At 35.5% G+C, this 57671-nt stretch carries 40 protein-coding genes and 1 tRNA gene (1 of these 41 running past the window's edge); 8 read left to right on the top strand and 33 right to left on the bottom strand.

Going from position 1 to position 57671, the window contains the following annotated elements:
• From BUB90_RS18270 to BUB90_RS18255, 4 genes are all read right to left on the bottom strand, one after another.
• A protein-coding gene (locus tag BUB90_RS18270; RefSeq protein WP_073290058.1) for a cellulose binding domain-containing protein crosses the window boundary here: on the bottom strand, positions 1–3192 show its start. It extends 4344 nt beyond the left edge of the window; 3192 of the gene's 7536 nt are visible here — the first part of the coding sequence; the start codon lies at positions 3190–3192; the stop codon falls past the left edge of the window.
• Between the two features lie 244 nt (positions 3193–3436).
• Positions 3437–4420 (bottom strand): hypothetical protein, encoded by a 984-nt coding sequence (locus tag BUB90_RS18265; protein ID WP_073290056.1) that lies wholly within the window; start codon positions 4418–4420, stop codon positions 3437–3439.
• A gap of 21 nt (positions 4421–4441) precedes the next feature.
• On the bottom strand, positions 4442–6154 hold the full coding sequence (locus BUB90_RS18260; RefSeq protein ID WP_073290054.1) for a methyl-accepting chemotaxis protein: 1713 nt from the start codon (positions 6152–6154) through the stop codon (positions 4442–4444).
• Positions 6155–6571: 417 nt separating this feature from the next.
• A complete protein-coding gene (locus BUB90_RS18255; RefSeq protein ID WP_073290052.1) occupies positions 6572–8074 on the bottom strand; it encodes an alpha-N-arabinofuranosidase in 1503 nt (500 codons plus the stop codon).
• 201 nt (positions 8075–8275) lie between these two features.
• Here BUB90_RS18255 and BUB90_RS23615 point away from each other — a divergent pair, with 201 nt between their 5' ends.
• A complete protein-coding gene (locus BUB90_RS23615; RefSeq protein ID WP_170865530.1) occupies positions 8276–8425 on the top strand; it encodes a hypothetical protein in 150 nt (49 codons plus the stop codon).
• Between the two features lie 593 nt (positions 8426–9018).
• Here BUB90_RS23615 and BUB90_RS18250 read toward each other — a convergent pair.
• The 14 genes from BUB90_RS18250 to BUB90_RS18185 all read right to left on the bottom strand — a co-directional run bounded on the left by BUB90_RS18250 (position 9019) and on the right by BUB90_RS18185 (position 30798).
• The gene (locus tag BUB90_RS18250; RefSeq protein ID WP_073290050.1) at positions 9019–10557 is read right to left on the bottom strand and encodes an ABC transporter substrate-binding protein; all 1539 of its coding nucleotides are present in this window, start codon (positions 10555–10557) and stop codon (positions 9019–9021) included.
• A 336-nt stretch (positions 10558–10893) separates the two neighbouring features.
• Complete coding sequence (locus BUB90_RS18245; protein ID WP_073290048.1) at positions 10894–11853, bottom strand: carbohydrate ABC transporter permease; 960 nt, start codon at positions 11851–11853, stop codon at positions 10894–10896.
• A complete protein-coding gene (locus BUB90_RS18240) occupies positions 11822–12817 on the bottom strand; it encodes an ABC transporter permease subunit (protein ID WP_073290045.1) in 996 nt (331 codons plus the stop codon). The genes BUB90_RS18245 and BUB90_RS18240 overlap by 32 nt, the downstream gene beginning before the upstream one ends.
• A complete protein-coding gene (locus BUB90_RS18235; protein WP_073290042.1) occupies positions 12810–15020 on the bottom strand; it encodes a DUF5696 domain-containing protein in 2211 nt (736 codons plus the stop codon). Before BUB90_RS18235 ends, BUB90_RS18240 begins: the two co-directional genes overlap by 8 nt.
• Positions 15017–17053, bottom strand: a complete 2037-nt coding sequence (locus tag BUB90_RS18230) for a YIP1 family protein (RefSeq protein WP_073290040.1) — start codon at positions 17051–17053, stop codon at positions 15017–15019. Before BUB90_RS18230 ends, BUB90_RS18235 begins: the two co-directional genes overlap by 4 nt.
• Before the next feature lie 14 nt (positions 17054–17067).
• Positions 17068–17940: a carbohydrate ABC transporter permease gene (locus BUB90_RS18225; protein ID WP_073290038.1), complete on the bottom strand. Its 873-nt coding sequence runs from the start codon at positions 17938–17940 to the stop codon at positions 17068–17070.
• Positions 17941–17955: 15 nt separating this feature from the next.
• Complete coding sequence (locus tag BUB90_RS18220; RefSeq protein ID WP_242952571.1) at positions 17956–18882, bottom strand: carbohydrate ABC transporter permease; 927 nt, start codon at positions 18880–18882, stop codon at positions 17956–17958.
• A gap of 16 nt (positions 18883–18898) precedes the next feature.
• On the bottom strand, positions 18899–21868 hold the full coding sequence (locus BUB90_RS18215; protein ID WP_073290035.1) for an extracellular solute-binding protein: 2970 nt from the start codon (positions 21866–21868) through the stop codon (positions 18899–18901).
• Between the two features lie 226 nt (positions 21869–22094).
• Positions 22095–23687 carry a glycoside hydrolase family 43 protein gene (locus BUB90_RS18210; protein ID WP_073290033.1) on the bottom strand — a complete coding sequence of 531 codons (1593 nt, stop codon included), beginning with the start codon at positions 23685–23687 and terminating at the stop codon, positions 22095–22097.
• The gene (locus BUB90_RS18205) at positions 23677–24669 is read right to left on the bottom strand and encodes a glycoside hydrolase family 43 protein (protein WP_073290031.1); all 993 of its coding nucleotides are present in this window, start codon (positions 24667–24669) and stop codon (positions 23677–23679) included. The genes BUB90_RS18210 and BUB90_RS18205 overlap by 11 nt, the downstream gene beginning before the upstream one ends.
• A gap of 83 nt (positions 24670–24752) precedes the next feature.
• The gene (locus BUB90_RS18200) at positions 24753–27323 is read right to left on the bottom strand and encodes an alpha-L-arabinofuranosidase C-terminal domain-containing protein (protein ID WP_084139362.1); all 2571 of its coding nucleotides are present in this window, start codon (positions 27321–27323) and stop codon (positions 24753–24755) included.
• 323 nt (positions 27324–27646) lie between these two features.
• Positions 27647–28567, bottom strand: a complete 921-nt coding sequence (locus BUB90_RS18195; RefSeq protein WP_073290029.1) for an ArsR/SmtB family transcription factor — start codon at positions 28565–28567, stop codon at positions 27647–27649.
• Positions 28568–28688: 121 nt separating this feature from the next.
• The gene (locus BUB90_RS18190; protein WP_073290027.1) at positions 28689–30125 is read right to left on the bottom strand and encodes a sensor histidine kinase; all 1437 of its coding nucleotides are present in this window, start codon (positions 30123–30125) and stop codon (positions 28689–28691) included.
• Positions 30115–30798: a response regulator transcription factor gene (locus BUB90_RS18185; RefSeq protein ID WP_073290025.1), complete on the bottom strand. Its 684-nt coding sequence runs from the start codon at positions 30796–30798 to the stop codon at positions 30115–30117. The genes BUB90_RS18190 and BUB90_RS18185 overlap by 11 nt, the downstream gene beginning before the upstream one ends.
• Positions 30799–31050: 252 nt before the next feature.
• Here BUB90_RS18185 and BUB90_RS18180 point away from each other — a divergent pair, with 252 nt between their 5' ends.
• From BUB90_RS18180 to BUB90_RS18170, 3 genes are all read left to right on the top strand, one after another.
• Positions 31051–32028, top strand: coding sequence for an ABC transporter substrate-binding protein (locus tag BUB90_RS18180; RefSeq protein ID WP_073290023.1), 978 nt, complete (start codon positions 31051–31053; stop codon positions 32026–32028).
• Positions 32029–32224: 196 nt separating this feature from the next.
• Positions 32225–33139, top strand: coding sequence for an ABC transporter permease (locus BUB90_RS18175; RefSeq protein WP_073290020.1), 915 nt, complete (start codon positions 32225–32227; stop codon positions 33137–33139).
• 2 nt (positions 33140–33141) lie between these two features.
• Complete coding sequence (locus BUB90_RS18170; protein ID WP_073290017.1) at positions 33142–33936, top strand: ABC transporter ATP-binding protein; 795 nt, start codon at positions 33142–33144, stop codon at positions 33934–33936.
• A gap of 159 nt (positions 33937–34095) precedes the next feature.
• Here the strand turns inward: BUB90_RS18170 and BUB90_RS18165 are convergent, their stop codons facing one another.
• From BUB90_RS18165 to BUB90_RS18140, 6 genes are all read right to left on the bottom strand, one after another.
• Entirely contained in the window at positions 34096–35649 is a 1554-nt protein-coding gene (locus BUB90_RS18165) for a Na+/H+ antiporter NhaC family protein (RefSeq protein WP_073290015.1), read from the bottom strand.
• 138 nt (positions 35650–35787) lie between these two features.
• The gene (locus BUB90_RS18160) at positions 35788–36729 is read right to left on the bottom strand and encodes a DUF4349 domain-containing protein (protein WP_073290013.1); all 942 of its coding nucleotides are present in this window, start codon (positions 36727–36729) and stop codon (positions 35788–35790) included.
• Between the two features lie 104 nt (positions 36730–36833).
• On the bottom strand, positions 36834–37301 hold the full coding sequence (locus tag BUB90_RS18155) for an Lrp/AsnC family transcriptional regulator (RefSeq protein ID WP_073290011.1): 468 nt from the start codon (positions 37299–37301) through the stop codon (positions 36834–36836).
• Positions 37302–37682: 381 nt separating this feature from the next.
• The gene (locus BUB90_RS18150; protein WP_073290009.1) at positions 37683–38966 is read right to left on the bottom strand and encodes a glycosyl hydrolase family 18 protein; all 1284 of its coding nucleotides are present in this window, start codon (positions 38964–38966) and stop codon (positions 37683–37685) included.
• A gap of 138 nt (positions 38967–39104) precedes the next feature.
• Positions 39105–40538, bottom strand: coding sequence for a spore germination protein (locus BUB90_RS18145; RefSeq protein WP_073290007.1), 1434 nt, complete (start codon positions 40536–40538; stop codon positions 39105–39107).
• Positions 40539–40896: 358 nt separating this feature from the next.
• Positions 40897–42630, bottom strand: coding sequence for a glycoside hydrolase family 13 protein (locus tag BUB90_RS18140; protein ID WP_073290005.1), 1734 nt, complete (start codon positions 42628–42630; stop codon positions 40897–40899).
• Positions 42631–42985: 355 nt separating this feature from the next.
• Here BUB90_RS18140 and BUB90_RS18135 point away from each other — a divergent pair, with 355 nt between their 5' ends.
• Both BUB90_RS18135 and asnA read left to right on the top strand, forming a co-directional pair.
• Complete coding sequence (locus BUB90_RS18135; RefSeq protein WP_073290003.1) at positions 42986–43990, top strand: asparaginase; 1005 nt, start codon at positions 42986–42988, stop codon at positions 43988–43990.
• 256 nt (positions 43991–44246) lie between these two features.
• Positions 44247–45257, top strand: coding sequence for an aspartate--ammonia ligase (asnA, locus tag BUB90_RS18130; protein WP_073290001.1), 1011 nt, complete (start codon positions 44247–44249; stop codon positions 45255–45257).
• A gap of 293 nt (positions 45258–45550) precedes the next feature.
• Here the strand turns inward: asnA and BUB90_RS18125 are convergent, their stop codons facing one another.
• On the bottom strand, positions 45551–46117 hold the full coding sequence (locus BUB90_RS18125; protein ID WP_073289999.1) for a manganese efflux pump MntP: 567 nt from the start codon (positions 46115–46117) through the stop codon (positions 45551–45553).
• A gap of 245 nt (positions 46118–46362) precedes the next feature.
• On the bottom strand, positions 46363–47349 hold the full coding sequence (locus tag BUB90_RS18120; RefSeq protein WP_073289996.1) for a DUF4358 domain-containing protein: 987 nt from the start codon (positions 47347–47349) through the stop codon (positions 46363–46365).
• A 657-nt stretch (positions 47350–48006) separates the two neighbouring features.
• Here BUB90_RS18120 and BUB90_RS18115 point away from each other — a divergent pair.
• Positions 48007–50049 carry an endonuclease MutS2 gene (locus BUB90_RS18115; protein WP_073289994.1) on the top strand — a complete coding sequence of 681 codons (2043 nt, stop codon included), beginning with the start codon at positions 48007–48009 and terminating at the stop codon, positions 50047–50049.
• Between the two features lie 274 nt (positions 50050–50323).
• Here the strand turns inward: BUB90_RS18115 and BUB90_RS18110 are convergent, their stop codons facing one another.
• The 4 genes from BUB90_RS18110 to BUB90_RS18095 form a co-directional block, all read right to left on the bottom strand.
• Entirely contained in the window at positions 50324–51163 is an 840-nt protein-coding gene (locus tag BUB90_RS18110) for a pyridoxamine kinase (protein WP_073289992.1), read from the bottom strand.
• A complete protein-coding gene (locus BUB90_RS18105) occupies positions 51129–52142 on the bottom strand; it encodes a carbohydrate kinase family protein (protein WP_073289989.1) in 1014 nt (337 codons plus the stop codon). Before BUB90_RS18105 ends, BUB90_RS18110 begins: the two co-directional genes overlap by 35 nt.
• An 85-nt stretch (positions 52143–52227) precedes the next feature.
• Entirely contained in the window at positions 52228–53007 is a 780-nt protein-coding gene (locus tag BUB90_RS18100; RefSeq protein ID WP_073289987.1) for a TrmB family transcriptional regulator, read from the bottom strand.
• Positions 53008–53558: 551 nt separating this feature from the next.
• The gene (locus BUB90_RS18095; protein WP_073289985.1) at positions 53559–54296 is read right to left on the bottom strand and encodes an NAD-dependent protein deacylase; all 738 of its coding nucleotides are present in this window, start codon (positions 54294–54296) and stop codon (positions 53559–53561) included.
• A 131-nt stretch (positions 54297–54427) separates the two neighbouring features.
• On the opposite strand from BUB90_RS18095, the gene BUB90_RS18090 reads away from it, so the two are divergent.
• Positions 54428–55192: an MBL fold metallo-hydrolase gene (locus tag BUB90_RS18090; protein ID WP_073289982.1), complete on the top strand. Its 765-nt coding sequence runs from the start codon at positions 54428–54430 to the stop codon at positions 55190–55192.
• Positions 55193–55365: 173 nt separating this feature from the next.
• Here BUB90_RS18090 and BUB90_RS18085 read toward each other — a convergent pair whose 3' ends face one another.
• The 3 genes from BUB90_RS18085 to BUB90_RS18075 form a co-directional block, all read right to left on the bottom strand.
• Entirely contained in the window at positions 55366–56442 is a 1077-nt protein-coding gene (locus BUB90_RS18085) for an SGNH/GDSL hydrolase family protein (RefSeq protein WP_073289980.1), read from the bottom strand.
• A 74-nt stretch (positions 56443–56516) separates the two neighbouring features.
• The gene (proC, locus tag BUB90_RS18080) at positions 56517–57311 is read right to left on the bottom strand and encodes a pyrroline-5-carboxylate reductase (protein ID WP_073289978.1); all 795 of its coding nucleotides are present in this window, start codon (positions 57309–57311) and stop codon (positions 56517–56519) included.
• Positions 57312–57581: 270 nt separating this feature from the next.
• Positions 57582–57655: transfer RNA gene (locus tag BUB90_RS18075), tRNA-Met, on the bottom strand.
• Between the last annotated feature and the right edge of the window lie 16 nt (positions 57656–57671).

Genomic DNA, 57671 nt, shown 5'->3' with positions numbered 1-57671 from the left:
ATTATAGATTCTGAAGTTTGGTGAGATCTGATTGCTTCGACTCTCCCTGTTATTATTGTACATCTCAGCACGTACAGGTGTATAAGTACTGTCTGCATAATCCATATGCTCGACTTCTAATTCTTCCTCTTCACTAGGAATTAGATCTTCTCCCCATACCTTAACTCCATCAACGAATACATCAACCTTCTTCCAGTCTACGTATTCCGTTCCTGGGTTGATGGAATGGTCATTGGTAAGATCATAATTACCCCAACCGTCTTTTGCAAATCGGGTGTGGATATCTATAGTTGCCCCGATATCAATGTAACTTGCTCCTTCTGTAAAGCCGATTTCTAGATAGGAATCTGCTCCTTCAAAGGATTCCTCCATCTTATTAAAGGTTCCTGTTATATTACTTGCACCTGCACTTGACCAATCACACCAGAAATTCTGTGCTTTGTCATCATCTGCGGTGTAATAGTAACGAATGGTTACGTCGCTAAGCTTCACCATGTTTTCACCCATATTAACTAATTTCATTAATGGATGAATGGTATTCGCATAGGAACCGTTGTTACCAGTATTGTACATCTTGAGTTTTAGATTATTCTTTCCTTTCGGAATAATCTCTTCTTCCTCAGGACTGCTGTTTCCGGAATTATTTCCACCGTTGTTATTACCGCCGTTATTGTTTCCTCCACCGTTATTGCCATCTGATGGTCCTTCTGAGCCTTCTCCTGAGATGGAGCCTTTTCCCCATACCAATGTTCCTTGATAGAACATATCCACTTGATCAAAGTACGTTAAGTCGCCTGATGTATTCTGTGAGTAGTCATCTCCCGGTTTGAATACGCTCCAATCACTTTTTCCGATTCTTGTATGTATGTCGGTATAACTTCCTGGTTTCAGTTTTCCGGCTCCGCTAGTAAAGCCTACTTCCATATAGTAGTCGGCGCCATCTACTGGTGTGTCTAACTTCACAAACTTTCCAGTTATGTTCTTAGCTATTACGTTCGTATCATGGATGGATGCATAATCACAGTAGAATTTTAATGGCATCTCTCCATCGATTGTAAAATAATACCGTAACGTTACATCAGATAAATCAATATCTGCATCACTGGTATTAATAATATGGAATTGTGGATATAGGGTGTTATTCTCCACAGCCCCTGTGCCGACATTCATGTTCTTAGTTTTCAGTTCTAGGATGTTGGAGATGTCATTATTCTCTCCTTCTTCCACAGTTGCATCTTGTTCTTCTATTTGTACTTCTTCTTGTGCTTTTGTTGCAGTAGAAAGTGCAATTGCTTTTGGTTCTGTATTATTTGTATTTTCTGTTTTGTTTTGATCTGCTTCTGCTTTATCTGTATTGCTTACTTTTTCTGTTTTCTTAGAAGACTGAGAGGAGGCTTTTGCATTACCGCTATCTGTCTTCTCACTGTCTTCCTTATAATAATACTTAATTGTTCCGTCAGAATATTCTTCCGACTCAATTCGGTAATCCGATGTATAACGGAAGGTAATTTTATTTCCATTGGGTTCGGTACACTGAATTGTTCTTCCTTTATCGTTATTACTGTATGTATAGGTACTTCCCTGAATAGTTTTGGTAGTTACACGATCAGATGTATCATATACAATTTCATATAATACCACTTTCTCGGCGCTAACTACTTTGCTTAATCGGTTGTAGGAATCATATGAATACGTAGTTTTATTACCTTCTGCATCAGTGTAACTAGTTAATAGTCCATCTGTATATCCATATTTGATTTCACGACTTCCGCTATCCTTTACAGACTTAATGGTTCCATCTGTATTATATGTAAATGTAAAATAACCACTGATATTCTCTATCTTAGAGAGCAATCCGTCTGTATAAGTGAATGTGGTTGTATTTCCATTCAAGTCTTTAATCTCTTTGATCTTACCGTTCGCAGTAAACTCATAGATACTAGTTCCGTCTACGGTTAGCGTGTAGGTTCCGTCTGAATTGGTCTTTAATTCTCTAGCCAGACCTTCTGGTTTTGCAAAGGTTCCATCTTCATTCTTCGTATAGTATTCTATATGTCCATCTTCAAATCGTATGGCTATGGTATTTCCTAAGTCTTGTAAGAAATACGTATAGGAATTGGTCCAGTTCATCCCATTCTCATGGAAGCTCTCTCCCATAGAGTTATACGATCTAGATAATACAAGTGGTGTATAACCGTCTATGGATAGATCCTCATTCTCATAGAAGTTATTACCCATGGTTAAACTAACTGGATTCATGGATGCCGTTCTTTGCAACTGATCAATGATTCCAAGATGTTGATTCGTTGCTGTGTTGTTACTGGTAATCTCTTGCTTGATATCTTTTGATGGATTAATTATTAATAGATTGGAACCAACTAATTCACCACTATTCTTATAGGTTTCATAGATACCATTATCTCTTCGTATAACAGAGTCCTTCTTATAATCACCATAATAAGCAGATGCTAGATATTCTAGACGGTCCGTTACACGGAAAGTATGCATAACAGCAGAGATACTGCTTGTGGTTGTTCCTGAGGAACTTTTAATGGTGGCATTCAAATCATATAAGCTGTAACTAGCCATGCTAACTTCTGCGTACCAAAGATTATTCCCTACTGTTGCAGTAATACTGTCTCCAGATTTTCCATTCTTCTTTACCGATAGATTAACACTCTTTATCCCTTGCTTACTACCGCCTTTTCCATATACTTTGAAGACATCTCCCTGGGTATTTGGTGCTATGTAGATTGCTTCATTACTATCACCAACAACGCTTACACTGGTAATAGATTTATACTTACTGTATTTGCCTACAGGTTCCACTATAATCTTATAGGTTCCACTGTTTACATAATTTCCATTGTCATCTTTACCATCCCATTGCACTTCATGGGTTACATAGCCACCTTTGTATTCCTTGTCCTTAACAATGTTGGCGATTACCTTCTTTCCATCCTTTACATAGATGTTGACACTTCGCTTGCTTTCCAAATTAAAGGTTATCTTCGCCTTTTCTCCAGAACTTGGTACGAATACCTCCGGTTCTGCTTTAACAAACTTAGTCTGTGCTTCTGCTGCATGCGCTGTACTCGAATAGATTGGTATTCCAGTTGTAACAATTGTTACACATAACAACAAGCACAGTAGTCTTTTAAACATTGCTTTTTTTGCTTTTAATAACTCCATGTTATTCCTCCCATTGTAATATTTCTTTTATTTTCCCTAAATTAAGGTGCACATTTCCATTTTACCACTGTTTTATGCTGTCGAATATAATCATTTTTTACTATTTTTAAGCTTAATAAAGTAAAAATGCGTTTATCCAATCACTTTAAATTATGATTGAATAAACGCAGTATATTAATCTTCTTTATTACGTTTTAGTTATAAGTCTATAAACTAATCTGGGTGTTAAGCCCAACCCCTGTAATTAAACTTCTTTATACGTACGCTTCTTTGTTACAATTATTAAGGTTACAAGGGTAATTACGAAGGCTGCAACTACAGTTATAATTACAACTGGTAGCACAGATTCTCCTTCATATTCCACTGAATTGATATCGAATATCTCTACTTCAACCTGTGTAAGCTCCACATCCATAGTTTCTTCTCCGTTACTAGATTCAACGCTGCCTCCAAGAGATTCCACCAGCTCCTTATCTGCATGCAATTGATTCATCACAACAGTACCATCCTTCAGAGTAAAATTTACTTCTGATAGGTTAATATTTGCTTCATTCGTACCTACTGCATTCCACCAAGACCCGTAACCAAGATACAGCATATCGGCACCAGCTATCCAAGTTAGTACACCTGAGAAATCTGATGTTGATGTGAAATCGCCTGCACCTGCCTCTGGATTATCAAGAATCGTCTGGTCATAGCACAGTTCATCATTAGAATATACAGAGAAACCGCTAGGAAGGATTTCAATACGTATCTTAGCTCCATCCTTAATATAATCCTTAACAATGGTATAATTGAAGAGATTAGCATCAAAATAGCCACCAAATGCCGCACTATTAAATCCTAGATAAGAACCAGGTGTGAAATATAATTTACCTTCGTATTCTCCACTACCATTAAATGCAAATATTGTCCCAAGCTCATGAACCTCCCAAGTTGGCTTTGCATAGAATTCTAGAATAACACCTTGAGAGGTATCTTTTCCTTTAAATGGATTCTCATAGGAATATACCGCTGAGAAGTCTCCACTAGTCTCTGAATGTAGGGACAAATCAATCACATCTACGTCCACAAGATTACTCCCGTTTCCTGCACTCGTTTCATTGTCTGTAGTTTTATCGTTTTCCTGTCCTATCTCTTGTGTGTCTATCTCAGTCGCCAAAACAGGAACTGTATTCATCCCTACAAGCATTCCCGCAAGAATGATTGCTAATAATTTTGTTCTCATCGCACCTTCTCCTTTTCCTGCTTATAGATTGACAAATGCATCTGACTGCCTTTTCAGATTACGAACAACTTCCACACTGGATTCTACATTCACATACACTTCATTAATTTCATTTACTAACTTAGAAGTACTATCTGCCGACATGGTGATACCTTGACTACATTCTCCAACCGCCTGCGCGATATCTCCCATCTGATTTACCACAATGGTAATGTGTTTTGATAGTTCCGCCATCTTCTCTAAGAATTCATCCATTGCTTTATTTACTTCCCCTGCATCCTCTAAGTACTGCTTTCCTGATACAGCATAGTTATCATAATCTGGTAGTATAGTAGATGAGATATATTCCATGATCTCATTAGAGCTTGCGCTCAATTCGTTCACCGCACCGACCACTATGGAATTTATACTTTGAATTTTATTAGCTGTCTCCCTACTGTTTTCTGCAAGTTGTCTGATTTCATCCGCTACAACTGCAAATCCCTTCCCTGCCTCTCCTGCTCTTGCTGCCTCAATGGAGGCATTCAGCGCTAGTAGATTCGTCTGTGCAGAGATGCCTAGAATTTCATTGGTCAGTTCATCTACCCTGGCAACACTCTGGCTGTTTTCTATGGCATGATCCAAGCGTTTTAGTACATTCTCCATGATATTGTTGGTTTCATATTTGTTAGAGACTGCTGTTTTTTCTAAATCTTCAGCTCGTTGTTTCATCTTGGTAGTATGTACATGAATATTACGAGTTACTCCGGTTATCTTATTCACAGACTCACCTACGGATGCTGTACTTTCGTTAATTCCATTAATAGTCTGCGATACATTATCCATCGTCGCCGCAACCTCTTCCATTGTTGCAGAGATATCTCCTGAATCTTCATTGGCTTTTGAAATACTCTCATTGGCATTATAGAATGTCTGATCCAAGTTCATAGAAGAGGTTACGATTTCTCCCATGATTCTTTGTAGTGTGACAATAAAGAGATTGACACCTCTTACTAACTTTCCTACTTCATCTGCCGTATGTACTGGGATTCGTTGTGTTAAATCCCCTACGTTTTCATTTATCTTTTTCGTAATCTCTCTTAGTTTTTTCTCATAACCAACCGTAGGTATGATAATAGTCTTAATTACTACAAATACACTGGCAAACAATACAAGTATCATAATAATCAACACACCATATGCAGTAATTACTGCATTACTATATATGTTGTCCTGTTTTCCCTTAGCAAGTCCAATATCTACCTGATTTTGCTGAATCATAGTCTGCACTTTAACATTTAATTTTTGAAATAGTTCAGACAGTACACCATTTACATTAGCGCTCACTTCTCTAGTGTTATTGGTAGTACTAAGACTTAAAGTTTCCTTATAGCTTTGCATATACTCTTCATAGATATCATTCAATTGATTATAGGAAGTTTCATCCGAAGTAAGTTCTTTATATTTTTCCAGATATGCCTTTAAAGTCGCTGCTGATGTACTTATATTCTGCATGACCTCTTGCTTATCTTCCTTTGTATCCATAACACTATGTGTAAGCAATAACTGTTGTAGCTGCTCTACATTGGCTGAGATAGCATCTAGTGTAATGATTATAGGAACCTTCCTTGCTGCAATATCATTTCCCACCACCCCAAGCTGCTTTAAGGAACGTAATCCTATAAAGGATGAACCAATTCCGATTATTGCTAATAACAGCAAAGGAACGATAACTTTAGTTTTTAAGCTTTTCATTGTTCGTACCCCTTTTTCTAATCTTTTGATCTACTTTATTACTTACTTAATCCTTTTATCTTCTGTAACTTCTTAGGGCTCAAGTGCCAAATTTAATTTTGGTTCGTTATTTTACACATATTTATGTTTGAACATGTTATGCTAGTTTTATATGTGCAAATTTACTAATGTACGTTTTACATGAGGCTTTTGATGATTCATTATTGGTTTGGGTGTCAAAGCGAGAGCGTGTCGCAAATGAACTACGTTTGGCATAACATGAAATAAATTTATGCAAATTAACAAATCAAGAAATTAAATGCGGCTTTTGACACCCTAACCATTATTTATAAAACTTAAGCGTTCGTCCAATTCCTTTTCCAAGACCTTATTGAACGAACGCTTTATGTTTTTAATATTGCTTTACTAAAACCTCTATTATCTCACTTCAATATGAACTACACTACATGCTGGAATTCTGATCTGAATTCCTGTTTCTGTAATGTCCATATCAGTGAATTCTTTGACTTGAACAGTTTCTGGATTTTCGAAGGTATTCATCGCTTTCATATCATTCATAAGAATTTCTCCTTTTAATGAAGTAACCTTCTTATCAAGTATGGTTGTATCAATTGTATAACTTTCCTCTAAGGATAAATTGGACAAAGTAATATGTACGGTTCCTTCTTCATCTATTGATACGGATTCATTCAGATTAGGAACCATATATTCTTCCTCTAAACCAATCTGTTTTGTCTCGATAAAACTGTCTAGTAAAGTGGCATCTTGATGATGCTTATACATGTTAAACACATGGTACGTAGGAGTAAGAACCATCTTCTCTCCCTCTGTTAAGATAACAGCCTGCAATACATTAACCATCTGTGCTATATTAGCCATACGAACACGATCAGAATGTTTATTGAAGATATTTAAGTTAATACCTGCAACTAAGGCATCTCGCATTGTGTTTTGTTGATATAAAAATCCAGGATTAGTACCAGGTTCACAAGTAAACCAAGTTCCCCACTCATCAATAATCATCGCAATATTCTTCTCTGGATCATATTTATCCATGATTGCTCCATGACGATTAATTAGTGTCTCCATGTATAATGTCTTGTTTAATGTCTTATACCAAACCTTCTCATCGAAGTCGGTCGCACTTCCCTTGATTTCCCAGCCTTCTGGATGAGTATAATAATGAAGAGATAATCCATCCATAAATCCATGTTGGAAAGGTAGAGAATGTCTGAAACAAGTCTTTAATATACCTTCTGTCCACTCATAATCATCTACATTGGCACCACATGCAATCTTTTTGATTCTCTTACCTGGCTTGTAATCTCTAACATACGTCTGGTAGTTACGGTACTGATCACCATAATACTCCGGTGTCATATTACCACCACAGCCCCAACTTTCATTGCCAACACCAAAGTATTCCACATCCCAAGATTCTTCATGTCCGTTTTCTTTTCTAAGTTCGGCCATAGGTGAAACACCTTCGAAAGTTAAGTATTCCACCCACTCAGACATCTCGCGGACCGTACCGCTACCAACATTCCCGTTGATATAGGCATCACACTCTAATTGACGGCAAAGTTCCATGAATTCATGAGTACCAAAACTATTATCTTCTACTACACCACCCCAGTGTGTATTGATCATTCTTTTTCTGTTTTCTTTTGGACCAATTCCATCCATCCAGTGATACTCATCTGCAAAGCAACCACCTGGCCATCTTAAAACTGGAATCTTAATCTCCTTCAAAGCTTTAACAACATCGTTTCTCATACCATTGGTATTAGGAATCGCCGAGTCTTCGCCCACATATAGTCCTTCATAGATACATCTTCCAAGATGCTCCGAGAAATGCCCATAGATATCTTTATTAATCTTACTTTTCTTTGCTGTCGTATTAATTACGTATTTTACCATAGTAAGTCGATCCTTTCTGCCACAAATTAATGTTTTGTTTCATCGTGCGATGCTATAAAGCACTCATCACACTAGACTAAGTTTGAAGTTTCAAAACGCTTAGTACGTTAACCTTCGTACTCTTCACACAATGACTAAAAAACGATAGCGTAGTATCTTAGTACTTCTTAGTGTGTGTTCAATATCCTAGGAAGGCGAGGCATGGACGCCGAGCCAGCCTTCGCTGAGGCAGGATGCCGAATCGAAGGCGGGTCCGTATTCATTGATGAATGTGGTGAACACATAGAAGTACTTAGATGCGTAGCGTGTTTTGTGTCATTGTGTGAAGATATGAAGCATTCATCACACTAGACCAAGTTTGAAGTTTCAAAACGCTAAGTACAGTAAACCCGCTTCGTACTCTTCACACAATGACTAAAAAACGATAGCGTAGCATCTTAGTACTTCTTAGTGTGTGTTCAATATGCTAGGAAGGCGAGGCATGGACGCCGAGCCAGACTTCGCTGAGGCAGGATGCCGAATCGAAGGAGTTTCCGCATACTGCAATCATCTATCCAAACACACTTAGAAGTACTTAGATGCGTAGCGTGTTTTGTGTCATTGTGTGAAGATATGAAGCATTCATCACACTAGACCAAGTTTGAAGTTTCAAAACGCTAAGTACGGTAAACCCGCTTCGTACTCTTCACACAATGACTAAAAAACGATAGCGTAGCATCTTAGTACTTCTTAGTGTGTGTTCAATATACTAGGAAGGCGAGGCATGGACGCCGAGCCAGACTTCGCTGAGGCAGGATGCCGAATCGAAGGCGTTTCCGCATACTGCAATCATCTATCCAAACACACTTAGAAGTACTTAGATACGTAGCGTGTTTTGTGTCTTTGTGTGTAGCGTACGAAGCAATTAACACACTAAATAGCGTTTTGAAATCACATTACCAAATTTATTGTCCAATTTCTGCTAACGCATCTTGATTATATTGGTTTGCTTTTTGTTCTAATTCGCTTGCATAGTCAGCTGCATTCTTTCCATCAATACGAACAGAATCTTCAATACCAGCATAAGCCTCTGCAATGAAGTTAACGAATCCAGGAATTTGTGTATCACCAAATGGAATTACATTAATACATTTTTTGAAGAAATCATCAAAGTATGGACCGTATTTTAAGTCTTCTTCTGTTGGATTCTCTTTTGTTGCTGATGGATAATATTCTTTAATACCAGCCCATACCGTTTCATCTAATGTAATTGGAAGTGGCATAGATTGTTTGTAGATTGGAGTTCCGTCTGCTGCTGTTATTGTCTTATAGCCTTCTAATTTGTGAGTCCAACCTTCTGCTCCCCAGCCCATCCATTTTAACAATTCGTATGCTTCTCTTGGGTGTTCTGTACCTGATGAGATACCACCAAAATCAAGCACACCAAATACATTCTTAGAACCAGAACCTTCTACTACTGGTGTTGTATAAGGAACGAACTCAATACCTTTTTGTTTCCATTCATCTGTATCAAATAAGTTAAGATATGTCCACCAAGCATCCATTTGGAAACCAATCTTACCAGTAGAACCAGCCCAAGCGGTTCTATCTCCTGTCCATGCTTCGTTTTCATCTGTATCAAAGAATGGCGCATGATATTTACCGTTTACAAGTTCAGCCCATTGGTTAACACCTTTTGCCCAATTTTCCATATGGAAGGAAGTACCGTCCCAACCAAATTCACCGATACAATTAGGGTCTGCTGCTACTGGATAATAAGTAACAAGTGAGTGGAATTGATTAAATCCATAGATTCCATCGCTTGGAGAAGTAACTGCTTTGATTGCATTAATCATCTCATCCCAGTTCCAATCAGTTGGAGGCATCTCTACATTCATCTTCTCAAATACTGCCATATCTGCATAGATTGCATCTGGGAAAAACTTCATAGGAGTACCGTACTTCTTATCTGTACCGTAATATCCCATCTTTGCTTCGTTGATTGTAGGAAGAATGTTTTGGTTTTCTGGATCTGCTTCCCAGTACTCGGCCATATCTCCAAGTAACTGATTGGATAATGCAAAATCACAATTACCAAGAATCATCATACAGTCTGGTGTTTCTCCGTTGTTAACCATGTTAAGTAAGGTATTATTATATTCTCCATCTGCTGGATAATATTGTACCTCAACCTTGATGTTTGGATACTTTTCCATGAACTTTTCAGCAAGATATTGTACAAGTGGTTCGTTATCAAAGTGTACATAAGTTAATGTAATATCTTCTGTTGTCATATCTGGAAGTGCACTTGCCACCGTATCTGTAGTATCCCCATCCTTGTTATCTGCTTCGTCAGTAGAATTTGTACCATCTGTTTTTTCCGTTACCTGTGTCGCATCGTTTCCATCTCCCTTTTTTCCAGAAGATGCAGCACAGCCACTAAGCATCCCAACACACATAGCTGTTGCTACGAAAAGACTTATGAATTTTTTCATTTTTCTCATAATAAAACCCTCCTTTTAATAAGTAACACCTTTTGAGCTTTTGCGAAACTCTTTGTAATGGCGACAAGCATATCAATGTGTTTTATGTCTACCGTTACAATTTCTCGAATTGTGTTTACCGTCACATACAATGTTTTTTATTGTATGTGTAAGTAACACAATTTTAGAGAAATTGTAGTAGGCAGTCTTAAAACACAGATATGTTGTCGACATGGAAAAGAGTTTCGCAATTGCCAATGTACACCTTGTTTGAGCTTTTGCTCTATATTTCTAATGAATATTCCTTATTAACATACACTCCATAACATCCCAATACATAGAGAAGTGCAAGAGAAATTATTCACCAGTAATACCAGTTCTGTCTAGACTTTCAACGAATTGACGTTGAAGTACAAAATACATAATAAGTAATGGTAATATACTTAACATGGTTCCTGACATCTTAATGGATTCATTCAAACTAACCATTCCACTACCAGTTACACTTGCTTGCGTCGTATAGGAATCTGCAAAGTTCTTCAAAGATACAACCAATGTACTCCAATCACTCTTTGATACAGCGCCACATACATATAACTGTGTTAGATATGACTCATTCCAGTACCAAACGATAGAGAACAAGAACACAACAAGTATAGCCGGTGCTGCTGACGGTAGTGCTATCTTTACAAATGATTTAAAATGCCCAGCCCCATCAATCTTTGATGCTTCTATAAGAGCCTGTGGAACCTGTCTGAAGAAATTATAGAAGATCAATATGAAGATCTGACTCTTAAGTCCCTGCCCAAGCGCCGCTGGTAATATGAAAGCATTTAAAGAATTCAATATCTTCAAATCGGAATACCATACATAGTTAGGCATCATAGTAACCTGTGCTGGCAGTATGAAGGAAAATATTAGTATGCCAAGCATAATCTTCTTGCCTCTGAAATTATATCTGGCAAATCCATATCCAATAATGGAACATACAACTACATTTAGCAAAGTAGGTAACCCTGCAATAATCACCGATTGTCCGAATGTTTTCCAGAAGTTCATTGATTTTGCTGCATTTACGTAATTTTTAATATAAAAGGTACTTGGTATCCAGTCCACGGATGTATCAAGCAAATCATCTAATGGCATAAAACTTCTGCTAATCATGTAGAGTAATGGGTAAAGATATACAAATCCAATGCAGATTAACAAAGCATAGATAATTGTCATCTTTCCAAATCCTTGTTTATCTTTGGAACCCAAGAAGAATTTCTTTACTTTGTCCCTGCTAATTTGAGGTTTTTTGCATCTTATGTTCATACCTTTCCCCCTTTCTACGTACTTTAGCTAATGTCCGTTTTTCCTTCTTTAACTCTCTTCTATACGCTTTTTCTTTCTTAGCGTACGCATCCTTTTTGGTGATTAGCAACACTGCTACCAATGCTACAATCACGGTTACAATAATTGCATACATCCACGCCATAGCAGATGCATATCCGTAGCCCCTACTAACATCGAACATAGCACTTTGTATTAATACAATCAGTCCATTCTGTTCATTGTTGGATAAGAAGATAACGGTATATACCGCAGTTAATAGTACCATTGGTTTTATCGTTGGAAGTGTTATCTTCCAAAACTCCTCCCAAGTTGAGCTACCATCGATCTTAGCTGCCTCATATAAGGATTTATCGATCTTTTGGATTGCTGCTAAGAATAGTAGGATTTGCACACCTGAATACCATAGAATCATTATCATATTATCGAATAGATTTGTAATTGCCTCTGCTATCATCCCGGGTAAGAATCCATTCAGAACCTGATAGATCATTACCGTATTCATAGATGGAATCGTTGCAGCCCCCTGATCTGCTAGTTGTGCCATTACAGGCCCACTAGCAATAATTACTGGTAGGAAAAAGATTAATCGAAAGACCCCTTTCATACGAATCTTACTATTTAATAGTAATGAAATAATCAATGCGAATACTACAATAACAGGTACAGCTAATAATGTATTCAATGCATATCCAGCTAGTTCTGTAGGAAAATTCACATCCTTTTGCCAGATATCCAGATAGTTTTTCATTCCTACCCAGGTTAATACCCTTCCCTTAGGTGTCATCTTAATCTTATAGAAGGCGTACTGAAAGGATTGTGTCAAAGGGTATATTACAAACAGTAGCATGCCAATAATCCAAGGAAGCACAAACAGATATCCAACGTGCTCCTCTTTCTTCTTTAGATGACCAGTTTTTCTTTTTACTGTCTTTTCTCTACTCATTTGCTTCACCTACCCTGTAAGACATGGCGTCTACTGTAACTCCATCGATAGTAACTGAATAACTATTGTAGTTTACATAGATCTTCACACCATTATCATAAGTAACCACTGCTACATTTTCCTGTGGCTTTTCATGTTTTTCAATACAAGCTCCTTGCACCGCGGAATTAACTTCTTTTAGCTTTGTATAATACTCAATTATTTCATTCTTGTATACACTATATTTTGCAGAATAGATGTCGCAAGAATTGGTATATAATAATTTTGAAGTATCCTCATAGGTTATGTAGAAAGATGGTGAAATTCCCGTCTCAACAAGTTTTAGGAAATACTCGTTCTTGTCTGCTTCAAAATTCGTATAATCTCCATATAGCGGCATAATTCCTTTTAATACAATCGATAAAAATGGTACATCTTCATCTGCGAAGATATAATCAGAAGAACCAACTGGTATGTTATACAATGCACCAGCATATTTCCATAGATAAGCAAATGGCTCATCTAGAATCAAATCTGTACTTTCACTCATTGTATTCAACAGCTCATTATACACATTAGCCGTATCCACTCTGCTGTATGTACTTCCACTATAGGTATAAGAAAACAATTTATTCGTTACACCAGCTAATGCTATATGGTTCACACTTTTTTCAGTATAATTCTTTAAGAGTTTCTTTAAGTTCTCAGCGGTTCTTTTTGGTGTAAGATACACCATCTTCTCGAATACATCTTTGTAAGTTTCTTCTTCAAAGAGACGCTTATCTATTCTTTTCACTACATTGTAAGTTGTATTACTTGTACTTGGATTAGCACGGAGAGCATCTTGGTAGAGGTAGAAGTCAATTCCCATCTCTTTTGTATCCTTTATAAGATTGGTAAGTTTCTTTGTACCACCTAATTTCCAATCCGCTTTATACTTGGTGATTGGTAACGTATTTATTCCGCCCTTTTGCCAACCTTTATAGATTGCTAGGATGTCCGTTACATTCTCTTTTTGTAGGTCCTCTAGTATGCTTTTTACTTGTTTTGTTGTTGTCATTGGAACAGATACGTTGAAGATAAACCACTTCTTAATATCACTTCCAAGAAAATCAAGACGGATCTTAAAATCATCTTCTTGTTTTATAAGCGCTTGTTTCTCTAACAGATAATTACGATAACTTTTGGCCAAACCTGAATAATCGGCATCTTCTTCTCTTGTGAAAGCAAATCGTACTTTGATATTACTATGCGTACGATCTTCCTCTACTTTCGGAACAGAACCTCCCGATTTACTGGTTGGCTGCACATACACTTGGCGTAGACGGAATTTTGTAGTTATCCAGTTATAATTGGTGTATGCTCCGTTTGGATATGCTTCAATACTAGCATCGTACTCTCCTTCTTCGATGATACCTATATATGCCATCTTAGAATCAGTATGTACCATTCCAAACACGGGTGCCATGATCATCTCTGCATCATTTACGGTTTGGAATTCCCCCCAGAATAGGGATAATACATGAGACTCATTAAATCCCACATTTTCTCCATATACTCTTTGGGAAAACCCAGAAGTATATTTTCCACCATTATCTTCTAGATTAATTATGGCACCATTTCCATCTGGAATTAACATATAGCCATCTCTGTCACCTAAATATGTATTGCCCATGAATGGATATACATATATGTTACCGATCTTATACTGATCGTTCGTCTCGGTAATGGATTCATCTGGGATCTCTACTGAAAATCCGTTATCTAATAATGCTACTTTAACCTGATAAGTAAATCCATATTTCTCATAGGAGACATCCGCTGTAAATCCATTGTCTGTTAACTGCACATCTACTTTTGCTCCATCTAGTAAACTAGCTCTTGTAAGCTGCGTAGATACATTATCAATTACTTCTAATACAATTCCCGACTGCATGAAATTCTTCCATGATGCATTACTCTTTCCATCATCTTCAGAAACTGTGGATTCCATAATCGCACCTGTTTTCTTATCCCGAACTATAATAGAAAGTGTGTCCTCATACAGATATAGCTGATATTCGTCATTCTCGGCAATTAATTTGTGCTCCTTAATGGTAGCTGCATGATCTTCAGTAATGATATACTCTTGTGCTTTAACACTTAATGAGTTACTAAACCCAGGAAGCAACGCTACTAATAGCAATAATGATATTGTTACAATACAATTTCTTAATTTAATCATAATCGATACGCCACCTCTCCAGATATTTTCGTTATAAACTCAACAACTTGTGCAAACAAGATGTATAAGATAAATACCACTAACGCTACGATTAATACGGTAAATGCCGTCAGTAGAATACACTTGATACTTTCCTTGAAGGAATAATTATTCATCTCTTTAAGGGTGATAAACAGTAGTACCACAATCCATGCAAACATAAAGTAATAGGTAAATTGGACAAGGAAAACTTCACTGTATGTTATGATATTACTAATAATAATTCCAATCGGTTTAAAGATTAGATATGGTGTTAATGCAAATGCGTATCCACAATATAGCTGCTTGAATGTACTCTCACCATCATGAATGGTACACATCAAATAATTACAGATAATGAGCACAATAAATGCAATTAATATCTTGCCAATATCACCAACTAAATCATACTGTCCATCTCTAACATTCTTAAGTAAAAAACCACAACCATATTTGCCTAATATGCTTAGTACAATTACGAATGCAAGAATAATATTGGCACTTAGATAAGAGGCTTTTCCTTCTCTTTTCACCCCATAGCAACCGTCAACAGGGTGCTTCATATAATATAGAGAATACCGCAACTGGCTTATTAACGTCCTTTGCCTAAACCTTGAAAGTTTCTTTCTTATGCTCACTAATGCACCAATCGAATCTTTCTTTTTCTTAAGGAACACTACTATCAAACTAATTACTATAATACATAGAATCGCTGAAATCAGGTTCTCACGTATCCACTGATTTCGTATCTCCCAGAATGCATCTGAGTATCCACTCCAGTCTTTTGCAAGTCTTGCATAATGCAGCGCTTGACTATAATTCTCTTCTTGGTAGAAAGCCCTTCCCATTGCCATATTGGCATAATCAAAGAGACTGTTCATCTCAAGTACTTTCGTAAGAGGTTCTTTACTTTCCGTATACCTACCTTTTCCATATAGATAAAGTGCATCATGAAGTAGGTTCGTGAATTCTGTTGGTTTGAAGATATGAATCTGCTGTTTTTCTCCATCTAGTAGATAGATTCTATTGTTAGGATCAATGGCAATGGCATTAACCTTGCCACATAAACCAATTCTTCCTCTCCCATCATCACGTCCACCGAATACAAAGAGCATGTCACCTTCGCTACTATATTCATATACATATCCTTCTTGGGAAGCTACGAATATATTATCAAAGTTACCTGTGGTAACTGCTGCTGGTAAATCATCATAAGCATCTGGCTCAATTAGATTATTACCAGCGATATTTAACTTCTTAAGTGTGCTTATATTCTCACCTTGCGTTACTGTATAGATTAGCCCTTGACTGTCAATTGATAGGTTGGTTGGCGTTGACGGAAGATTACTTAACATCTTTGCCTTCTGTTCATCTGTGAATATCATTCGTTGGAAAACTTGTAATAAGGATACCGAAGTATAGTTGGTACCAAAATATCCGATGAAAGTTCCTCCTTCTGTCGGAGATATTTGAACGATACCATTGGTATTTCCTTCACAGATGATATACATATTGCCGCTGTTGTTAACAACAATCTTCTGTGGTTTGAACTCCACCTTATCCCCGTAGAGAGGGTGGTCTGGTTTTCCATATTCATTAACCTTGACACCAGAGCTATTGTAAACAACTACTTTTCCACCATCTTTGTCAGCAACATATAGTGTCTTATCTTTTGTTACATATATCCCCGTAGGGGCAACCAAATCTCCCTCTCCTACGGTGCTTACATAGTTTCCTTCTAAATCAGAAATTAGAATTCTCTTGTTTCCTGTGTCAGCAACATATATATACCCATCCTCTGTTATAACCATGTCAGAAGGCGATGAGAATGAATTCTCTCCTATCTTAGTAATTGATGAATCCGGTGAATAAGCACTTTGTGTCTCTGACACATATCCATATCCATCAATGGTATAGGTTTTATATGGAGTAGATGCTTCTGATAATACAGGTGTTAGTAATGCAATTGTTGCGGTTAATAAAACCAACGCACTTCTTAATCTATTCTTACTCACTTGCTTATCCCCCTCTACTTCATACCTGAATGAGCCATTGTGTTCATAATACTGTTTTGTAATATGATAAACAGTACTAAGTTTGGCACAAACATAATCAATGCCGCCGCTGCTGCAACACCTTGGCCTGCAACTGTATTATTGGTTGCTGCCAATGTATTCATATAGAAGGCTAATGTCTTAACCCCTTCATTGCTAACGTATAAGTTTGAACTTTCCACGTTAACCCATACTTGTTGGAAGGCGAGTATAGCAGAAGTTGCAATGGCAGGTTTAATCATTGGTATTATAATTTTAAAATAAACTCTTAAGTCACTGGCTCCATCTATGTAAGCTGCTTCAATTAGTGCATCTGGTACTTGATCAATAAATTGTTTTACAAGAAATAAACTAACCGGCATTGCAAGAAGCGGTAGAATATGCGCAAGATAAGTATCCGTAAGTCCTAGAACATTAATTGTTAAGTATCTAGGAATCATAACTGCAACTGGTACGAACATTAATGCCATATTATTAATTTCTAATATTGTGTTCTTTAATTTGAATTTAAGCTTTGATAAGGCAAATCCTGAAGCTGTTGATAACAGTATGGAACCAAGTACAACAATTACTGTTACTACAAAACTGTTGAATACATATCTGCTCATTGGGATACCAGACATGGCAGATGCCTTAAACAACTTAGTAAAGTTATCAAGTGTTGGTCTTGTTACGAAGAACTTTGGCGGGAAAGCGAAAAGTTCATCCATCGGTTTAAATGCATGGCAGAATATGAATACAATAGGAAGAAGCATAAACAGCGCCAAAGGTAGAACTGCAAGAATAATTTTAATCTGTTTCTTCTCAAATTTCTTAGGATTAATATTACTTCCTTTATAACCAGCCATTTTGTTTCCTCCTCTCTAGTCTTTTTCTTGGAATAATTTCTTGGAGATTTTAGAGAAGGTCCAAACAATTCCTAGTAAAACTACAGAAACTGCTGCTGCATACCCCATCTCATAACGAATGAATCCGTAATCTTCAATATGGTTAACGATTAATTGTGCTGCGTAATTTGGAGTCGGATTGGCACCAGATAATTGAACACCAATTAAACCATTCTGGAATGTTCCAACGATCGCCATAACTGCTCCGAATAACATCTGTGGTTTCATAGTTGGTATTGTTATATACCACATCTCTTGAAAACGGTTCTTCACTCCATCTAATGCTGCTGCCTCATATAAAGACTCATCTGCATTCAAGATACCAGCTAACATTGCTAAGAAACCAACTCCCATACTACTCCATAAGGCTACGATAATAACAATTGGTAGTAGATATCTAACATCAAGAAGCCAGATAATTGGCTCATTAATAATACCAAGGCGCATCAACCAACTGTTTAGATATCCTGTCTGGTCACCACTGAATATAATCTTCCATAATACAGTCATGGCAACACCAGAAGTCATACTTGGTGAATAGAAGATTAATGCCAATATCGTTCTTGGTGTCTTCGACAACTGTGCTAATGCCCATGCTAGTATGAAGGATAAGATATATCCACCTGGTCCAACAATTAGCGCATATAACACGGTTTTTGGTAATACATATTGCATGAAAATCTCATCTCGTGTAAGAAGATTAACATAATTCAGAAATCCTACAAAACTAGGGAATTGAATCGTATTAAAGTTCGTGAAAGATAATGCCATCGCAATTACCATTGGAACAATAATAAATGTTGCAAATAAAACTAAGTATGGAGCAAGAAAAGCATATGCCGATCTGTTTGAAGTCTCACGCTTTCCTATTTTCGTTCTCTTATGAGTCGTGCTTGCTCTCACTTTAATACCTCCCATCTTATTCGGTCTTGTTCAGGATTTCTCTCACAGTCTCAATGGTTGGGACTTCGTAATTCTTAATCATTTTTCCATCCTTCATATATCCAAACTCTTCTAATTTTCTCTCAGTCTCTCGGTCAATTCGTTTTACTGCATTATCCAGTGTAATTCTTAGATTCTTACCATCTACAACTATCGAGTTATAGGCATTACTTAATTCACGCTCTAACATATATGTTCCAAGAATTCTAGGGGCCTCCATAATCCATTTATCCTGATCTATAATTACTTTCTTATCCTCAGAACGAATTGCCAGACTAGTGAATGCTTCTGTATTGGCTGTATTCCAGATGTACTCATCACCATAGGTGATTTGTAATGTCTGCCCAAATTCCGCTTGGACTTTAGCAGATGACCACCATTTCATAAACTCCCAGGCTTGCCCTTCTCTTTCTTCATCAGACTGAAACATTACCGTACTTTCTGCACCGCCAGAACTATAATGTAGTACGTCCCCATCCTCATCTTCTACACCAGGAACCAATGCGATTCCCCATGAATTAGCAATCTCAGGTGCAGCATTAATTAATAAGTTATATACGGAATAATCAGCGATACCAATTGGTAAATCACCGTTTCTAAAGTGTTGATAGAAACTAGGAACATCCTTAGGAAGATTATAGATTGTAAACAGTTCCGTAAGTTCCGTAAAACCTTTTACAGCCTCTTCACTATTAATAGTTGTATCTCCTGCATATTCACTATATAAGGAAGCTCCATTCTGGAACAACAACGGTGTCGTTCCATGGAAGGTTTTCATCGCCACCATACCAGCTGTTGGGTAATAGAAATTCAACCCTCTCATCTGTAATTCTGGCAACATATTCTTTACCTCCTCCATAGTCTCTGGAACCTCAAGTCCTAATTTATCAAGGATATCTTTACGGTAATACATTACCCAGAAGTTTCTTGTTTCAGGAAGTGAATAGATTCCTTCATTAATAGTGGATGGTACTAATAATCCTTCTGTATATCTTGAGGCAATCTCTGTGAAATCATCAAACTCTGTTAGATCCTTAATCGCACCTCTTATACCAAGCTCAAAAGGAATTGCATAGTTAATACCTGTAGCGATATCTGGTGCATCCCCTGAAGCATTGGCAAGCACAAGCTTGTTTTGATCTGGCATAAGGGACAAATCAACTTGAATCCCTGTTTCTTTGGTGAATTCTTCGTCAATCATCTTTTGCATGATCTCAAGATATTGTCTGGAGCGATTTACCCACACTTGAAGGTGAGAATCGTCCGTGTTATCCACAGAATATGCTTGATCCGTGAACGAAGTAAAGAATCTATTCGCATTCATCTGCATGGATTTGAAAAACCCTGTTTTTTTGGGTAATTTTGCTTCCTCTTGATATAGATAAATACGGTCTATGTATAACTGATTTTTATTAAGCGCATCTAATAGATTTGCTAGAAACCTTGTTACCGAACTAACACTTGTTGATAGTTCTGCTATACGATATGGTAATTTATTAGGTTCTTTTGCTAAACTTCTTAATTGTGTAGATGCTACGTAAATAGAAGAGAAGGAACCAATTTGATCAACTTTCTCGTTATAGCATTTTACACTATCCGCAAGAGCCTCAAGTTCATCTGCATAATCATATAATTTCTGTCCCACTCCCGGAATATAGGATTCCATGTTGAGGTCTCTGTATTTATCCTTGTTCGTTCCAGCAACCTTAGTAATCTCTAGGGATAGATTATTGATCTCTGACATGATTGCTTCTACCGCTTCTATAACATGCCTAATAGGATCAATACTAATTGTGAAGGAGATCGTATGTACACCTTCATCTAGATACACACTAAGATAATTTGAATTATCATCTTGTAAGGTTGTCACACGGTAACTCTTTCCATAGGACAGAGGATAATTTTTGAACTTTGTATTGTTTATTAACCCATCTACCTTGACATCCACAAAAACAGGGAAATCACTCTTGTCACTTTGCTTGTAATTAAGTGCTATATAGTAATAGCCCGCTTTTTCAATATTCTGTTCATATGTAACGGTCTGGCCTGCTTCTTTAAAAGACTGACCATCTAATGTATTTAACTCTTTATTCTTGACATTGTAAGGTTTTACGTCAACATCATATTCGCATAGAGCTCTTACAGAGGAATCATTTCTATAGGTAGGATATTCACCTTGAAGTGTGTATATTGCATCCCCCTCTGCTTCTTTTGGCTCTGTATATTCACTGATACCTACCTCTTTATTCAGATACATATTGCCAAGTAATACATTACCTTCTGATATACCAATTTCAATGGTATTCTTACCTGCTTGTAATTGAATTCCTAACGGCATGGAATGACGATAGCTGGCATCCATAATGTATTTGTTATTCCACTCCATTACTTTATCCGGAACAGATACCACCTGATTTCCATAACGGTCGTACAGTTTCTCTTCTCCATTGGTCCACTGACTTTCGAATGTTAATCTTCTTGCCTCATAAAATGGATACTCACCATTTACTTTCATGGTCATCTCAATGGGTAGAATAGAATTGTCATAAGATAGGTAGTCAAAACTTATATAATATACAGCTGTTTTCTCTACATCAAATGATAATGTTCCTGTTTGGTCAAGTTCCATCTTTATCACTGGATTCTTATATTGGTATGACGCTTCCATATCGGTAGCATCAATTATAGTACCTGTGCCAGTCTCAAAAGCTTGATTTATTGGAATCTCAATCTGCTCTCCCTCATATGGATTTGCAGTGTATTCCGCGCTTACATAAGTATATTTTTCAGCTAACAATTCACTCGTATATACGGCAGTCGTACTTGTCTGTTCACTCGTACTTTTTGAATCCACCGCTTTCACTGTTAGCGCAAACCCAAACACACTATTCATTAGGACAGAACCACTTAATACTATTGCAGTTAGCCTTTTAATGCTCTTGCGCATAATACCTTCCTCCGTTCCTGTAATCATCCTAAACTATTTATTTAGTATTTTCTAAACTAATTTAATTTTACCATACAATGTATAGTTTAGTCAATGCAATACTCGCTTTTTTATGCATTTTAACCACTATTTTTTATAAAAATCCAAAGTTTCTATAGTAAGAACCCACTATATTCACTTATTATTCATTATATAATATAATAGTTTATTTTTTTGTAAAATATCTCTATTTGCTATTTTCCGGTAACGCATAAATACCACTGCCTAATATGGAAATCCCTTTTTCTGATAATGCTGTAAATACCATCACGTTCTTTTTTCCATATTCGTCCCACTGTTTTGTTACTATGCCTTTATAAGATTCCCCTTTAATCGTAATCTCTATTTGATTATCCTTCTTTAACTCCCAGGTTCCAGTCACACGGCCAGATATGGTATAATCTGCATTTAACCAGATTTCAGTGGATTTTTTCATGATTGATGAGATGTCTTGCATCTGATTAATATACTTGTATGGACCAACAACATCTTCCTTCGTATAGCTTCCAATACTCTCCCCTATATACCGATAAGGTGATACTACAAACCAGCCATCTTCATTCAGATACATCTGGTGTACTCGTACTTGATGACCTTCGCCTCTATTCTCAAATCTAGTGTGAAAGATTAAAAAATAGCGATTTGTCTTTTCATCATAGATAGCTGAATTATGCCCAGGAGACACATAGCCGTTTCTTAGCTTGCCTGTCTCCCCTTCTATATAGTTAAAATGTATATTTCCTAAGATTTTTGTTCCATACTGCGCTGCTGCCGTATCATCGAAGAAACTTCCTGCAGGCCCTTTACAAAGAGTCATATCGTTTCCAGCTGCATCATAATATGGTCCATCTGGATTCTTGGAACGGCTTACACGAATGTTATATCCTCCTGTTGCATCTAATCCCCCATAAGAAAGAAACATGTAGTAATAATCTGTCTCTTTGCTATACATAATGTATGGACCTTCTATTCGTAGATGATTTTCACCAAGTAGTTTTTTCCCATATCCCTTTTCTAGAGGGAATCCCGTTTCTGGATTAAGTTCTAGAATATAGATTCCACCAGAGTAAGATCCATACACCATCCATAATCGATTTTCTTTATCAAAGAATACACATGGATCTACCGCATTAGGATGAATTGTAGAATCGTAGGTATCCCCATTCTCACTAGGCGTATCGGCTTCCATACCAGACTTTAATATAATTCCTAGGTCTTCGTAAGGACCTTCCACTTGATCCGCAACAGCAATTCCAAGTGCTGATATCGGCGCATCACCTCTACATGCGCAGTAATACATATAGAACCTACCATCCGCCAACTGTATAACATCTGGCGCCCATAAGGTATCAGTCTGTCCCCATGTCAATGCTTCCTCTAGTTCATCTGGAGCATCAGGTATGATAGTGTTGGTTTTATTCACACCAGAAGATAATAACTCCCAATTTATTAAGTCTTCTGATTTTGCCCCCGCTAGATGGGAACCGAATACATAATACGTTCCATCAACTTCTATAACAGAAGGATCATGAACACTTACATCCTGAAAGCTATAATCGACTTCTTTCTGGGCATTCAACTTACTGTTCATATAGGTCTCCTCCTCTTCTGTCTTTTCTACATTATTTTCAGTATTGCTTCCATTCGTTTCTTTTTTTTCTACCTTACTTTGTTCAATAAGGTCGTCTTTTACTTGTTCTGTTCCCATACTCTGCTTACAGCCGGTTAAAGTTACTACTAAGGACAAACATACAACTAGTTTCCATATCCTATTTCTCATATTCCTCACCCTTTTGTTCCTCTATCTCAAATATAGGGAAACCAGATTTACCCCATTTGACCTCAAGAATCATAGCATGACGATTCGGGTCGCTTAATGGGTCCCCTTGTATCTCTTCATATGGTCTTGCATGATAAATCATTAAATCCTTTTGATTGTCTTCCGACTTAGTAAAGCAGTTATGTCCAGGTCCAAACACCCTCTTCTTCTCATCCGTTACAAGGACAGGATTTCTTAATTTTGTCCACGACAGCGGATCTAGTAGATCAGAATCTTCATCTGCATACAGTAGACCTACACAATAGCAAGCCCCTGTTCCACTTGCTGAGAAGGTTAAGAATAGTTTCCCATCTCTTTTCAGTACCCCAGGTCCCTCATTTACCCAGAAGTCAACTCTCTCCCAATCGTAATCTGGCGTTGTTAGTAATACCTGAATGGTACTAAGTTTTATTCCTGATTCCATCTTTGCGATATATAGATTGGATATTTGTTTTCCTACACTGACTTTCTCTGCCCAGACGTAATAATATTCTCCCTTATTCTCGAATACTGTTGCATCTAATGAAAACGCTCGAAAGGAATACTCATCCTCAGCTGCACATTGCATTTTCCCCTTCTCTACCCATGCAGCCTGAGTCGGGTCTTGCCCTTCGCATTCCAGTACATAAGGTCTAATCTTCCAGACATCTTCCTTCTCGCCAGCTGCAAAGTATATGTACCATTTACCAAATATATAGTGAATCTCCGGTGCCCATATATGTGCACTCATCTCTCCCGATTCATGCTTCTTCCAGATTGTAATCTCCTCCGCCTCAGCTAACCCCGAAATAGTGTTAGATCGTCTCAGTATGATTCGATCATACTGAGGTACCGAACCGGTAAAATAATAATATCCATCTGTATGCTTATAAACGTAAGGATCAGCTCTCTGTTCTATCAACGGTTTATTATATTTTGTCCATAACTTTTTATCTTTCTCCATGTGCAAGCCCTCTCTTTCTTCCCATCCGCTAGTCAGTATATTGTCTCTTTGTCACCAGCTTAGATTAATGTTATCTTAATCCATTAATTAATCGTCTCTATTCTGAATATTGATACAGAATTTGCTGGTGCCACATATTCATAATTTTCAGTTATTTTTATTTTCCTTATTATTGGTATTACATTCTCAGGATCTCTAAGTGAATTCTCTGCTTCAGGTTTCTCATTAGCAAGTACCTCCACCGTTGCATCTTCTGTAAGATTGCAGTTTTCTAATCTTATGGTAATTTTACTTTCTTCCTCTTTGGTGTTAACCAACTTCACAATAATATCTCCTGTTTTCTCTTCTTTACTAACGGTTTGATATACAGGAAATACTTCTGGTACTTTGATTACATGCATTTTTGTATCATCTAGATAACAAGTAACTGTGTCTTGATTCACTACTACCTTAATCTCATACCAACGATCTGTTTGTATCGTAACATTTCGTATGTCAGATACGATATTCTTGGTTCCTCCAAGCGCTTCCTCTACTACACTCCTTGTATTGTTCCAGCCACCGATATTCCAGTGATAGAAGTTCTTCTGATCTTTCACTGCAAATGGTATTAAGAACCCTTCACTTCCAGATAATTTCTTTGCCCTAACTGTATAGGTATAATTACTCCAATTCGTATCTCCAACGTAAGAGGCACTTCCCATAATGGCATCGTTTGTTGGATAAGAGGCATTCGTCTGTGCATAGACCATATTACCATCTTCATCATCTATTATTTCGTAGAATCCTTGGCTACTACCTTCGAAGTTTGAAGCTTCTGTAGAGAAATCATTCTCATACAATACTTTACCAGTCTCATTATCAGTTACTTTCATATCATCAAACACAGCTGCTGTTTTCCAGGTACCTACTCCAATCTTTCCAGTAGCACCTTCTCCTTTGACATCCATTAATGAACTCTCTAACAGATAATCTCCTATATTATTAGCAAACATCTTCTGTACATAGTAATTAACAGAACCAAATACTTTGCTATTATTAAACCAAATCATATCTGGCTTCCATTGTGACGAAAGGGTGTTTCCAAACAAAGGTGCATATGCCGCCATCTTAACAACATCACTATTCCTCTCAAGGGCTGTCATATATGCTGCCTCGGATATTGCTGCTTTTAATGAATTTGATTTGGCTGCATATTCCCCTAAGAACACTTCCGTTCCTTTTCTATCATAATCATCATATCTTGTTGTGTTTTTCAAAAACCATTCTGGCTCATTATAATAGTGTTCATCTACTAAATCCGCATAATTGATAGCATCTTCATTATGACTATCTATCTCTGACCACGCATAATCGAATAAATCACCACTTGATAATGGACCTGAGGAGGTTATCAATTTAATATCTGGGTACTTCTCTCTGAATACTTGAACAAATTTCTCGTATCTTTTAAAATATTCTTCTCCCCACTGCTCATTTCCAATTCCTAAGTATTCAATCTCAAATGGTTGTATATGTCCCATGCCAATTCGCACACTTCCCCATGTTGTTGATGCATCTCCTCTGCAAAACTCAACCAAGTCTAATGCATCTTGTATGTAATGATCTAGTTCACTTAATGCTGCTAATGTATTCGTCTGTCCAGCTGCTCTTGCTTGACAAGACATTCCACAGTTTACGATAGGGACCGCCTTAGCCTCCAGATCTTCGCAAAGTAAGAAATACTCGTAAAATCCAATTCCATAGGTTTGATAATAAGGGTAATCTTTCGTTCCAATCCACAAGTTTTCATTTTGTTTCCTCTGCGCTACATCTCCAACGGTATCCTTCCAGCAATACGCATTATCCAGTGGATTTCCTTCTACAATACATCCTCCAGGGAAACGGATAAAGGAAGGTTGTAATTCCTCTAATAGCTTTACCATGTCCGCTCTAAGTCCATTCTCGCGGTTCTTATAAGTATTGACTGGGAAAAGTGAAATCATATCCATATCAATCGTTCCTGCTTCTTCAATAACTATTGATAGACTTCCTTTCTCTACCGTCTCTTCTGCTTTAATTAATATCTCCCTCTTTGACCATGAACCTTCTACGCCCTCTATGTACCCACTTCCAATGTAATTATGTTTACGATCTTCTAGATTAATCTGAATTTTTCCTTTATAAGAATCGCTTTTTACATATACGCTAAATCGGTATTCCTCTCCTTTTACAAAAGACATTCCTTCAAGAAATCCCTTATTACGTACTCCACTATTCACTGATTCTGTCTTTAACTCCAGATAGTTTGGATTATTGTCATTCAGTACATCTTCACTACATATTCTTAGTTCTGCATTATTAACTACCTCATACCCATGAAGTTGTCCTCCCTCCGCAAGAGATTTCTCAAATTCAAAGGATCGATTAATTACCTTTTCTGCATATAAACCACCATCTGCTGCAAAATTAATATCTTCAAAGAAGAGCCCATACAAGGTCTTACTAATATCAATTCCTTGTTTTTCTCCATTAATTAATAAACCGTATTTATTATCTTCCATCCTCTTCTCCTCCAGTACATTCCCATGATCCTTATTGCAACCATTGATAAATAACAGCGCTATACAACAACAAAACATTGTTACTCTTCTTTGATAAAAATGTTTTTTCATTCTGCTTCCTCTTTCATATAACTAAATTATTTTAGCTATATCTAAAATATAATGCTATTATATCTACTTAAATTTCATTTGTAAAGCTATTTTGTACAAATTAACCATAATATTTTAGATGTTATTATATTTATATATTCTTTTCTAAACTATTTTCTCCAAGTATCCCTGATATATGTGCAATACAACGGAAATACCATTCCTAGCACACCGCCAAAAAAAGAGACAACTTTCAAATTGAAAGTTGTCTCTAAAGTAATACCTATTTACGAAAATAAAACTAAATATATCTGATTAACTAGCCCCTCGAACACTTACTACGTTTAGATTGGACTATAATTAATTCGTACTTTAATATCTTGTGAATAGTTACCAAACTCTTTACCAAAAATCGTTAAACCGCCAACGTTTGTAGCATCGTCATTAACCGAGAATTTGAATTTAATTGAGCTTTTATAATCCAGTTTGAAATCTTCTATTGTAACATTAGAAATCTGCAATCCATCAATAAAAGTTCCTTTTTTATTAATAACTAACAACTTAAGCAGGCCATATTGATTCCAGTTTGGAAACCACCAGTCTGGTGTAAAGATTCCCTTAACCTCACCAAAATCTCCTGGGCTGGTCCATGTTCCTATACAAACATCATTTAGGTAAAAACTAATATCAGAAGGCCAATCATTATTAATTCCTGGTGCTTCTGAACTTAATTCTGCAGAAAGTGTAATCTGATCAATCTTTTGAGCTGCTGGTAATAAGTTTGGAATCTGATATTCTACATATCCTTTAGAAAACCATATAATCTGTGCATTCACTCTATCTGAATGTGCAAAATATCTAGGATCATCAACTTCTCCGATCAATTGCTCGCCAGTTGATATACCACAAGTAGGATAGATAGAATAGTCGGAATACAAACCTACTTTAACATCTGTATCATAGATATTCTTTGAATCTGCTTGCTCTTCCGCCATAATCTCAACTAAAATTTTATCTACATTTACTCGGCAAATCTTCTGGTTTCCATGACCTGTGTATTCTGAATAAACTTGTACGATTCCGCTATCTTCTAACTTTTTAACATGACTAGTTAAGGCTCCATTCGTAATTTTCAAACTAGAAGCCAATTCATTCATATTCATTTCCTTGTTCTCTAAAAGCTTCTTAACTATATTAATACGTACATCAGATCCTAGTGCTTTAAAAACATTTAGTCCTTCATCTAAATTCTTGATATGTAGCATACTCTCATCCTATACTTTTTATTTTTTTAAAATACTATACATTTTCCTTAACAATAACATTATACATGATTTTTATTTATTATGCAATCATTGTCTTATACGATTCCATATGCTTTCTACCCTATCTACGTTTTGGAATAGTCACAATAAAGCTAGATCCCTTTGTATATTGGGAACGGACGCGAATATTCCCCGTATGTTTCATTATAATTAACTTCGCTATGGATAATCCTAATCCATGACCACTAATCTTTCTATCACGTACATGGTCAGAACGATAGAATCTTTCGAATATATTATCAATATCCCTCTTTGTCATACCAATCCCTGTATCCTCAACCGATATCACACAATCTCCCTCTTTGTTTTCACAAGATATGTAGATAGAATCTCCGTCACTAGTATACTTGACAGCATTATCAACGAAAACCCTGATAGCTTGCTTAAGTGCCTGCTTATCTCCATAGACCATAACGTCTTCTAGCGCCTTCGTTTCAACGATACGGTTGGTGGTTACCATCTTTGTTTCCTTCAACATATCTTCCACAAGTACACGCATATTAAACACATGCTTCTCTAATCTAAGTGTCTTTTTGTCATGCCTTGATAGGAATAATAGTTTCTCAACCAACTCTTGCATTGCCTTAGATTCATTCTTAATTGCTTCTATGGATTCTTCTAATACTTCCGTATCCGATTTGCCCCATCGATCTAACATATTTACATATCCTTGAATAACAGCTATTGGTGTTCGAAGCTCGTGAGAAGCATCGGAGACAAATTGCTTTTGACTTTCATACGATAATTCAATACGGTCTAGCATCTGATTAATAGTCACTGCAAGGTCCTTTAGTTCGTTCTTTGTTCCTGCAAGATTAATTCTTTCACTTTGCAAGTTATTAACGGTAAGGCGATTTGCTAACCTAGACATATCCTTTAATGGCAAGAATAATTTCTCATCACCCTTTTTACCATATACAATTACGCTCCCTGTAAATATTGCAAGCAGTAATATAACAAATGGTACCAAACGACTCAATAAAAGTCGTTCACTTGATAAATCAAATTGAAAATATAACGTGTAGTTACTATCACCAATCTTAACCTTTTGCTTATCCTTCACAACTAATATTTTCTTTCCATCTATATCCCCATAGAAGACCCTATTAAAAATACTATTTCTCTTTTCAATGTTATACAAGGTATCATTAAAAACAACTTCTTTTGTTGCTTCATTCGTAATCCTTAGTGACAACCCTTCCGAATAGTATGGATTTCTGTCTTCAAGATCTGCAATACTAATCTCTTCGTTTTCTAACTTAAGTATCATCTGTTTTTCTAAGGTATTATTATCAAATGCTGATATTCCTAGATATACTCCAACGAATAGAAAGCAAAAGACAACACTATTAATGATTAATAATCTAAGATAATTTAGCGATATACGGAATGCGATTGAGAAATAGAACTGGCTAAAGAATAGTCCCATCCTCTTTCGTAATGGTAGAACCGTACGAATCAGTAATTTTCTTATCCATTCAACTATCTTACTTCTCATCCTTAATTATATACCCCACACCACGTACCGTACTAATCAGATGGATTCCATATTTATCATCTATCTTTTGACGTAGGTATCTAACATATACATCTACCACATTCGTATCCCCTAGATACTCATAGTCCCATACGTTATTCAATAACTGCTCTCTTGTCATAGCTATATTCTTATTCTTTAGAAGGTATTCAAGTAATTGGAACTCTTTCTTTGTCAATGTAATCTCTTCTTTATCATATGTAACAGTATGACTAGATAGGTTAATTACAAGCTTGCCATATTGCAGAATCTCTGTTTTAGTGCCGACATTCGAATGACGATTTAAAGCTACACGAATTCTCGCAAGTAACTCTTCAATAGCAAATGGTTTGGTCATATAATCATCCGCACCCATATCAAGACCAGCAACCTTATCTGTAACATCATCTTTAGCCGTTAACATAATAATCGGAACTTGTTTTCCTTCTTGTCTTACTCTCCTACAAACTTCAATTCCGCTTAACCCCGGTAGCATAATATCAAGAATGACTAAATCAATATCTTCATGCATTGCTTTTTCAAATCCTTGTCTTCCATCTCCCGCTATCTCAACTTCGTATCCTTCGTATTTTAATTCTAATTCAACAAATCTTGCAATCTTATTCTCATCCTCAACAATTAATATCTTTGCCAAAACAATTTACCTCCTAATTAAATATTCGCTTTGTTAATTACTTCTATTGTATCATTAATTCCATGATTTTCACATTAAAAACGAATTAAAACTGATTTTCTTACGGTTTAAATCGAGTCTTTGACCTAGTTCTACAACGTAATATTAATTGACTATCTTTTAAAAATAGCGTATAATTCACTTTATCAAATGAAAGTTTTAAAGCTTTAAACCCAAAAACTAATAATACGGTATGAAAGGGAAACGGATAGTATGAAAAAAACGAAAAGAGTAATATCCACGCTATGTATTCTTGCTTTATCTATAACAGCATTAACTGGTTGTGGCTCAAAAGGTTCCGGCAAAACATATAAGATTGGTGTAAGCCAAACTACAACACATGATGCACTTGACTCTGCTTACAAGGGATTTATTGATGGCCTAGCAGAGGCTGGATATAAAGAAGGCGATAATATTGAAATTGATTTCCAGAACGCACAAGGGGAAGCTTCAAACAATAATACAATCGCTGCCAAGTTAGTAAATGATAACCCAGATCTTATTCTAGCAATTGCAACACCAGCCGCTCAGTCTCTAGCTAACCTTACACAGGATATTCCAATCGTAGTTACAGCAGTTACTGATCCAGCAGATTCCGGTATTGTTGCCAGCAACGAAGCTCCTGGCGGAAACATAACGGGAACCTCTGACTTAAATCCTGTTAAAGAACAGATGGATTTGTTGCTTCAATTAGTACCTACTGCTAAGAAGATAGCGATTCTTTACTGCTCAAGTGAACCCAATTCCAAATTCCAAGCAGATCTTGCTAGCGAAGCTGCTACAAACGTTGGTTTAGAAACTGTAGATGCTACCGTATCGAATACAAATGATATCGAACAAGTTGTGCAGTCTTTAGTAGGTAAAGTAGATGCAATCTATGCTCCAACGGATAATACAATTGCTTCTGGTATGTCAACCGTAGCTATGGTTGCCAACTCAAACAATATGCCTATCATCTGTGGAGAGTCCGGAATGGTTATGAACGGTGGTCTTGCTACATATGGAATTAACTATTACAACTTAGGAAAACAAACTGCTGCTATGGCTGTTAAGATTCTTACTGGTGAATCCAAACCTGCTGATATGCCGATTGAATACCTTGAAAAAATGGATTTAACTATTAATGAAGATGTTGCAGCTCAATTAGGAATTACAATACCTGATGATTTAAAAGCCAAGATGAATAAATAACTCTATTATTAACTATATATGTGCTTCATACTAGAATAGCCCCCATCTTATAATTCATTATGGGGGATATTCTCTTTTTCTCTTTTTCTCTTTTTTCTTATCTATACAAACGTGGTATAGCTATTCGCAATGTCAATGGTACAAGTTTTATTAGTTTTACAGGTTTGAAACAAACAAAAGATTACGGGAGGTTATTATGAATATATTTTTTGCAATTTTAAGTGCTTCTGGGCAAGGCCTTTTATGGGCAGTACTAGCACTTGGTATTTATATTACATTTAAGATTCTTAATGTCGCAGATATGACTTGCGATGGAAGTTTTGCATTAGGTGGTTGTTTAAGTGTCACCCTAATAGTATCCGGTTGGAACCCAATTTTGAGTTTACTACTGTCTGTATTAGCTGGTATGGCGGCTGGTATGGTAACTGGTTTCTTACATACGAAACTTAAAATCCCTGTAATTCTAGCTGGTATTTTGAGTATGATATCACTCTATTCTATCAACTTAAGAATATTGGGACAGCCAAATCAGTCTTTGCTTAAGTCGGATACCATCGTTACCATGATCAAGAAAGTAATTCCCGACTCTGTTATGGATCATATCAAATACTCTACACTTAATTCTCTAATTGTTATTGGAATCGGTATTATCTTCGGTGTTTTACTTTGTTTTGTATTATATTGGTTCTTCGGTACAGAAGCTGGTAGTGCCCTTCGTGCAACTGGTACCAACGAAGATATGATTCGTGCTCTTGGACAGAATACAGATCGCATGAAGATTCTTGGTCTTATGATTAGTAACGGTCTAATTGCTTTATCTGGTGGATTAGTAGCACAGAGTCAAGGTTATGGAGATGTTATCATGGGACAGGGTGCTATTGTTATTGGATTAGCTTCTATCGTAATCGGTGAGGTATTCTTTGGACGTTGTACTTCTTTCAAAAGTAAACTTATATCTGTTATTGTTGGTTCTGTCATCTACCGTGTAATTATTGCCCTTGTCCTTCAACTAGGATTAAATAATAATGATCAAAAATTATTTACTGCTATTATTGTTGCAATTGCACTCGCAGTTCCAACAATAAAAAAACAAGCTCAAAACTGGAGGTAGTTATGTTATATATAGAAAATCTACACAAAACATTCAATGCAGATACCATTAATGAAAAGCAAGTATTAAAAGGTGTGAATCTTCATCTGAATCCTGGTGATTTCGTTACCATAATTGGAGGAAATGGTGCTGGTAAATCCACCTTACTTAATATGATTGCCGGTGTTCATCCGGTAGATAGTGGCTCCCTCAAATTAGATGGAATAGATATTACCAAACAACCTGAACATGTTCGTGCCAAACTATTAGGTCGTGTTTTTCAAGATCCTATGAAAGGTACTGCTGCCAATATGGAGATACAGGAAAATCTTGCGCTTGCCTATCGCCGTGGTAAAAAACGTGGTTTAAGATGGGGCATCAGTTCAGATGAGAAACAACAATATGTAGAAGTTTTGAAGACACTTGATCTAGGACTTGAAAATCGCCTTTCTTCTAAGGTTGGTCTATTGTCAGGTGGTCAACGTCAAGCACTTACATTATTAATGGCAACATTAGTAAAACCAAAACTATTATTATTAGATGAACATACCGCTGCACTTGATCCTAAAACAGCAAAAAAAGTACTTGATTTAACCGAGACTATCGTAGAATCTAATAATTTAACTGCACTTATGGTTACGCATAATATGAAAGACGCCATCCACATCGGCAATCGACTGATCATGATGCATGATGGTAATATTATCTTTGATATAAGCGGAGAGGAAAAGAAGAACTTACAAGTCTCTGACCTTCTTCAAAAATTCGAACAAGCAAGTGGTGGTGAATTTGCAAACGATCGTATGATGTTAGCTTAGTTGTAAACGGACTTTTAATTATAAGAATAAGAAAAACAATCCAGGGAAGTTGTGGCTATTACGAATATGAACGGTACGTCATAGCCATTTATCTTCTCTGGATTGTTTTTCTTGCTCTATATATTACAAATACACGCTATCATAGTATAATAAAATACACTAGTTATTCACATTAGAATAATCAATCGGATCCTTCTTGGTAGCTGCTTTGTTTAATACAATTATCGCTACAATCAATAGACCTAATGATATTATAAACGGTACCACTGCGCTCTTCATTACTCCCATTAACAGATATCCACATATGCAACAAGCTGCAACAACGCTTGCATAAACCAACTGTGTAGATACGTGGTCCATATGGTTACATCCTGCTCCTGTGGAAGATAAGATTGTTGTATCAGAAATCGGAGATATGTGATCACCATATACTGCCCCTGCTAAGATTGATCCAAGTACTGGATATAACAAAGCTCTTGTTGTCTCTGACGAACAGATTGCTACTCCAATTGGAATCAACAAAGCCATGGTTCCCCATGAAGTTCCCGTTGCAAATCCTAAGAATCCAGCAATTACGAATACCATAACTGGCAAGATAAATATTGGGAAGCTTGCGTCTTTCACAAGATTTCCTACATATCCTCCCGTATTAAGATAATCTGTACTACAGATTCCACTAATTGTCCAAGCAAGGATTAAGATTGTGAAAGCTGGAACCATTGACTTAATCCCTTCTGAAATCTCATCCACAAATTGGCGGAAAGAAAGAATTCTACGAATAGAATATTGAATAAATGTAAGTACTAATGCACCAAAACTACCTATTACTAAAGAAAGTGAGGAATTACTTTCGCCAAAGGATGCAAAGAAACTATTTTCCCCCGTTAAGCCACCACCAGTATAAGCCATAGCTAATACGGTAAATACCATTAATGAAACAATTGGAATTACAAGATCAATTACTTTACCCTTTTTCTTCTCTGTCTTATCTTCCGTAACAATTATCTCGTTTCCAGAGAACAAGTCTCCACGCTCTATGGCATTCTTTTCATATCGAGCCATTGGTCCAAAGTTTACTTTTGATAAACATACAATTATAACCATAACAATTGTTAAGATTGCATATAAGTTATATGGAATAATCTTAATAAATGTCGTCATACCATTACCTGCACCCGCATCCTGAATATACGTTGCTACAGATGCCCCCCAACTTGAAACAGGAGCTATGATACATATTGGTGCTGCTGTTGCATCTATTAGGTACGCGAGCTTAGCTCTACTAATTCTATGTTTATCGGTTAGCGGTTTCATAACAGTTCCTACAGTAAGACAGTTAAAATAATCATCAATAAAGATAAGACCTCCAAGAGCCGATGTTGCTAATGTTGCTCCTCTTCTTGTCTTAATCTTACTTGCTGCCATTTCTCCGTATGCTGCTGATCCGCCTCCCCTAGTAACAATCGCTACCAATGCTCCAAGTAGGGCTAAGAAGATTAAGATGTAGACATTCTCACCCATCTTCTCGCCCATAACTTCAAACGAAGTAACTACCATCTCAATTACATTTCCATTGGTATAGATAAGTGATCCAACCAAAATTCCTGTCAATAATGACATAATAACCTCTTTGGTAATCAAAGCTAAGACAATTGCAATAAGAGGAGGGAGTATGGATAAAAGTCCATAGTTTGCTGCTTCTAATACTTCCATTCCTTTATTCCTTTCCATTCTTATATAATTTTAACTATTTAGTCGCTCAATTTAAAATTCGTCCTTTTACATCTTTATATTTATAACATGAATGGAACAGTCTAGCAACATGAATGATTTTCCAATTAGTTTATTTATTTAAGCTTTATTTTCTGGATTATTCGTAATTTGTTTTTTTCTCTTTTTATTAATAACTATGACAACAACAACTATTACAACTGACCAAAATGCGATATAAGGAATATTAGAAACAAACCAAATTATGAATCCTGTGAAACCATCCTTAATATCATAAACGGTATCTTTAAAACCTGCTTTCATTTTTTCCCAAGTAGATTCATTATCTACTTGTGGTGTATAACGAATTACTTCCTGAATTGATATCGTAACGGTACTGTATTCAATGAGGTTATCATATGTCCTTAATTGTGATTCATAAGATTCTAACTCATATCGAATCTCTGTTAAGCGGTTCTCTAATAATATGATAGAATCCAAATCAACTGCCTTTTCAATTAATTCAATTAAACGCTTTTGTTCCACCTTAAGTACTTTTACATGACTTTGCATATCTACATAATTCACTGTGACATCTTCTGCAGACATATTCTTAGATACCACATTCCCTGTCTTACTAACTTTATTGACAAAGGAATCTAGCTTATCCGCTGGTATCCTTGCTGTGATATTACAATACCGATTCGTACTACTTAGTAAATCACTCATATTGATGTTCTCTGCGTATCCACCTAGAGTAGTAATCTCAGATTCTATAGAATTTACTACTTTGTCAAAATCTTGTGTCTCTAAATCAAGTGACACATTACGAATAATCTTCCGATTTGTATCGACACGAGTCGCATTCGGTACTTCCCCCTCCGCACTTGAATTCGAAGTAGCCGTATCTGTCGTAACACCAGATGTTTCTTTCATTTCCTCTGTGGCTGTATATCCTTCGTCCATCGCCACATCGCTCTTATCCATCTCTTGATGAATGTTCATATCTTTTTTACTTGCACAGGCCGTAAAGAAAACACAAACAAGTACTAGTACCATTACTACTTTAAACTTACTCTTCATAAAAATCCCTCCTGTTAACTCATTTATATATCTCTATGAATTAGACGAGAGGGATTACTATTTGGTTCCATTATTTATTTTAAATTATGTAACTTTCTATACAATTATAAATTACTTACGCCGGCTTCAACATCCTCTGCAGTTATGGAGATTCCTCTATGTGGAACTGATGTTGAGAACACGATCTGGGTTTTTGTTGTTCCAAACTTTTGTAGATGACCAATGAAGGAATCAAGTTCCATTGTACTTGGAAAACATACTTTAATTAACATTGAATAACTTCCTGTTACACAATTACATTCTATAACGTTCGGGCATTGTTGTACGAATGGATAAAACGTATCCTTTTTTGTTGGTGACATTTCAAGATTAATGAATGCTGTAATATGATATCCTAATTTAATTGGATTAATACTTGCATGATATCCGGTTATAATGTTCTCTTTTTCTAGACGTTCGATTCTTGCTGCTACTGCAGGTGACGATAAAAACACTTTTTCTGCCAATTGTTTGAGCGAGTATCTAGCATTTTCTTGAAGTAAACCAATTATTTTTTTATCAATCTTATCCATTCCGATACCTCCAATTATACGATTATTTTACGAGCATTAGTAACATTACGTTGTATTTAACATTAAATAATTAAGTTAAACGTAAAAAAAAGCATAGGTATAGCACCTATGCTTCTTTGCAATCTTTTTTTAGTTATATATTTTCTTTATTATACAATGTTAATTTAAGTTTTTCAAGCTTTTTCTTACTATGAATACAGAAGAATTTTATAAAAACTAAAAATGTTAATAGTACGTTCATAGTTCTTTCATAAATGCTACATACCTAATACACATTTAGTTGTTATTATAGTTATATCAAATAAGTTAATTATCTTTTATATAGATTTTTTTCATAACATCCCCCCTCTTAGGAGCCCCCAACGGCTCCTCCTTTTTTGTTTAAAGAACTTTTAAGATATTATATAAGGAATTAAGTACAGCCCAGTTTTGAGGGAAGTACTTCATGAGATTCCAATAGCTAGCACCATTAAGTGCATATTCATTAACTAATAGAAGTTTTTCATTAATACTTCTAGCATCTTCAAACCAAACAACATGCTCTATTCCATCTGTACTTCTGTAATTATAATACGGTGTTTTTGCTACTTCATCAAAGCATATTGTCGCACCATATTCTGCCGCTTGCTCAACTGCCTCCACATTACTTAAAGATCTAGCTCTTGATTCCCCACTTACAAAAGGTAGTGCCCAATCGTATGCATAGTTTGGTACTCCCATGAAGATCTTATCTGGTTCTATCTCTGTAACAGCATAATCTAAAACTTCCCTTACCTTATTAATTGGAGCTACTGCCATCGGTGGACCATATGTATATCCCCATTCATATGTCATTAACATAACTTTGTTAGAAACTTCTCCTATGCCCCTGTAATCATGTCCTTCATATAAAAGCCCTGGTTGTTCTGTCGCAATCTTAGGTGCTAGGGCAACAGTAACTACAAATCCTTCTGCATTTAACTTTGTAGTTACATTCTGAATAAAGTCTACATATGCCTGTCTATCAGCAGGGTATATATACTCGAAATCAATACCCAGACCATAATATTGTTTTTCTCTTAAGTTGATAAGAATATTATCTATTAATCGGTTCTGTGCTTCCATATCATTCAATATTTGATTTGCCAGTGCACTACTAAAGCTACCTTCAGGTGTTAATGTTGATATTAACATTAAAGGAGCCACCCCATAATCTCTAGCTAAATTAATTATATTCTGATCGTCTATACCAATTAATTCTCCTTCTGGTGTGAACCCATAGGTAAAAACCGTAATATACGTTAAAAAAGGTAAGGTCTTTTCCAGTACTTCCATATCAATAGACGGATATAGATACCCATTAACCTCCATATCTCCAATTTTATCTCCTTCGTATTCAATCACAATTTGTTGTCCTACATATAGATAAGGGAAATCCGCAAGTCCTGGATTGTTTTGTAATAGTGTGATTACACGTACTCCGTTTTTCTGTGCTACGTCAAAAAGTGTATCTCCCTCTTCTACCGTATATATCCTCTTAGGATACAGAATAACCAGTGTCTGTCCAATAACTAAGTTACATGGATTGGTTAATTCATTATCCTCAATAATGCGATTTGGTGTTGTATCATAATCTAATGCAATACTATAAATGGTTTCTCCTTGCTTCACTACATGTATTACCATATGTACTCCTTCCTACAGAAGGTTCGTACCAAGTTTGCATATATTACATCATTCTTAGTACGATACCTTTATTCCTTATATATATTTCTTAACTTGATGGTTCATTTATACCCTAATATATGTCCTAGCATTGCTAAGTTAGAACTTTTGGTTACCTGCTTTTTCACTTGCTGGTAAAGTAACTCTAAAAAGATGTTTCATAAGAACTCTAAAGTCAAAAGGAATAAGTGGATATATATAGTTATAACCGGTTACTGTTCTGTTGAATATAATCGCACATGTAGTTAACAAAATACCTACAATAAATCCCCACTGACTAAATAGCCCTGTTATAATCAATAAAAAGATACGCATGAATTTAAGTGCGTAACTCAGTTCATAGCTAACTTGCGAATAATTTGCAATAGCAACAAATGCCATATAAAGCATTACCTCTGAATTAAACCAGCCTGAACTAACTGCAAAATCACTTAATATAAATGCTGCCACAACACTGAACGGTGTAGTCATCATACTGGGTGTATTTAGCGCTGCTAATTTAAGTGCATCAATAACAAATTCCAGTATAAGTAGTTGAAAAATAATCGGTATATTAATTGTATCCGTAATCCTAATAAACTCTAACCCTTTAGGAATCCAATCCGGATGTTGCATAAACAATACGAATATAGGTGTTAATACTAATGCAATTATATTAATAATAATTCTTGAAAGACGTAGATATGTCCCCGTAATTGGTGGAAAGTAATAATCAGCCGACTCTTCCATAATACTAAATATTGTTGCAGGAAGAATCATTACTGAAGGAGAATTATCAACTATGATAACTACTTTCCCTTCTAATACGGATGCAGCTACTGCATCTGGACGATCCGTATAACGAAATTTTGGAAACGGATTAAACCAACTACCCTTATACATACATTCCGCTAAACTTTCCTGACTCATGGTAAGTGCATCTATTTTAATCTTCTTAATCTTATCAATTATGTTGCTTAGAAGTTTTTCTTCCACGCGATCCTTCATATAGCAAACTACAATATCGGTATGTGAAGAGCTTCCTACTTCCATCATCTGCATAATAAGATTTGGGTTACGTATTCTACGTCTAATGAGTGCGGTATTGGAGACCAACGTTTCTACAAATCCATCCCTAGCTCCTCTCATAACCTTATCTTTATCAGGCTCTTCTACATTTCTTGCTGGATATGTTCTACAGTCAATTACTAGTACTTTTTCATATCCATCCACCAATAAACAAGTCACACCTGATAGGATACGTGTAATGACGGTATCCATTTTATCCACTAAGTCAACTTCACCATATGGCAGTAACTTATCTTGAAACTCTTCCGGTGTACATTCAACATCCTCTTTTTTAAGATGTGCAAAGAACTCCATTAACTTTTCTAAGATTTCATCTTTTACAAAACCATCTACAAAATAAAGACAACATTCTTTTTCACCAATGGTTATCTTCCTATTGATAATATCAAAATTATCATCAACTATTAGCTCTGCATCCAAACGCCTTTTATTAGATGCAATGTTTTTACTTATTGAATTTATCATATAACAAACATACTCCTTATGTTGTATTTAACCTATATTGTTTACCATAGCTTCCTAATTATTCATATTTTCCAACTAATTGATAAATAGCATGACCTAGAGTATTATCTGTTACAAAAGCATTCAATAATGAAAAAGAAAGTGTACCAAAAGGTTGCGACTATTTTGTCTTGGCCTTTTTGGTACACTTTCCTTATTTATTGGGGGAGTATTCTTTATTATATACCTTACTGACTACGTGTGAAGCTAAGCGAGAGTGGGTTACGGATGAACTCCGTTTGACATAACATGCTCACAAATAAATTTGAGCAAATAGACGAAATTAAATTTAGTTTTTACACTCTAACCAATTATATAATTATAAGTCCTTCAGAGCGTATAGAACCATAAAGTCCATAGGTTCTACCACTAACTCTCTACCACCTTCTATAACTTCTCCATTACGTATATTACAATAAGTACCTTCTTCTAATTGATATATAAGTTTCTCTTCTTCGCTATTATTAAGGAAAACTATCGACTTCTCTTGCTTAAGAACTCTTTCATATACTAAGAATTGTTGTTTTGCAAGAAGGGTATTAAACTCTCCATCCACAAACTCCTTATGTTCTCTACGAATGCTTGCTAACCATTTGAAATGTTCGAATAGATTCGTGTCTTGTTCTTCTTTATCCCAGATCATACAACGTCTGCAATCAGGGTCATTGCCACCTTCTAACCCCACTTCATCTCCATAATAGATGTAAGGTATACCAAGGTATGTGTATTGGAAAACTGTTGCTAATTCTAGTCTTCTCTTTTGGCCGGAAGCATCTGTGACAAAACGTGCTGTATCGTGTGAGTCAAGAAGATTTAACATCTGTTTATGAAGATCTTTACGAAGGGAATGTTGTCTAATTGCCAATGTCTCAATGAAGTTCTCAGCAGACATTTTGCGAAGCGCAAAGAATTCTAATACGGATTCACGAAACGGATAATTCATCGTAGAATCTAATTCATCTCCCCTACAGAAAGAGTTCCCCATATGCATAATTTCACCAATCACGATTGCCTCTGGATTTACTTTCTTCACACGTTCATAAAATTTCTTAAGAAATCCATGGTCAATCTCATCACACACATCCAAACGGAATCCATCTATATGGAACTCTCTTAGCCAGTAGCTTGCTACATCTAAGAAATACTGTACCGTATCAGTATTACTCATATTTAGTTTTGGCATATTCCCATATCTATCGTAAAAAGTTACATAATTAAGTTCCCTTTGATTAATCGGATAAGACTCAATATAATACCAATCTCTATATACAGACTTCTCACCCTTGTTCATAATATCTTTGAATGCAAAGAAGTCATCTCCAGAATGATTGAATACACCGTCTAATACAAAACGTATGCCTCGTTTATGTGCTTCCTCAATTAATTCTCTTAACTCTTCTTTGGTACCAAATTGTGGGTCAATCTCATAGTAATCCTTTGTATTATACTTATGGTTAGAACACGATTGAAAGATTGGGGTTGTATAGATAATTGTAACTCCAAGTTCTTTTAGGTAATCTAACTGCTTTGTAATTCCTTTTAAGTCTCCACCAAAGAAGTCATGATTACCTACAACTCTTTCTCCCCAAGGCTTAACCCCTTCTGGATCATTGTTATGATTTCCATTACAGAATCGGTCTGGAAAGATTTGATACATTACACCATCTTTCGCCCATTCTACTTGCTGATAGAAATCTCCTGGGCAAAGATAAGGGAATTGAAAAGTTTGTGGTACATCTGGCCTTTCGTTCATAATACCTCTTTCATTATAGTAGAAAAAGTTTCCCTCCTTGTCTATTAATTCAAAGAAATATCGAAACTTCTTATCTACATTAACCAGTTCCACTTCGTAATAATCAAAGATCTCACTTCCTTGAATGCGATTCATCAAAACTTGTTGAAATGGTTTTTCATATTGATGTCTATCTTTATAATAAACAGTAACATTCTTGATATCCTCTTTCGCGGCTTGAATTTTCAAATATAACGTATTCTCATCTATTGCATACGCATATGGTACATCTGGTGTATGGTATATTCCTGCTTTAATCATAATTTTCCTCCCAACAATTGTATTGTTATATTATCTAAAAGTGTAATTTTTTATTAGTGGTTTATTATGTACTACTATTTCATAATAACACATATAAAATAAATGTCAAATAATATTTTCGTATTTTTTCGTATTTATTCTTAAAATTACATATTATTAACTTCAACAAAGTATTCCTTTCATTTTCACCCTACATCTTTACCTTTCATCACCAAATAGATTTTTTCCGAATCTCTTACTTTTATTTACATATTGTATTTTCCCATTGATTTTGCTATACTTTATCAGAAATGATATGTAGTATTATAAAGGATCTTGTCATAAATACGTGTAATTATTAATGGAGGATGGAAGAATGACACAAGAGAAAAAACGGATTTTAGTGCTTGCAACTGGCGGAACTATTGCATCACAGTCAAGTGAAGAAGGATTAATTCCCGCACTAAGTATTGATAATTTATTCTCAAAAATCACCGGATTGAATGAGAATTATGATATAACAGCAAAAGATATTCTTCATCTCGATAGTTCTAATATACAACCTGAAGAGTGGCAATTAATTGCTAACCATATATATGAATCTTGTTATGATTATGATGGAATCGTAGTAACACATGGTACTGACACTATGGCTTATACCACAAGTGTACTTTCTTATATGCTTCAAAATATTCCGATTCCGGTGGTAGTAACGGGGTCTCAGCTACCAATCCTTAACCCCTTAACGGATGCAATGGATAATCTACGTTGTGCCTTCGCTATGGCTGCAACAGGAGTTCCAGGTATCTTCTTAGCATTTAACCGTAAGATTATCTTAGGATGTCGTGCGGTTAAAGTCCGTACAACTGGTTTTGATGCATTCGAAAGTGTTAACTGTAGATATGTGGCTACTATTGATTCTAATGGACTAAACATTAGTCATAAACTATTACCTAAGACAGATGGTACATTTACATTAAGGGATTCTGTATGTTCCGATGTTTTCTTAATTAAGCTAACTCCAGGATTAAATCCAGGAATCTTTGATATGCTCTTAGATATGAATTATAAAGGTGTAGTAATAGAAGCTTTTGGCGCTGGTGGATTACATTTTATTCACCGTGACCTTATCTCCAAACTACAAAAATTAGTCGAACACAATATTCCTGTAGTCGTATCTAGTCAGTGTCTATATGAACGAAGTGATTTATCGATCTACCAAGCTGGACAAAAAGCATTAGAAAAAGGTGTTATACAAGCCTATGATATGACAACAGAGGCTACTGTAACAAAACTAATGTGGGCTCTTGGTCAAACAAATGATTTGAATGAGATTCGAAACATCTTTTCAACAAACTTAGTTGGAGAGATTAAATTATAGAATCCTAAGTTTCATTTGCCCACATAAGTAGTTTATGATATAATAAATGGAGTTTTCATTACTACGCAGTGATAAAACCAGAAAGTGTTTTATATAACTTATATAGGAAAGAGGTTGTTGCAATAGGATTTCGATTCACCTGCTTAGCAACAGCCCCTTAGATACATACTCCCTACTATGCAGTACAAGGGCATAAATAATCAAGTCCTTACAATGATGCTAATTAATTTTATAAAAATAAAGGAGAACACGAAGAATGAAGAATCTTATTATTCCAGATGGTTATCAACCAGCCATAGACATAAGACAAACAGAAGTTGCAATCAAAGATGTAAAAGACTTTTTTGAAAGAGAATTGGCGAAAGAATTAAACCTTACAAGAGTATCTGCTCCCTTGTTTGTAAAACCAGAAACAGGTCTTAATGATAACTTAAATGGGGTTGAGCGTCCTGTAAGCTTTGGAATTAAAGAACAAGATGACGCCAACGTAGAGATTGTACATTCATTAGCCAAATGGAAACGTCTTGCCCTTCAACGTTATGGTTTTACGGTTGGAGAGGGTTTATATACAGATATGAATGCCATTCGACGAGATGAAGATACGGATAACATTCATTCTATCTTCGTTGACCAATGGGACTGGGAAAAGATTATTACCAAAGAAACGCGTACAGTTGAGACCTTACAAACTATTGTTAAAAATGTCTACAATGCCTTAAAAGCTACTGAGAAGTTCATCTGCAATAAATATACATATGTAAATCCAATTATGCCAGAAGAAATCTCTTTCATTACAACACAAGAATTAGAAGATATGTATCCAGACTCTACACCTAAGGAAAGAGAATATAACATTGCAAAACTAAAAGGTGCAGTCTTTATTATGCAGATTGGTGGTGCATTAAATTCCGGAGAAAGACATGATGGTCGTGCACCTGATTACGATGATTGGTCATTAAACGGTGACATTATTATGTATTACCCTGTACTTGATATTGCTCTAGAGCTCTCTTCTATGGGTATACGTGTTGATGAAGAAACACTTAGTAAACAGCTTGAAATCTGTGGCTGTATGGACCGTGCTGAATTACCATTCCAGAAAGCATTATTAAACGGCGAATTACCATATACAATTGGCGGTGGTATTGGTCAATCAAGAATATGTATGTTCTTCCTTCGTAAGGCACATATCGGTGAAGTGCAAGCTTCTATCTGGCCAGATGACATATCAGAATATGCTGTAGCAAACGGAATCGCTCTATTATAGGCATAATACCAAAAAAAGTTATACTTTGTAAGTAATTTATTATGAGGCTGTTGCAAAATATAGTTTGAATATCTATAACATATTTTTTCAGATAGAATGCATTCAAATGCAATATAAAAAAACAATCTTCAGCCAATTATCTGGCAAGAGTAGACACATAGTGTCTACATCTGGACAGATAATACGTGAAGATTGTTTTTTTGTTGGTGTGTGAAAACATTCCATCTGAAAAACATGCGAAAGATTTAATTTTGCAACAACTCTTTTTGTTTTTAAATAAATATAAATAGTAACTATCCTATTAACCCTAGATGTTCAACTAAGATCTTAAGGCCTATTATAATTAAGATTGTACCACCTAGTAATTCTGCTTTTGATTTATACTTTGTCCCGAATACATTGCCAATCTTTACTCCTATGAATGATAATACGAACGTAGTAATACCAATTAGACAGACAGCCATAACAATCTTAACTTGTAAGAAGGCAAACGTAATACCTACCGCAAGTGCATCAATACTTGTTGCAACAGATAAAATACAAACATATTTAAGACAAAACTTCTTTTCTTGCTTTTTATCTTCATCCTTATCTAACGCTTCCTTAATCATATTTCCACCAATAATAGCAAGTAATACGAATGCAACCCAATGATCAATAGACGTTATATACTGTTGAAAATTCTTTCCTAGTAGATATCCTAATAAAGGCATTCCTGCCTGGAATCCTCCAAAGAAGAGTGCTAATATACCAGCGCGCTTCAGATTCAGTTTTTTCATGGAAAGTCCCTCACAGATTGATACAGCGAAAGCATCCATTGATAATCCAACCGCTAATAAAAATAATTCAAAAAAGCTCATGTTCACGTATCCTTTCTTCTTGTTTTATAAGAAGCCCGCAACATAGAAAAAGACCTGTCTGCAACAAAAAAACATTGCAGACAAGTCTCATTATTTAAAATAAAGCCAGATGTTCTCCATCAGTATGTTGACTTTATTACACTACGTGCTAACTACTCCCTTATCTAATAAACAATAGAAAGTTTACTCATGAACTTTCTATTCTCATAAATTATAATAAATATCAATATAGTTGTCAAGGATGGTTATTTATTCAAAACTTTTTTAATTGCCTCTATAGCAATTGCGTTTTGTTTTTCATAAAAAGAAAGTAATTTTCCTTCATTCTCTTCTGTATCATTAGATTTTCCTAACATAATGAAGAACACGTAATCTCCAACTGTAACAACTTTTGAAGCTTTAACTTTAGGCATATTCATTGGATATTGGTGTGCATCTTCCTCAAGATACTTTTTATATTTTACTAAAGCTTTTTCCACCTCATCCTTCTTACCTGCTACGGGATGAACTGCTATGAAGGTGTCCACATTAAAGGACAACATTGGTACCTCTGCTACCACAGCATCATATAAATTTGATTTTAAGCCTACAACTTCAGATAGCATATCCTTAGATAAAGAAGTTTGTGGTTTATAATCATTCCCATATGCTTTTTTAACAGCTGTCAAGATATCATCTAATTCACTCTTAGCTGATTTCTTCTTAACGGTCACTGCACATGTAAACTTCTTATTATCAACTTTTGCTGTAATTGTTGTTTTACCTGCTACCACACCCTTTACTTTACCAGATGAAGATACACTAGCAATTTTACTATTGCTTGATGTCCAGGATACTTTTTGTGTATTTCCATTCAATTTCAGTGTGAAGCTGCTACCAACTGACACTGTTTTAGATTTTGAACTCATAGAAACACTTTCAACTTTAACAGTACAAGTATATTTCTTACCTGATACAGTGGCATATACCTTTGTAGTACCTTTCTTAATTCCTTTGACATATCCTTTTTCATCAACTGTTGCAATGGATTTGTTAGCAGATTTCCAGGTAGCTTTTTTACTTGTACCTGTAACTTTTACTTGTTCTTTTGCCCCTATTGCTACCTTGATGGATGACTTATTCAATGAGGTTGCTGCCTTTACTATCTGGTTTGTTGGACCAAATACAGATAAAACCATAACTAGACATAACAAGATACTAAGTCTTTTTACATTTTCCTTCTTTTTGATCATAATAACTCTCCTTTATACTTGCAGATCTTCCTCTGCTGAATTTAAGTATGTGTTACGTATAATACATACTTTATACAAGTATTGTCTCATACATTAGTTATCGTCCCTTCTCACAGAACATTAATACCTAATTATGTATTAATTAATAATATTATACTAATATACCAAGTATAGCGTCAACCTATATAAGCTACTTCATAATATTACCACATTATAACATGCTTCGTAATTTACCTTAAACCGCTCAAAATTATATTTGACAATAGGTTCTATACTATGATATATTGAATGTAATAATTTTGGAAGGATGGTGTTGTATGTTAACGGTTGATAAAATGGTGATTACGAATTAAATAGTAATGATGAGACGATTGCAGATTCCTGCTCGTACTCTGCCCTTTTATAGAGCCACATACAATATCTTTATATATTACTTGATAGACTAAGTAAGGTTGAGAGTGTGTTTCTTTCAATCTTTTTTTGTGTCTTTCTTTGGTGTATCTATATGCAAATTGCATTCTATCTGCAAGGTTCTTATATTACTAATCATTCGTAATCCCACATTTAATGACGAAATAACCATTTAGTTAAACCAATACTGAATGTAAAGTAACTTTTCATTTACCAACTATTAAATAAGAAAAGAAGGATTATGCAATGAATACAAATACAAATGCAATTACATCTCTTGATTCCAACCTATTAATACTAGAACTTGATAAGATTCTTTCTAGGCTAATTGAATATGCTGTAAGTGACTCGGCTAAAGAACAAGTATCAAATCTACGCCCATATCTAAGAGAGGACGAAGCCCGCCGTAAGATGGATGAGACAACACAAGGTAGAAGACTCTTTGATTACCTTGGTAATCCACCTTTATCAAGTATGCAAGACATGAAGGACATCCTTTTATGCTGTGAACAAGATGGTGTCTTATTACCTGAACAACTTACTATCATAATGCAGTTCATAACAAGTTGTAAACGCCTAAAACGCTACCTAGAAAGAGGTAATGATCTACAACTTACACTAACTTCATATGCCTATTCTATTGACACTTTAGATGCCTTATATGAAGAATTGTCTAAATCTATCTATAATAATCAAGTAGATGACAGTGCCTCCACAGACTTAAGAAATATTAGACGTAAGATTGAAAGTTCACAAACTGCGATTAAGCAAAAACTAGAATCCTTACTACGGAGTAAGCGCGAATATTTTACTGACTCTTACGTCTCCACAAGAAATGGTCACTCTGTACTTCCTGTTAAACGGGAATACAAACATCAAGTGAGCGGTAGTGTTATTGATATGTCAGCCACCGGTTCCACTTACTTTATTGAACCAACCGTTGTATCTAAACTACAAGAAGAGATCTCAACTCTTCGTATTATGGAAGACAATGAGATACGCAAGATTCTCTATATTCTAACCTCCTTTGTATCAGATTCAAAGGAGGCGCTGCGTACCAATATGGAGGTTATGGAGACTCTTGACTTTATCTTTGCAAAAGCAAAATTAAGTGCAGACTTAGACGCTCATGAAGTAACTATAACAACTACTCCAACCATTCATATTGAAGAAGGCAGACATCCACTTTTAAATCAAAGCGACTGCGTACCTCTTACATTTCATATGGATGAGAGTATAACAGGGATTGTCATTACAGGACCGAATACTGGTGGTAAGACCGTAGCTCTTAAAACAGTAGGGTTACTCTCAATAATGGCACAATGTGGTCTACACATACCTGCAAAGTCTAATAGCACAATTGCCATGCATAATATAGTTTTATGTGATATTGGCGACGGACAGAGTATTACCCAAAACCTATCCACCTTCTCCTCTCATATTACGAATGTTATCCACATAATTAAGACAGCAACGGTGGAAAGTCTCGTATTATTGGATGAGTTAGGTTCAGGAACTGACCCTGCTGAAGGTATGGGTATTGCAATATCAATCTTAGAGGAACTTCGATCCATCCCATGTCGATTTATTGCCACCACTCATTATCCAGAGGTAAAAGAATATGTAGCCCAAACTAGGGGATTAATTAATGCACGAATGGCATTTGACCGCGAAAGTTTACGTCCACTGTATCAATTAATCATCGGTGAAGCTGGTGAAAGTTGCGCTTTATATATAGCCAAACGACTAGGATTGCCAGACCATATGTTAGATATAGCAAAGCAATATGCATACAAAGAAGTATCTTTGGACCAGACAACGAGAAGGCAATCCAGTTCGGTTTATACTGCTAATAACTCCACAAAGGATGTTATTAAGAAGAATGTTACTAAGAATGACATTACTAAGAATAGTACCGCAGATAAGAGGAATGTTCATAACTCCGTTACAAAAAACGACTCTCCCTCTCTTGTAAAAACCAATCCTAAGAAACTTGATAAAACCATTGCCAAGAAGTATCAACTTGGTGATAGTGTTATTGTATATCCTCAAAAGATTCTAGGCCTTGTATATGATCCAAATCCTAATACCAAAGGCGAAATTGGCGTACAGATTCGTGGTAAGAAACAGCTTGTTAACCACAAACGTATCAAGTTAAAAACATCTGCTTCCGACTTATATCCTGCTGATTATGATTTTTCTATAATTTTTGATAGCGTAGAAGTCAGAAAAACTCGTCATCAAACAAATCGTATGTACCGAGAGAATACTACTGTTATTATTGATTAAAAACTACTGGTGTAAACGTGTTATAGAAGTATTTTTCGTGTTTTAAGTTTTATATTTTTAGATTCATATAACAATAAAAAGACAATCTATATGGTTTTATATAGAGTCACGGATCTTATTATCTGTAACTACATACAAAACCATTTTAAAGATTGTCTTTTTCATGTAAAATTCTCATTTCTTTATATTTATAATCTCAATAGTTTATAAGAAATAAATGGAAGCATCCTGATTTGGTGTAAGCTATACTAATCTACACTAATAACGTTTCTCGTTACAATAATTTCTTAAGAAGAGGCTCTAATATAACTCCTTCTCGTCTATCATACTCATATCTTTCACTTTCCACTAAACATTCCACTACAAATGTATGTGCTCTCTCACATGCCCTTAATATGGAATCCCCCTGCAAAAGAGACCCACAAAAAACTGCTGCAAAGATATCTCCGGTACCATGGTAAGACTTGCTACATTTCTTAAAGGATAATAAATCAACTCTGTCTTTATCAGTAATCACTATACCTATTTCTTCTTGATTACTAATCGGTATACTCGTTACTACAGCTCCCTTTATTTTATAATTGTCTAGATTCTTATACCATTGATACGGTACGACATTTTTATTATTATAGACTACATCTATACTTTCTTCGAACAGTAAACAGTACTCTGTATAATTAGGAACAATAATATCTGCATAAGGTAATAAAGTCCTCATCTGCATAACATACTCCATAGTAAAGTTAGAATAGCATGACCCATTATCACCAAAGATAGGATCTAGTATAACTGCTACTTCAGGGTGTACTTCTCTATAATTTGTTAAGAATAGTTTTACTTCTTGAATTCTTTCCTGCGTCCCAAGATAGCCAACAAATATCATATCAAATTCAATATTCTGATCAAGATAATGTGTAAGACAGCCTGTCATATATCCATCTATTGTTTGTATATATGGTTTCCCATATCCTCCAGTATGTGTGGATAATAACATGGTAGGAACCTGGCAAACTTCAATTCCCATAACACTAAGAATTGGTACAATATTTGCCATAGCCGCCTTGCCGACTCCACATATATCATGTATTACTGCAATTTTCTTTACTGGTTTCATAATCCACTTTAACCCCTTTTATATCATATGTAAGCTGTTTTGATAGGCTGAATAATTCCTCTTCCGTAAGGAAACCTACTGCACCACCGTTATCACCAATCTTATAAGATGCAAAGGTTATCGCATATTTAAGAGAGTCGATAGCAGACATTCCTTTTATATAACAATGTAAAAAAGAACTAAATAGCGAATCTCCCGCACCAACTGTATTAATAACATTCCTTGTTGTTACGGCTCCTATACGAATAAGCTCATCATTTTCTCTACTATATAACAACGCACCTTCTTTTCCTAGCCCCATAATAATTATTTTACAAGAATATCTGTTTTTTAACCTAATCATGAATTCTTCTTTAGAATCTGAAATGTTTTCATCACTTAAGAAAAGAATATCTGCTGCTTCCATGAATTCTTTATTATACTCATCTTCAATATCACCAATCACATGTACATCCGTAGCTATACAGATGTTTCTTTTCTTTGCTTCTTGTAATAATGGCCTTGAAAAATTAATATTACAAGCACACAATAAATCTGCCTGTGCAAATTCTTCTATTATATCTTCTACCTGATACGTATGTTCTTGTATATCCTTCAAATCGCAATAGCATTGTCTTCTTCCATCTAAATCATATAGTATTAAAGACTGTGGTGTCTTCTTCAACTCTTTTTTAATCCCCTTAGTATCAATCCCATGTTTGCCTAACTCATGCTCAATACGGTGTCCTTCTTCATCCTCTCCCGTATAGGATAGTATGGCAACTTGATCTCCTAATTTTTGAAAGGCTCTTGCCAAGTTATAACCAACACCAGAAATCCCCGTACTAATCCCATCCGTTGTAAAATCTATTGGGAAATATGGAATGGGAAAGCCATGCACTTTAACCGTTGTCTCTACATTAATAAGTCCTGCAATAATAACCCTCTTATTATTCATATTTGCCCTCTTATTATCCATATCTCTCCTCTTATTATTCATACCTCTCCTCCAGTTAGCATGATACTTTTTTTATAACTCTATAAGGATCTTACTACCTCTTTTTGATTTCATAAAAAGCACTCTATTATCTCTTTTCAAGCATAGTGTCAATTGTAATTGTTTCATCAAATACAAAGTTCTTCTTCTCTTTCAAACGTAATAGATAGATATCATTATGAATATGTTCTGCTATAATGGAAACCATCAAGCTGTTTTGTGTAACTGTACCAAGAAACTCTGGTCTATCTTCATATGCATCCGCAACTAAAGTTACGTTCATATCTGTTACTAGCATCATTCTTGTTGGATGACCTTCAATACATTCTCCTCTATAGTGAGAATAGAATTCAATATCTAGACCACTACAATTTAGATTTGCAAAAGAGAAAACGATAACACGAACGCCGCGTTTCTTCAGAATTTTAAATTCCTTCTCAAACAAATGTAGAGAAAAATCGGTATTCATATACACTTCTTTCTCAGCTTGTAATAACAATTCTCTTGCTTTCGCTATAACATTCTCAAGCCCCTTAAGATTAAAGAACTGCTCTTGCGAAGAATCCTTTGCAATATTCTTTAGTTTTAACTGAGCTACATCCGCATTTTCAGAAAATTGACGCTTTAATTTGGGTATTAAAGTATCCGGTTTCTCCGCTTTATACACAAGTGGTTCTCCTGGTAATAACATAAGGATTCCTCTCTCATGCATACTATCTAATACTGAATACACGCTCGACCTTGATATATGAATCTTCTTGGCAATTTGATATCCTGTTAGTTCTCCGCCTTCCAGTAACGTCACATAAATCTGTGCCTCTAACTTTGTAAAATGTAAATTGCATAGATACGTAATTAACTCTTCCAAAATGTCTCCTCCAAAAAATAATAGTAGTACAGTATATACTACCATTATAGGATTATTTGTATTTTTGTCAACAAAAAGAACAGGGTATGCTATTTACATACTCTGTTCTAATAAATTTCCCTTACAATACCTCTGCTTAACAATATTGTCTGGGGCTTCTTAATAATACGTAACAAATAAAGAAGCTATAACTATAATAAAGTAATTTATACACTAAAAAATTACACACTTAAAGAATTAACTGCACTGTTAATATTAAAGAAGCGTATTATAAAAAAGCTAATTAGAAAATATAATTGGAGCTTATCTTGATAATATTTTAGAATATAAAGGAAATAAGAGTTGATAGATTTGATCACTTAGCATTTGTATCAGACGTGATGTAATTACAGCATACAAATTACTTTTATTTCCATTATTATACATCAAATTATGACTAAAGTCTAGTATCTTTTTACTATTTTTTTGTTATATTTGAGCATATTTTATCAATTTATATAAAATATGCTCAAATAATACTTTATTAATGTTACTTTCTGTTTTTATTTCTATTACAACGCTTCCATAACTCTTATAAAAACTTCACTAATATCTTCACTAATAACTAAATCAGCCCTCTTATCCGCAGATGTTGCACTTTTATTAATTAATATAATGTTTTTTCCCTTAAAGTAATTAATTAATCCAGCTGCTGGGTAAACCACTAAGGATGTTCCCCCTATAATTAAGGTCTCCGCTTCTGAAATAGCTTGTATCGCACCTGATAGTACTTCTTGATCTAAACCTTCTTCATACAAGACAACATCCGGCTTAACTACACCACCACAACTTTCGCACTTTGGAATCCCCTCTGCCTTTAATATATAATCAGCTTCATAAAATGCTTGGCATCTTGTACAAAAATTACGGTGGACAGATCCATGAAGTTCATATACAGTCCTGCTTCCTGCCATTTGGTGCAAACCATCAATATTTTGCGTTACAACAGCTTTTAATTTTCCCATATCTTCTAACTTTGCTAATGCTATATGACAGCTATTAGGTTTTGCTTCTGGATATACCAATTTATCTTTATAGAATTCATAGAAATCTTCTGGATAACGTACGAAAAATGTATGGGATACTAATTGTTCTGGTGTAAAAGAACGTTTTAATCTTTCGCTAAATAAGCCCTTGGAACTCCTAAAGTCCGGTATATTAGAGGCTGTTGATACACCTGCACCACCAAAGAATACAATATTATTACTATCTCTTATTATTTTAGATAGCTGTTCCGTCTTCCCATTCATGAAATCATCTCCGATCCTTTTTCTCTATTATAACACAATCCTAAACTAACGTTTATTTAATCATTACATTTCTTGTATTACTATTATTCTCATGATATACTACTGAATAAACAAGGAAGGAATCGCTCAATATGAACGAATGGTTTACTGTAGAAATACTAGATAATGATAGCTATATAATAAGTGAATATAACCACTGGGAAGAAACACACTGCTATCTTTTACTAGGTACTAACAAAGCCGCTTTAATTGACACTGGACTAGGTGTATCTAATATTAGAAATGTTATTGATGAACTGACCCAATTACCGATTTCCGTAATTAACACTCACGCACATTGGGACCATATTGGAGGACATCATTTATTCGAAGACATATCCATTCATACGTTAGAAGCAGACTGGCTATCCAAACAATTTCCAATTCCACTCCAGCTAGTAAAATCTAATCTACTAAAAGAACCCTGCCAATTTCCACAAAACTTTAATATTGATACTTATCAAATCTATCAAGGACTTCCTACAACTATATTAAACGATGGTAACGTAATCGATCTTGGTAATAGAAAACTTCAAATTTTTCATACCCCAGGTCACTCCCCTGGCCACATATGTTTATATGAAGAGTCAAAAGAATATTTGTATTCAGGAGATTTAATCTATACAGGTTGCTTGGATGCTTTCTATCCAACCACAAATCCATATGATTTTATGAATTCAGTTAGTAAAATGAAAGATTTACCACTAAAGAAATTACTTCCTGCACATCATTCTTTAGATATATCGACAACTTTAGTTTCTGACATCTTTAATGGATTTAAAGAGATTTACGAATCGGGTAGATTAGTACAAGGAAATGGGGTTTTTGAATTTCAGAACTTTAGTATTCATATATAGCCCCCTATAACTGGAAACTGACACCTATCTTTGGAGATCATGATCATTGAATACTGTTATTTATTCCGAATCTAGTGTATTTTAATTTGTTAACTCTTAAAACTGCCTATAATAAAAAGCACGTAATAATACAGTTGATATATAAAACAACTTTATTAATACGTGCTAATTCCTTAATTCCAATACAGCCATTCCCTAACAACATAAGCAATCTGTCTAGCTACTTTTTGATGTGTAATTGGAGTCGGATGACCGTGTGTTCCTAACCCATCCTTTTCTTCTTGTAAAGGAAGTGCAAGAAACCTTATCTTATCATCACCATTCTCCTGCTTACTTAAAACCTGTCTTTGCTCTATCTCACATAGCTCTTGGTTCATGCTACCTAACACACATAATATATAAGCTTGTTGGTTTCTCATTCTTACTTGATCAAGGAATTTTCCATACTCATTAGCAAAATACTCTTGTCTCTCTTTTATTCCCCTTGTATAACTTGCATCATTGGTTCCAAGATATATTACCACCAAATCAGGAATATATCTTTTATTATCCCAGACTTCGTATGTAGTATTCTGTAAAGACCGATCTAACTCACCATCTGCATATTCATATAAAGCTGGCATTAACCATCTATCTAGAAATGGTTCATTTACCGTCTCATCTACATAATTAGTTATTATTCCAATACCACTCCAGCTGACTAATTGGAATTCGGCATCTAACAATTTTGCCGTCTGGCAAGCATAAGCAAGCATCGGATTCTCTTCTTTTGTTGTAAATAAGTCCGAATTACTCTCTCCTTCTACTCCGTAACCACAAGTAATGGAATCACCTATGAACTCAATTTTTCTTAATTTCCTTGGTGGTGGTGACAATAATTCTCCTTCCAGTAAAATAGATTGAAAACCTAATTTACTAAATGCAGATTCTGAATATTTCATAAGCCTAATTGAAACTTCTTGTTCCAATGTAGATTCAAAAACAGTATACGTCTCTTGTCTACTACTTAATTCTATTCTTTTAACAGGTTCCTCATTATTATTAATAAATACTGCTAAACAGGCATGATAGATATCTTCTTTATCCTCCTTGTCCTTATACAAATCTGTTAGTAAGGACACCTCAAGCTTAGTCCCCTTAAAACGAAATTCTATATAAGACGCAGAGTGGCCTAGATATAAAATCTGATTTTTCCATGTATGTCTACCAACAATATTACATTGCTTTATCTTATCTAATATATTTATCATATCTAAAATTCCTACCCTATCCTTTTAAACTTATACAATCCGATACTACTTCTTTACTATGATATATAATGTTCTTATAAACTTTTTGCTTTATCAATACATGCTTTTACAGCTTCCATCACACTGCTTCTAAAACCTTCTTTTTCAAGCATGCGAACTGCTTCAATTGTAGTTCCACCTGGAGAACATACCATATCCTTTAATTCTCCTGGATGTTTTCCGGTATCAAGAACCATTTTGGCACTACCAAGTACAGCTTGAGCAGCAAATGTATATGCTTTATTACGTGGCATCCCTGCCGCTACTGCACCATCAGCCAAAGCTTCAATGAACATAAACACATAAGCTGGCGAACTACCGCTTACACCAACTACAGCATCCATTAAATTCTCAGTAATAACCTCGACCTTGCCAAAACCAGCTAATATAGAAGCTACCAAATCAGCCTCTTTTTCAGTAACATTCTTGTTATAGCACATAGCCGTAATTCCTTCACCCACTAACGCCGGTGTGTTTGGCATAGTACGTACAATCTTTAATTCACGTCCAAAAGCTGTTCTTAAGCCCTCTAAGGTCTGTCCAGGAGCTATTGATATAAATATCTGATTCTCTTTAATAAGGTACTTAATTTCGTTAATAACACTGCTATAAAACTGTGGTTTAACAGAAAGAACAATGATATCCGATTGATCAACTACTTCCTTATTATCTTTTGTAACCTTAATACCGAGTGTATCCTTAGCTACCTCTAAAGACACATCATTTAAATCTGAAGAAATAATATCGCTGCTTGCAATAATATTATTCTTGATAATACCACCTAACATAGCATTTGCCATGTTTCCACAACCTATGAATCCTAATTTCATCTTTTACTCCATGCATATCGTAATCTAGCTACAACACTGCCATCTATATTTTAATAAAATAGCGCATGGCTCCTTTCTTAATAATACGATTATCTAACTTATACTTACATTGTACTAAACACTTTCTATACTAAACTTACATCCATCAACATGTCAATACTTTTACGCACTACTAAAATAAATTATCATTTAAACAAACTACTCCTCTATAGAAATCAAAAAAGTGGAAGCGTTAATTACTCAACACTTCCACTCTTCTTATTAATCAGATTGCGGGGGCAGGATTTGAACCTACGACCTTCGGGTTATGAGCCCGACGAGCTTCCAGACTGCTCCACCCCGCGACAATATTTACACTTT

The organism is Anaerosporobacter mobilis DSM 15930 (assembly GCF_900142955.1).
Lineage (GTDB): Bacteria > Bacillota > Clostridia > Lachnospirales > Lachnospiraceae > Anaerosporobacter > Anaerosporobacter mobilis.
Note: the sequence above shows the minus strand (reverse complement) of the source record. Positions and strands in the feature narration are given on the sequence as shown.

Coding starts and splice junctions, on each gene's coding strand:
- BUB90_RS18150 (WP_073290009.1), bottom strand. CDS start 38,966: ATGGTAATACATGTAGTGAAGCAAGGAGAAACCATTTATAGTATTGCA.
- BUB90_RS18250 (WP_073290050.1), bottom strand. CDS start 10,557: ATGAGAAAAATGAAAAAATTCATAAGTCTTTTCGTAGCAACAGCTATG.
- BUB90_RS18245 (WP_073290048.1), bottom strand. CDS start 11,853: ATGAACATAAGATGCAAAAAACCTCAAATTAGCAGGGACAAAGTAAAG.
- BUB90_RS18120 (WP_073289996.1), bottom strand. CDS start 47,349: ATGATCAAAAAGAAGGAAAATGTAAAAAGACTTAGTATCTTGTTATGT.
- BUB90_RS18180 (WP_073290023.1), top strand. CDS start 31,051: ATGAAAAAAACGAAAAGAGTAATATCCACGCTATGTATTCTTGCTTTA.
- BUB90_RS18205 (WP_073290031.1), bottom strand. CDS start 24,669: ATGGAGAAAGATAAAAAGTTATGGACAAAATATAATAAACCGTTGATA.
- BUB90_RS18175 (WP_073290020.1), top strand. CDS start 32,225: ATGAATATATTTTTTGCAATTTTAAGTGCTTCTGGGCAAGGCCTTTTA.
- BUB90_RS18170 (WP_073290017.1), top strand. CDS start 33,142: ATGTTATATATAGAAAATCTACACAAAACATTCAATGCAGATACCATT.
- BUB90_RS18190 (WP_073290027.1), bottom strand. CDS start 30,125: ATGAGAAGTAAGATAGTTGAATGGATAAGAAAATTACTGATTCGTACG.
- BUB90_RS18085 (WP_073289980.1), bottom strand. CDS start 56,442: ATGATAAATATATTAGATAAGATAAAGCAATGTAATATTGTTGGTAGA.
- BUB90_RS18225 (WP_073290038.1), bottom strand. CDS start 17,940: ATGGCTGGTTATAAAGGAAGTAATATTAATCCTAAGAAATTTGAGAAG.
- BUB90_RS18215 (WP_073290035.1), bottom strand. CDS start 21,868: ATGCGCAAGAGCATTAAAAGGCTAACTGCAATAGTATTAAGTGGTTCT.
- BUB90_RS18195 (WP_073290029.1), bottom strand. CDS start 28,567: ATGCTACATATCAAGAATTTAGATGAAGGACTAAATGTTTTTAAAGCA.
- BUB90_RS18145 (WP_073290007.1), bottom strand. CDS start 40,538: ATGATAAATTCAATAAGTAAAAACATTGCATCTAATAAAAGGCGTTTG.
- BUB90_RS18140 (WP_073290005.1), bottom strand. CDS start 42,630: ATGATTAAAGCAGGAATATACCATACACCAGATGTACCATATGCGTAT.
- BUB90_RS18260 (WP_073290054.1), bottom strand. CDS start 6,154: ATGAAAAGCTTAAAAACTAAAGTTATCGTTCCTTTGCTGTTATTAGCA.
- BUB90_RS18155 (WP_073290011.1), bottom strand. CDS start 37,301: ATGGATAAGATTGATAAAAAAATAATTGGTTTACTTCAAGAAAATGCT.
- BUB90_RS18200 (WP_084139362.1), bottom strand. CDS start 27,323: ATGAAAAAACATTTTTATCAAAGAAGAGTAACAATGTTTTGTTGTTGT.
- BUB90_RS18125 (WP_073289999.1), bottom strand. CDS start 46,117: ATGAGCTTTTTTGAATTATTTTTATTAGCGGTTGGATTATCAATGGAT.
- BUB90_RS23615 (WP_170865530.1), top strand. CDS start 8,276: ATGGACGCCGAGCCAGCCTTCGCTGAGGCAGGATGCCGAATCGAAGGC.
- BUB90_RS18255 (WP_073290052.1), bottom strand. CDS start 8,074: ATGGTAAAATACGTAATTAATACGACAGCAAAGAAAAGTAAGATTAAT.
- proC (WP_073289978.1), bottom strand. CDS start 57,311: ATGAAATTAGGATTCATAGGTTGTGGAAACATGGCAAATGCTATGTTA.
- BUB90_RS18110 (WP_073289992.1), bottom strand. CDS start 51,163: ATGAAACCAGTAAAGAAAATTGCAGTAATACATGATATATGTGGAGTC.
- BUB90_RS18115 (WP_073289994.1), top strand. CDS start 48,007: ATGAATACAAATACAAATGCAATTACATCTCTTGATTCCAACCTATTA.
- BUB90_RS18135 (WP_073290003.1), top strand. CDS start 42,986: ATGACACAAGAGAAAAAACGGATTTTAGTGCTTGCAACTGGCGGAACT.
- BUB90_RS18160 (WP_073290013.1), bottom strand. CDS start 36,729: ATGAAGAGTAAGTTTAAAGTAGTAATGGTACTAGTACTTGTTTGTGTT.
- BUB90_RS18265 (WP_073290056.1), bottom strand. CDS start 4,420: ATGAGAACAAAATTATTAGCAATCATTCTTGCGGGAATGCTTGTAGGG.
- BUB90_RS18105 (WP_073289989.1), bottom strand. CDS start 52,142: ATGAATAATAAGAGGAGAGATATGGATAATAAGAGGGCAAATATGAAT.
- BUB90_RS18210 (WP_073290033.1), bottom strand. CDS start 23,687: ATGAGAAATAGGATATGGAAACTAGTTGTATGTTTGTCCTTAGTAGTA.
- asnA (WP_073290001.1), top strand. CDS start 44,247: ATGAAGAATCTTATTATTCCAGATGGTTATCAACCAGCCATAGACATA.
- BUB90_RS18240 (WP_073290045.1), bottom strand. CDS start 12,817: ATGAGTAGAGAAAAGACAGTAAAAAGAAAAACTGGTCATCTAAAGAAG.
- BUB90_RS18235 (WP_073290042.1), bottom strand. CDS start 15,020: ATGATTAAATTAAGAAATTGTATTGTAACAATATCATTATTGCTATTA.
- BUB90_RS18095 (WP_073289985.1), bottom strand. CDS start 54,296: ATGAATGGGAAGACGGAACAGCTATCTAAAATAATAAGAGATAGTAAT.
- BUB90_RS18090 (WP_073289982.1), top strand. CDS start 54,428: ATGAACGAATGGTTTACTGTAGAAATACTAGATAATGATAGCTATATA.
- BUB90_RS18165 (WP_073290015.1), bottom strand. CDS start 35,649: ATGGAAGTATTAGAAGCAGCAAACTATGGACTTTTATCCATACTCCCT.